The sequence below is a fragment of the Halorussus salinisoli genome (assembly GCA_005239435.1).
GTDB classification, from domain to species: domain Archaea; phylum Halobacteriota; class Halobacteria; order Halobacteriales; family Haladaptataceae; genus Halorussus; species Halorussus salinisoli.
The window spans coordinates 1-57,233 of sequence record SZNP01000008.1 but is presented as its reverse complement, the minus strand read 5'-3'; the positions used below and the strand labels follow the sequence as shown (position 1 = coordinate 57,233).

Here is a 57,233-nt window from a genome sequence, read left to right as displayed (position 1 = left end):
ACGCGACGAGTCGAGTTCTCCGCCAGCGAACTGACCGGCGCGGTCGGCGACTCGGTGACGGTCCTCCCGGTCGTGGTCGCGGTCTCGGCGCTGACCGACCTCCGACTCCCCGTCCTCCTGCTCTGGTTCGGCGCGTTTCAGGTGGTCTGGGGCCTCCGGTACGGCGCGCCGGTCTCGGTCGAACCGATGAAGGCGCTCGCGGCGCTGGTCATCGCGGGGTCGCTGACGGTGCCCGAACTCGCGGCGGCCGGGACGCTCGCGGGCGCGGTCCTGCTCGCGCTCGGGACCGTGGGCGCGCTCGGCGCGCTCGCCGACCGCATCGACGCCGCCGTGATTCGCGGGGTCCAGTTGGCCGTTGCGCTCGTCCTCGCCCGGACCGGGCTCGAACTCGGCGCGGGTGCGCCGAAGACGGCCCTCGCTGCCGCGCTCGTCGGCGGTACGGTCGTCGCGCTCGGGTACCGGCGCGCGGCCGCGCTGGTGGTCCTCGCCGCGGGCGTCGGACTCGCAGCGACGAAGACGGGTGCGCCGAGTCTCGCGGTGCCGGAGTTCGGGACCGCAGTCGCCGTCGATGGTGGAGTCGGGGCAGCGCTCGACGGCGGCATCGAGGCGGCATTCGCACCGACGCCGGACGCGCTCGCTGCGACGAGCGCGCAACTGGCCATGACCGTCGGCAACGCCGCGGTAGCGACCTCGCTCCTGCTGGACGACCTCTACGACGTCGACGTGTCGCCCGACGAACTGGCGACGAGTATGGGTGCGATGAACCTGCTGGCGGTTCCGCTCGGCGCGCTTCCGATGTGCCACGGGAGCGGCGGGGTCGCGGGCAAGCACGCCTTCGGCGCGCGGACGGCGGGCGCGAATCTGGTCCTCGGGGTCCTCTACGCCGGGGCGGCGCTCGGAGCGGCCGAGCTGGTCGCGGCGTTTCCGATGGCCGCGCTCGGGGTGGTCCTCGCGCTGGTCGCCGTCGAGTTGGGTAGGGCCAGCCTTGACACCGATTCGCTCGGCCTGACCGTCGGCGTCGGAGTCCTCGGCCTGGCGACGAACGTGGGACTGGCGTTCGTCGCCGGAATCGCCGCGTCGGTCGCGCTGAAGCGGATGCAAGAAGCGGCTTAGACACAATTTTGCATTTCCCTCAGTATCTAGAATAGATACTAGACGTGTATTTATGTGTCTCGTCCTCTCTACTCCGGCGCGCGCTAGCGCGGCGCGACTGCGCCGCGCCAACCGCGCGAGGGACGAGTAGCGCAGGCCCGTGGCCGAGCAACGCAGTCGGTTGGAGAGTCGTGAGGCCGTCGCGGTTGCGGTGCGATGCAGGGCGGTGCTGTGCAGATGCGGTGCGGGGCCGTGCAGTGCGGGGCCGTGCGGGTGCGGTATGAGTGGCTCAAGGGGTAGCTAGCTTCTCCCGTCGTTCGCCTGCCTGCGGTCGCGGTGCTGTGCAGTGACTCCCCGGTTCGATGAGTAACTACCCCGTCGCCTTTCGGTCGCCCTTCCCCGGCCTCTCGACGCTTCAGTTCCCATCCGACGAACCGAGACCCACGAAACCTAGCCGTCCTCGACAAGCTATAACATCCCGCACTACGACCGACCCACCATGAACGACCCGTCAGAGGCCTACGGCCCGAATCGCCAGCGCGAGGTGTACGCCAGCGGGATGCTCGCCGACCAGCGACCCGACCTCCCCACCAATCCGGACGAACTCCGCGAGGAGGCCATGGCCGCCCTCTCGGAGGAGGCCTACGCCTACGTCGTCGGGAGCGCGGGCGGCGAGGACACCGCCGACCGGAACCGCGAGGCCTTCCGGCAGTGGCGCATCGTGCCCCGGATGCTCCGGGACGTGGCCGAGCGCGACCTCTCGGTCGAACTGCTCGACCAGCGACTCCCCGTCCCGGTCGCCCTCGCGCCCGTCGGCGTCCAGTCCATCATCCACGAGGGCGGCGAACTCGCCAGCGCGCGGGCCGCCAGCGACCTCGGCGTGCCCTTCGTCTCCAGTTCCGCGGCCTCGGCCACGATGGAGGATGTGGCCGAGGAGTTGGGCGACGCGACCGGGTGGTTCCAGCTCTACCCGAGCGCGGACCCCGACGTGACCGCGAGTTTCGTGAGTCGCGCCGAAGACGCGGGCTACGACGCCATCGTAATCACGCTCGACACGCCGACGATGGGGTGGCGAGAGCGCGACGTGGCGAACGCCTACCTGCCGTTCCTCGACGGCGAGGGCGTGGCGAACTACCGCTCGGACCCCGCGTTCCGCGACTCGCTGGACGACCCGCCGGAGGAGGACGAGCGAGGTGCCCTCTGGCAGTTCGTCGAGCAGTTCGGCGACCTCTCGATGGACTGGAGGACCGTCGAGAACGTGGACGAACAGACCGACCTCCCGGTCGTGCTGAAGGGGATCCTCCACCCCGACGACGCCCGCGAGGCCGTGCGCCGCGGCGTGGACGGCGTGGTCGTCTCGAACCACGGTGGCCGACAGGTTGACGGCGCAATCTCGGCCATCGAGGCGCTTCCGGGCGTCGTAGACGCGGTCGACGCGGAAACCGAAGACGACGAGTTCGCGGTCCTCTTCGACAGCGGAATCCGCCGGGGTGCAGACGCCATCAAGGCCATCGCGCTCGGTGCCGACGCAATCCTGCTTGGGCGACCCTACGTCTACGGTCTCGCCATCGACGGCGAGGACGGGGTTCGGGAGGTCGTCGGGAACTTCCTCGCGGACTTGGACCTGACGCTGGCGCTCTCGGGGCAGGACTCGGTGGAGGGACTGGACGAGTCGGTGTTGGTCGAACGGCGTTGACCCCGACCGAACGTTCCGCGAGTAGGCCGGTCGTTTGACGGACTCCCGCTCCGAATTCCCGGTATGAACGTTCACTGGCACCGCCGGGACCTCCGGGCCGCGGACAACCGGGCGCTCGCCGAGGCCGCCGCGGATAGCGAAGTCCTCCCGGTCTTCGTCTTCGACCCCGCGGTCCTCGACCACGCGAGTCCGCCTCGCGTGGCCGTCGCGCTCGACGCGCTCGAATCGCTGCGCGCAGACTACCGCGAACTGGGCGGCGACCTGCTGGTGGTCCGCGGCGACCCGCGCGAGGAGTTGCCCCGAATCGCCGACGAGTACGTCGCAGACGCTATCTACTGGAACCGCGACTACTCCGGCCTCGCGGCCGAGCGAGATAGCGAGGTCCGACTCGCGCTCGACGATGCCGGAGTCTCGCGGGCGGCATACCACGACGAACTCCTCCACGAACCCGGGTCGATTCGGACGAACGAGGGCGAACACTACTCGGTGTTCACGTACTTCTGGAAGAAGTGGCGCGACCGCGAGAAGGACGCGCCCTTCGAGGCGCCAAAAGCGGGGCAGGTGGCCGACCCCGACGACGCGGGCGACTCCCCGACGCTCGCCGACCTCGGCTTCGACGCTCCCGAGGCCGAGGTCCCTCCGGCCGGAACCGAGGACGCCCGCGACCGACTCCGAGACTTCTGCGAGGACCCCATCTTCCGGTACGCCGAGGACCGCGACTACCCCGCGAAGGACGCCACCTCGCGGCTCTCGGTCCACCTCAAGTGGGGAACCGTCGGCGTCCGCGAGGTCTGGCAGGCGACCGCGGAAGCAATGGCGCGCGCCGGCGGGGACCCCGACGAGGACGGCAGCGAGGCCGCGTCCGTCCGGGAGTTCCAGAGTCAACTCGCGTGGCGGGAGTTCTACGCCCACGTCCTCTCTGCCCGGCCCGACGTGGTGTCGCGCAACTACAAGGAGTACGACGAGGACATCAACTGGCGCGACGACGAGGCGTCCCTGCAAGCGTGGAAGGACGGCCGGACCGGCTACCCCATCGTGGACGCCGCGATGCGACAACTCCGCGAGGAGGCGTGGATGCACAACCGCCTCCGGATGGTCGTCGCCTCCTTTCTCACCAAGGACCTCCTGTTGGACTGGCGCGAAGGGTACGACTGGTTCCGCGAAAAACTCGCGGACCACGACACCGCCAACGACACCGGTGGCTGGCAGTGGGCCGCCTCGACCGGGACCGACGCCCAACCGTACTTTCGCATCTTCAACCCGACGACTCAAGGCGAGCGATACGACCCGAACGCGGAGTTCGTCGAGAAGTACGTGCCCGAACTCGCCGACGCGTCCCCCGAGGACGTACACGGGTGGCACGAACTCGACCCGGACGAGCGCGAGCAGGTCGCGCCCGACTACCCCGCGCCGATCGTGGACCACGGCGAGCGCCGCGAGGAGGCGATCGCGATGTTCGAGGACGCCCGCGGCGACGACTAGTTCGTCGCTACGCCGTCGGAGGTGCGTTCTCTAGTATCTCATTTTATCTCCGAGACCAGCGACGAGATGAGCGAGAAGCGGAGACAGCGACCGGGGCGGACGTCGACGAAGCGATTCGGACGCGTTCGAGCGTCACCCGCTGAAGGGGTCCTCGAAGTCGTTGCGGATGAAGTACCGGACCCAGTTTCCGTAGGTCCGGTCCGTGAGGTCGTCGGCGACCTGTTCGTAGCGGACGACGCCGTCGGTGTCCACGACGTAGGTGCCAGCGATGCCGGTCAGGCCGTGACTGGTCTCTTCCGTCCCGCTGTATTGGTCGGCGACCTCGCCGTCGGGGTCGGCCAGCAACTGGAAGTCGTAGTCGAATCGGTCGCGCATCTCCACGAGTTTCGGGGTGGGACTCGTCACGACGGGGAGAACGTCCACGCCGTCGTTGAATCGCAGGTCCTCGAAGACCCGGCTGAACGTCGCTAGTTGCTCGGCGCAGAAACTACACCAGTGGCCGCGGTTGATGAGGACGATGGTCGGCCCGGAGTCGAGAGTGTCTTCGAGCGATACCTCCGCACCGGACGTGCTTTCGAGGGTGAAACCGGGTGCCTCGGAGCCTTCGAATGACATGGACGAACGTAGGGGGTTCGTTTCAAAGCGACTTGCGGCACCGGCGGGACTGACCGCGGTTCGTGACGACCGGTGATCGGGACGTTCGAGGACGCTCGCGGCGACGACCGAAAGCCCGGTATCGAGGACTTATCCGTACAGCGAGTAGAGGACGAACCCCATCCCGACCGCCACGAGAAGCGTCTGGACGACGCCGAGCGCGAACGGCGTGACACCGAGCGCGTTGACGACCGAACAGCCCATGACGCCTCCGACACTGAGGAAGACGAATCCGACTCCGACGAACAGCATCGGTTCGCTGGCGTTGCGTCGGTAGCCTCGGAAGCCCTGATACGCGATGAGCATGCCGAGCGCCATCGTGAGCAGTTTCCCCACGAACAGCGTCGTCTCCATCAGTGCGCACCTCCGGAGGTCTCGTCGTCTCGTTCGTTCATCGCTCGTCACCTCGCATGTCTTCCCACACGTCGGTGAAGCGGTCGGCGGCGTCCTCGTCCTCGTCGTCGCCGACGTAGACGTCTATTTCGCCGTCCCGAACGTACACACCGATGTGTTCGACAGTCGCCTCGTAGAGGGCGTAGTGATTCCCGTCGGACGCGGGTCGAGTGCGCTTCTCGACGAGGTCGCAGGATTCGAGGTCGTCGAGTCGCCGGTAGATGGTCGGGAGCGAAGCGTCGCATCTGTCGCTCAGAGTCTGTGCGGACATCGGTTCGCGGCTCGTTTCGGTGAGGATTCCCCGCGCGTACTCGTCGTCGAGCAGGGCGAAGAGTGCTGTGGGGTTCGGTTCCTCACTCACGTACACGATTTTCCGCCCCGCCTTTTAAAACCTGCCGGGTGTTTTCCGACTCGGAAAACGCCCCGCGACTCATATATCTCGGGAGGACCGAACTAGCGACGTGGCCGACTGTCCGATTGTCCCAATACAGACCACGACTGGACGTCAGGCCGCCCTCACACATATCATGACTGAGAAGACGACTCGACGGACGCTGTTGAGCGGAACCGCCGCCGCCGCACTTACCGGACTCGCTGGCTGTTCGAGCATTCGCGGTTCGGGGTCGGCGACGACGAGCGAACCGAAGACGACGACCGGGTCGAAGACGACCGGGTCGGCGACGACGAGCGAATCGAAGTCGGCGATGGGCGACTCCTCGGTTCACGCCTCCGACGCGCAGACCGGGTACGGTATCGACCTGAGCGGCAATCCCGTGATGGGGCCGGACGACGCCCCCGTGGACGTGTACTACTGGACCGACTACCAGTGTCCGTTCTGCGGGCGCTTCGAGGAGAACACGTTTCCGAAACTGGTCGAAAGCCACGTCACCGAAGGGAAGGTTCGTTTCGTCATGCTCCAACTGCCGAACATCGGCGAGGCGTCTACGACTGCCGCGCGCCTCGACAAGTGCGTCTGGAGGCAGGTTCGGGATTCGAACCCCGGCGCGTACAGCGACTGGCACGCCGCGGTCTTCGACGCGCAGGAAGAACCTGACTCCGGGTGGGCCAAGACGGGGAACCTCCTCGGCATCGCCCGAGACGTCGACGGCGTCGACGCGGACGCCGCCATGTCCTGCCTGGAGAACGACACCGAGTGGGCGAAGGACGTCGTCAGTGACGACGTGAGCGCGGGCACCGATAGCGGAATCTCGGCCACGCCCGGGTTCGTCCTCTACAACCGCGAGTCCGACAAGGCGGGGAAACTCGTCGGAGCACAACCGTACGACCGATTCGCGAGCGCCATCGAGAAGATCGAGAACGCATGAGTGTAGCTCGATCGGTCGAGCGATTCGGAAGCCAACTCGGGGGTGCGCTGACCTACCCCTTCAGGTCGGGCCGGCGCACGCTCGCGGCCGGAGTCGTCGCCATCGTGACGTACGTCCTGCTCGTCCTCTCGACGTTTCCCGAGATGTCGATGCAGATGCTGGGCGCCGGTCTCCACTGGTTCGACGAGACGCTCGTCCTCCTCACCCAGAACACCTACGCGACCAACGGCGCGGCCGGTCTCGGGATGATAGTCGTCTACGCCGGACTCACGGGTGTCGCAGTCGTCAACACGGCGGGACAGGTCCGGACGATGGGCGTCTCCAGCGCCTCCGATTTGGTGGGCGTGCTTCCCGGACTGGTCGCTTCCGGGTGCGCGAGTTGCGGGGCCGGACTACTCGGGTTCCTCGGATTCGCCGGAGCGATGGCGGCGCTCCCCTTCCACGGCGACTTGCTCCGAGTGGGTGGCATCGCGCTACTCCTCGGATTCCTCGCGCGCTCGGGCGACCCGCGACAGTGTTCGGTCTGAATCCCGGAGTGTCCGGTACGCGTGTCTGCGAACCCGCATATCGCCGATTCGACTACTCGCTTAACACTTAACCGCGTGGCCGTTGCCCGAGATACGGGGGAGAGACGAATGGCTACTTACGAGTTACCAGAGCTACCGTACGACTACGACGCGCTCGAACCGGTAATCGACCAGCGAATCATGGAACTGCACCACGACAAACACCATCAGGGGTACGTAGACGGTGCGAACGCCGCCCTCGACAAACTGGAGGAGATGCGGGGGTCCGGCGACTTCGGCGACGTGCGGTCGGTCAAGCGGAGCCTCGCGTTCAACCTCTCGGGCCACGTCAACCACACCGTCTTCTGGCAGAACATGCATCCCGACGGCGGCGGCGAACCCGGCGGTGACCTCGCCAGTGCACTCGACGAACACTTCGGCGGCTTCGAGGGGTTCAAGCAGGACTTCTCCGAGGCCGCGAAGGGCGTCGAAGGCTCCGGATGGGGCATGCTGGTCTACGACCACATCGCCGACAAACCGCTGGTCGCGGCCGCGGAGAACCACCAGAACCAGCACCCGCAGGGCGCCACCCCGTTGCTCGTCTGTGACGTGTGGGAACACGCCTACTACCTCCAGTACGAGAACAACCGCGGAGAGTACGTGAACAACTTTTGGGACGTGGTGAACTGGGACGACGTGGAGCAACGCTACCAGCAGGCCCAGCAGGCCGACGCGATTCCGAAGCACACCGGAGCACAGTAACCGAGAAGCTCCGGTCGAAACCCGGAATTGAAAAATACTTTACTTTAATTGGCTTCACCGGAGGACCGTCGTTCGCTGCCTAGAGGCCTCGAGAGTGGCATCTGGGTCGATTCGAGAGGTGTGTTACCAATCGACTTCTCAAAGTTTAAGACCGAAAAGAGAATATATAGTAACGAGGTTCAATTATGTCTGAGCGATCCAACCCCGAACTACCACCACTTCCGTACGACTACGACGCGCTCGAACCGCACATCAGCGAACAGGTGCTCACCTGGCACCACGACACCCACCATCAGGGCTACGTCAACGGACTCGACAGTGCAGAAGAGACGCTCGCCGAGAACCGCGAGAGCGGGGACTACGGCGGCACTGCAGGCGCGCTCGGTGACGTGACCCACAACGGTTCGGGTCACTACCTGCACACGCTGTTCTGGGAGAACATGGACCCGAACGGCGGCGGCGAACCCGAGGGCGAACTCCTCGACCGCATCGAGGAGGACTTCGGCTCCTACGAGGGCTGGAAGGGCGAGTTCGAGGCCGCCGCGAGCGCCGCAGGCGGTTGGGCGCTCCTCGTCTACGACCCAGTGGCCAAGCAACTCCGCAACCTCGCCGTGGACAAGCACGACCAGGGCGCGCTCTGGGGTGCCCATCCCATTCTGGCGCTCGACGTCTGGGAGCACTCGTACTACTACGACTACGGTCCGGACCGCGGCGACTTCGTGAGCAACTTCTTCGAGGTCGTCGACTGGGACAACGTCGCGGAGCAATACGAGAAGACCGTCGGCAACCACGAGTAAACTCCGAACTACCGTTTTTTCTTCGACTGATTCGCTCGATTAGCTTCGCGTCTAGCCATTGCCTCGAACGTCGTGAGTGTTCGAAGCTGAAAATCTCCAAACACGTTTGTATCCGGTTTATTACGGCCGTGAATAGTTACCAAACCCGACGCTGCCCCTGAGAAACGCTAACAACGGATATCACTATATATTTATTGAGAAGATATATATTTTCTTCGGTAGTTTTATCCTCAAGTCGCGGGTTTCGACACGTGATGGCAGAAAAACCGACTCGGCGGCAGTTCTTGACAGTTGCAGGGGCAAGCGGAGCACTCGCGCTCGCTGGTTGCACGGGCGGTACTGGTGGTTCCCGAACCGAAAAGGGCGGTAAGCAAGACGGCTCGGGGTCGAAGGACGACAGCCAGTCGTCGGGGTCGTCGAAACTGAAGGCCGACGGCTCCTCGACGGTGTATCCGATCACGAGCGACGCCGGAGCGGTCTGGAACTCGAACCCGCCCGCCGACGACGAGGAGTACTGGGGACCGAGCGAGTACGACATCGACACCGACGAACGCCTCGCCGACTACTGGGCGGGCCTGTACGGCTTCGAGTCCAGAGACGACGCGTCCGCGCCGTTCGACGTCTCGGTGGGACTGAGCCACTCGGGAACCGGCGTCGAGAAGGTCAGGAAGGGCGTCGTGGACATCGGTGACTCGAGTGCGCCCGTTTCCGCGGAGTTCCCCGACGCGTCCGAGGAGGAACTGGAGCCGTACACCGACCACGTCGTCGGCGTGGACGCCCAGCCCATCGTCGTCAGTAAGGAGATCGAGGAGGCCGGCGTGACGAAACTGACGGCCGAACAGGTCCGCAAAATATACCGCGGGGAGATCGAGAACTGGTCGGAGGTCGACGCCTACAGCGGCGAGGAGAAGGAAATTCAGGCCGTCGGTCGTGCCGAGGGCTCGGGTACCGACACCGCCTTCCGCGCCAACATGCTCGGGAGTCCCGACGCGAAGATGCCCGGCGTGGACGTGCGGAAGGGCCAGAACCAGCAGGTCAAGACCCTCATCAGCAAGTCCGACAACGCCGTCGCCTACATGGCCCTCGCGTTCGTCGGCAGCGACGTGCCCGCCATCAAACTGGAGTTCGACGGGAAGGTGTACGAACCCGGCAAGAACCTCGCCGACGAGAACTACCCCCTGTCGCGCGACCTCCACTGCTACACCTGGGAGGGGACCTCGAAGAAGGAGGCCGCTTTCCTCCGGTTCATCATCAGCGAGTTCGGCCAGAACAACTACGTCGAACCGAACAACTACGCGACGCTCACCCCCGAGCGCCGCGAGAACCAACTGAGTAAACTCCCCGACACCGAGAACTAGCTCGGTCGGTCGCGCCGTGGCATCCGTCGTCTGACGCTCTTCGCCGCCGGTTTCCCCGCTTCGTTCTCGGTCCTCAGTCGCCGAGCGCGCTCGTCAGTTCGTCGTGAACGCGCACATAGGAGGCCCGTACAGCGACCGTCTTCTTCGAGGACGACGCGCCCTGCGCGAGTCGGGCGGGTGCGCCGAGCAACTCGGAGACCGCATCGGTCAGTTCGGCGTTCGCCCGGCCGTCGCGTGTAGGTTCGGAGAGTCTGGCCTCGAAGCGGTCGCGCCACTCGTTGAAGTCGCTGGGAACCCGCCGGTCGGCCTCGACGGGGGTCACGTCGAACGCGACCAGCGTCCCGTCGCCCGACTCGGTGAGTGCGTCTTCGAGTTCGCCCGTCGCCACGACCGGAGGTAGGCGAAGCGTCGGAATGAAAGCTCCGTCGGGCCGCCGAGAAGCGACGCCGGTCAGTCCGGTTCGAACGCGTCGATAGAGTGGTCGGCCACGACGGCCACGACCGCCTCGTGGAGCGCCCCGAAGTCGTAGCCGCCTTCTCGGCGGTCGAAGCTGGCGAACACGCCGACCTTCCGGTCGTCGGCGGCCAGGAAGGTCCGGAACTGCTCGAAGCCGTCGAATCCCCGGACCGTGTACTCGTAGGAGTCGTAGTAGAGGTCGCTGTAGGTGTCGCGGGTGACGTAACCGTATCGCTCGTTGTCCACGAACAGCGGAACGTCGATGTCGGCCACCTTGCGCTCTACGTCCTCGCGGAGATACAGTCCTTCGTGCTCGCGCTGGTCGAACAGCCACACGTCGCGGAGGGCGTCGCTCCCGAACGTCGAGAAGGCCTCGACGAGTGCGCGCTTGGCGTCCCGACTACGACTCTGGGTGTCGTCTCCCATCGTCGTAGAACGTCCGTCGACTGACAATATAAAAATTAGGACGGTCGGGTGTGGATGGCCGGTCTGCTTCGGAAGTCCGTTCGTTACGAAGCACGTGACGCGGGTCAGTGACTCGCGCTCAGCAGTGAAATTATTGCCAAGGTAATCTATTTCCACCGTCAGAGAATCGAGATTATTTCCGAGCGTACCGCGTTCGCCGTCGCCGAGGAAAAGACGAACGATTTACCCCGCGCTCGGTCGTACGTCCGGCCATGCCCCGACCGAAGTCGGACTTCGACCAACTCCACCCTTGCGACTTCTACACCGCCGACGAACTGCTCGAAGACGACCAGATGTACACCGTCTACGAAATCGCTCGTCTGCTCCAGGAACTCGACCCCGACGCGGAACTGGAGCCCCAGACCGAGGACATCCTGCTCGACTGGGCCATCCCGTGGGTGATGAACAACGCCGACGACCTCGTCATCGCCGAACCCGGGGCCGACGACGAACCGGGCTACTACGGCCTGAAGTCGGACGACGACCGATGAGGCTCCTCGTCGTCGGTGGCGACCGCGTGGACGCCGGGAAGACCACGTTCACGACCGGCCTGCTCGACCGACTCGGCGCGGTCGGGTTCAAGCCCCGCGCTGGCAACGACTACTGGTTCGACCACGACGACTACCGCCGGGCGGTCGGAGACGGCCGCCTCTACGGTAAGGACGCCAAGCGCCTCGCCGCGGCCAGCGCGGGCGACTTCGCCCCCGAGGACCTGAACCCGGTCCACCGACTCTGGCGGCCCTCGCCCGGCCCGGACACCGGACTCGTCGGGCAGGCCAACCGGGAGTTCGTCTGCGACCGCGTCGGCGAGTCGTTCGTCGTGAACGCGCACGCCGACGTGCCGGAGTCGGCCCGCCGAAACCTCCCGCTCTCCGACGCGCCGACCGTCGGGAGCGTCGAGCGACTCGACGAAATCACCCGACAGTTGCATCTCCCGATGTTCGAGGGGTTCGCCGACCGGATCCGGGAGGTCGAAGCCGAAACGGGCGGGACCGCGGTCGTGGAGTCGTACGCCGACGTGGCGGTACCGATCCGCGACGTCTCGTTCGACGCGGTGGCGGTGGTCGAACCCGGCCGGATGCGGGCCTACGACGGCGACCGGTTCCTCAAGGCCTGCGAGGTCGCTGGCGGGAGCGCCCGCGAGGGACGACTGGAAGTCCACACCGGCGACGTGACCCAACTCGCCGACTCGAAGGCGACCGCCTCGTTGTCGGCGCTCCCCGGCGACGACCGACGCGACCCGACCGCGGTCGCCCGGGCGTACGAGGATGCCTACGACGAACTGCTGGCGGTCGCGGAGAGGTAGTCAGAAGCCGATGTGAGAGGTCGAACTCGGCATGTCGTCGTCGCTTTCGTCGTCTCTTCCCTCTTCGTCCGTGCCTTCGCCTTCGGCACCTTCGGTCCCGCCGTCTTCGATACTCCCCGCGTGGGCGAACTCGTAGCTGTCGTCGGTGAGGTAGACCGCGCCGTCCTCGACCGCGAGGTCTACCGAAACGAGGGTCGTGTCGGCGGCGTCGCCGTTGTCGCAGTAGCCCGAGCAGGCGTCGAACATCGAGCCGTGCTTCGGGCAGACGAGTTGGCCGTCGCGCATCGGCGCGCCGAACCCCCGGTCGAATCGCTGGGCCTCGTGCGTACATCGGTTGATCCACGCCTCGACGGGGCCGTCCGATTCGTCCTCGCACGGCACGAGGAGGACCTCGTCCGGTTCGCCGTACTGGTCGCGGACCGTGAACAGCCACGACCCTTCCTCGTAGACGGTCTCGGTAGTCGTGAGTCGCGTGCGCTCGGTCACGCCGCGAGGAACGAACCGACGTAAAATAAACCTGACTGACCTGTCACCGCATCCGTGCTGCTCGGGCCGCCAGTTCCACGTCCCGATACGGGTCGGTCGTGACGCTCGGGCCGTGGCCGACGTACATCTCCGCGAGGTGTTCGTCCACCCGGTCGCGCACTCGGTCGATGCTCTCTATCAACTGGTCGCGGTCGCCCTCTTCGAGGTCGGTGCGACCGAAGCTTCCGTTCTGGAAGATGAGGTCGCCGGCGAACAGGACGCTCGCGCTCGGCGAGTAGAAACAGAGGTGGTCGTTCTTGTGCCCCGGCGTGTGAAGCGCGGTGTACGAGTGGTCGCCGAGTTGGACCGTCTCGTCGTCGGCGATTGGATTGTCCACCTCGGGTAGGTCGGCGTCGAAGCCCCACGTCTCGACCCCGAAGGCGTCTTTCACCGACTGGAGGTTGCCGACGTGGTCGTGGTGAGTGTGCGTGAGAACGATGGCGTCGAGTTCGGCGTCACGTCCGCGGATTTTCCCCACCGCGTCGAAGTTCGACCCGGTATCGACCAGCACGGTCCGGTCGCCCTCCACCAGAAAGGCGTTGCTCGTGAACGCCTGCACGCCGCGCGCGAGGTTCGTAATCATGCGGGCCAGTTGGAGTGGGAAGGGTTTGTGGGTGTCGTTGTCAGTTCGGTAGCCGAACGATGGGTCAATTTATGTAGTCGGGCCGTACTCGTCACACCCATGGAGGTCCAACTGCTGGAAGCCACGGACGACCCGGAAGAGGTCATCTGTTCGGCGGCGCGCAACGACTACATGGAGGAGTTCGTCGGAGACAAATCGTTCGAGGAGACGATGGAGTCCATCGAAGGGGAGACTATCGGAGAAAAGAAAGAGACCCTCATCGGTCACCTCCTCGACCACGGCCACTTCGGACCCTTCGAACACCCGCAAGCCACCTTCGCGGTAAAGGGTATCAGTCGGTCCTGCATGGCTCAGATCACCCGTCACAGGCACGTCAGTTTCGACGTCCAGTCGATGCGCTACGTCTCGTTCGACGACGTGGACCCCGAGGACGTGGCCGAGGGCGAGATGGTCGTCACGCCACCGTCGGCCGAAGACCCCGACTGGATCGGCCGGAACCAGGAGGGCGGCGCAGTGGACGAAGAGACGGTGGAAAAGCGCAAAGCGATCTTCCAGGAGTCCGTCAAGCGCTCTGTCGAGGACTACCAGGAACTACTCGAACTCGGGATGCCGCCCGAAGACGCCCGATTCGTCCTCCCCATCGGAACGGAGGTCAACATGGTGATGTCGATGAACGCCCGGATGCTCATGCACGTCGCCGACATGCGCGCGGCGGCAGACGCCCAGTGGGAGATTCGAGAGATGACGGAGAAGGTCCTCGACTTGGCGAAGGAGTGGTGCCCCGTCACCTTCGAGTACTACGAGGAGAACATGAAGAACCGGAAGAACAGACTCGCGCCCTAATCCGTCGTCTACATTACTCGTCGGCCAGTTCCTCGACCAGCGTCTCCAGACTGTAACTCTCCAGCGGGTTGTCGGTGTCCCGAAGCGACGAGATGACGAACGTCGAGTTCGTTCGCTCGACGCCCTCGATGGCCTCGAAGTCGCTGATGAGGCGTTCGACCGCGTCGCTGTCGGGGAGGCGTGCGACGACGATGAAGTCAGTCTCGCCCATGGCGAAGTACGCCTGGGTGACGCCCTCGACCTCCAGTAGTTTCTCGCCGAACTCCTCGTAGGAGTCGCTGTAGTCGGCCAGCACCTCCACGAGGACCGTGACGCCGAGTCCCGCCTCCTCCAAGTCGACGTCGTAGAGGTCGTTTTTGATGATGCCCGCCTCGCGGAGGTTGTTGAGGCGGTAGTGGATAGTCGAGACCGGAATGTCGGTCTCCTCGCTCAACTTCTCGGGGCTTCCGGTCCCGAGGTCGGCGATGGCCTTCAGAATGGTCACGTCGCGCTCGTCCATCGTCGTTGACGTTACGCCCCCGCCTACTTAACGTCGGTTTTGTTCGTGCGACGGCCGACAGCGACGAACAGATTTTCACCAACAGAAGTCTAACTGTAGCGGTTGATAGAACATTCTCTCCGAACCCCGGGGATATGATTGTCTTCTATCCGAGTAAATCGGGCTCTCTTGTAGAAGGGTTTAAGGCCACGAAACCCAGACGGTTGTAACAGAAACATGATTTCGGAATATATCGAGAGTAAAGTCCCACTCTCTCCCCTGATGTTCGTATTGCTTGCAACGCTCTGGGGCGGGTCGTTCGTCGCCATTGAAGTCGGTCTCCACTACTTCCCACCGATGGTGTTCGCTGGCGTCCGGTACGCCGTCGCGGGTGCGGTCATCTTGGGATACGCCGCGGTCACGACCGACCACTGGCGGCCGCGCGCTCGCGGGGAGTACCTCGCCGTCACCGTGGTCGGCGCGCTCGTCATCGCGGGCTACCACGGTCTGCTCTACCTCGGCGAACGCCACGTCTCGGGCGCGATTGCGGCCGTCGTGGTCAGCCTCTCGCCGGTCCTGACCGCCGGTTTCGCGGCCGTGGTGCTGGACGAGCGTCTGACCCTCGCCAAAGGAGTCGGCTTCGCGCTCGGCATCGGCGGCGTGGCCGTCGTCGCGGGCCTGAACCCCACGAACGCGCTCTCGGCCAACGTCGTGGGCGTCGGTCTCGTCTTCCTCGGCGGAGTCTGCTTCGCGCTCGGCGCGGTTCTGACCCGACCGCTCCGGACCGACCTGCCCGCCGCGTCGCTGCAGGCGTGGGCGATGCTCGGCGGTTCGGGCCTGCTATTCGCCGCGGGCGCGCTCCGCGGCGAGTCGCTGTCGGCGATTCAGTTGACGCCCACCGCGCTGGCGTCGTTCGCCTACCTCACGCTCCTCTCGGGCGTCGTGGCGTTCCTGCTCTACTTCCGACTACTCGAACAGATCGGCCCGACGAAACTCCACCTCGTCGGCTACCTCGAACCGGTCGTGGCGACCCTCGTGAGTTGGGCCGTACTGGGCGAGCTGGTGTCGTCCTCGACGCTGGTCGGCTTCGCCGCCATCTTCGCCGGATTCGCGGTCCTGAACCGCAACGCGATGCGGACCCTCGTGGCGACGGTTCGGTCGTCGGACTTCGCGGAACGGGTTCCGTTTCCGGACTCCGTGACGTCGATTCGACCGTCGTTCGGACGTGAGGACTCGTCCGGCGACTCGGACGCGAGCGAAGGCGCGTGGTCGGGGTCGGTCGGTCCCGCGGACGACTAAGAATTTGTTTTCTTCTACTCTCTATACCGTTGTCAAAGACAAATATAGTATCATTATCGAACGAATTTATTGGTTTGATTGACCGAGTGCCTCCGTGAGCCACTGAAGACCGCAACCGTACGGTTCAGCACCTCACGGCACAGCACCGCACTGCACGGCGACTGCGGGCCTCCCACCTCTCCGACCGACGCGCTCCGTCCGAACGCACCACTTTTCGGCCTCCCGTCCGTATCTCGCGGTATGGCTACGCACGACGTGGGAGACCCGGCGCGAGACGCCCGCGCGGACTACGACTACCAGTCCGACGAGGTGGCGCGCTCGGGGTTGGTCTCGGACTTGCAAGGTCTCGTGGACGGCGACGTGCGCTTCGACAGTTACTCTCGACAGCTCTACGCGACCGACGCCAGTGCCTACGAGGTGACGCCCATCGGAGTCGTCTTCCCCACCGACACCGACGACGTGGCGGCGGTGATGGAGTACTGCGCCGCGCGCGGGATTCCTGTCCTCCCCCGTGGCGGCGGGACGAGTCTCGCAGGACAGGCCGTCAACGAGGCCGTGGTCCTGGATTTCACCCGGTACATGGACGCCGTGCTGGAGGTGAGTCCGGACGGCGAGAACCCGACCGCCCGCGCCCAGTCCGGCACGGTTCTGGGCGAACTGAACGAGGAACTCGCACCTCACGGTCTGAAGTTCGCGCCCGACCCCGCGTGGGGCGACAAGTCGGCGCTCGGCGGCGCAATCGGCAACAACTCGACCGGCGCACACTCCCTGAAGTACGGCAAGACCGACGCCTACGTCGAGGAGTGCGAGGTCGTCCTCGCCGACGGCACCGTGACCACCTTCGGCGAGGTAGACACAGACGAACTCCGCGAGCAGGGCGACCCTCGGGGAGACCTGGAGGCCAGTATCTACGCCGAGGTCGCCCGAATCGTGGACGAGGAGCGAGAAGCTATCGACGCGGCGTACCCCCGACTCAAGCGGAACGTCTCGGGGTACAACCTGGACCGCCTCGCGGACGAAGCCGAGTCCGGCACCGTCAACCTCGCGCGACTGCTCGCCGGGAGCGAGGGTACCCTCGCCATCGTCACGGAGGCCGAAATCGGACTCGAACCGGTCCCCGAGACCAAGTCGATGGCCCTCTTCGCGTACCGTGACCTGCTCGACGCGATGGAAGACGTTGCTCCCATCCTCGACCACGACCCCGCCGCGGTCGAGGTGCTGGACGACGTCCTCGTCGACCTCGCGCGCGACACCGAGGAGTTCGCCGACGTGGTGGGGATGCTCCCCGAGGGCACGGATTCGGTCTTGCTCGTGGAGTTCTACGCCGAGGACGACGCGGCGGGACGCGAGAAGGTGGCCGACCTGCTCGACGACCGAGAGGGAGAACTCGCCTTCGAGGCGTTGGAGGCCCACGACGACGCCGAGTGCGCCCGGTTCTGGAAGTTGCGAAAGTCCGGACTTCCCATCCTCCTCTCGCGGACCTCGGACGCCAAGCACATCTCGTTCATCGAAGACGCCGCGGTGCCGCCCGAGAACCTACCGGAGTACGTCGCCGACTTCCAACAGGTCTTGGAGGACAACGACACCTTCGCCAGTTTCTACGCCCACGCCGGGCCGGGGTGTCTCCACATCCGACCGCTCGTGGACACCAAGAGTCCGGCCGGAGTAAACCAGATGGAGGCCATCGCCGACGAAGCCACCGACCTCGTGGTCGAGTACGGCGGGTCGGTGTCGGGCGAACACGGCGACGGCCGCGCCCGGACCCAGTGGAACCGAAAGCTGTACGGCGAGGAGGTCTGGCAGGTCTTCCGCGACCTCAAGACCGCGTTCGACCCCGATTGGCTCCTGAACCCGGGCAACGTCTGCGGCGACCACGACATGACCGAGAACCTCCGGTTCGACCCCGACTACGAGTTCTCGGCCGGGTTCGGTCCGGAACTGAACTGGGAGAACGAGAACGGCTTTCGGGGCATGGTCGAACTCTGCCACGGGTGCGGTGGCTGTCGCGGCGACCAATCCACCACCGGCGGCGTGATGTGCCCGACCTACCGCGCGGCCGACGAGGAGGTCACGTCCACCCGGGGCCGGGCGAACATGCTCCGGCAGGCCATGTCGGGAGCTCTCCCCGAGGACGAGCAGTTCGACGTGGAGTTCATGGCCGAGGTGATGGACCTCTGTATCGGCTGTAAGGGCTGTGCCCGCGACTGCCCGAGCGAGGTGGACGTGGCCAAACTCAAGGCCGAAATCGAACACGAGTACCACCAGCGCCACGGCACGGGCCTGCGCGAACGACTCTTCGCCAACGTCGGCACGTTCTCGAAGGTCGGAAGCGCGCTCGCACCGCTCTCGAACTGGGCGAGCGAAGTGCCGGGCGCGCGCACCCTGATGGAGAAGACCCTCGGCATCGCCCGCGAGCGAAGCCTGCCCACCTTCCACCGCGAGAGCCTCGTGGACTGGTTCGAGGCGCGCGGCGGCCCCCGAGTTTCCGAGACCGAGGCGACCCGGAGAGTCGCGCTCTTCCCCGACGCCTACACCAACTACAACCACCCGGAGGCGGGCAAGGCCGCGGTCCGCGTCCTCGAATCGGCGGGCGTCCACGTCATGATTCCCGACGACGTGACCGACAGCGGGCGGCCCGCCCACTCGAAGGGGTTTCTGAACACCTCGCGAGAGCGCGCCCGGACCAACGTGAATGCACTCGCGCCGCGCGTGCGCGACGGGTGGGACGTGGTGGTCGTCGAACCCTCAGACGCCGTGATGATTCAGTCGGACTACCTCGACCTGCTCGGCGGGGAGAAGGGGCCGGAAGCCAGTCGCTCCGGCGAACAGTACACCGAACCCCGAACCGCCGACCCCGAGGCCGGACTGGAAGCCGACGGGGAAGGGTCGGCGGACACCGAGGTGGACTCGAACCTCGCCACTTCCGTCGAGCGCGTGGCCGTCAACACCTACGCCATCTGCGAGTATCTCGACACCTTCGACCTGGACCTCGCGTTCGACGCGTCCGACGAGACCCTCACCTACCACGGCCACTGCCACCAGAAAGCGACGAAGAAGGAGAGCCACGCCGCCAGCGTCCTCCGCGACGCGGGCTACGAGGTGGACGCCCTCGACTCTGGCTGTTGCGGCATGGCCGGTAGCTTCGGGTACGAGGCCGAACACTACTCGATGAGTCGGAAAATCGGCGATATTCTCTTCGAACAGGTCGCGGACAGCGACGGCGAGCAGGTGGTCGCGCCCGGCGCGTCCTGCCGGGCGCAACTCGGCGACTGGGAGGAGGTTCGGGGCGAGCCACCGCATCCCATCGAGAAGGTGGCCGAGGCCATCGAATCCGGTCGGTGACTTCGCTTAGAAGTCGGCGAACTTGTCGCGCCGGTAGATGTCGAGTTCGCTTATCGTGGACTTCTCCTGTTCTGCCGCGAACGCGATGGCCTCGGCGACTTCCTCGGGTTCGGTCACTTCGCCCTCCTCGAATCGCTCGGCGAACGATTCGCCGTAGGCCCCGCCGAACTCGGTCCGGACCTCCGAGGGATTGACTACCGTGACCGCCACGCCGTCCGCGCCGACGTTGCCCTCGATGCTGTGGGCGAACCCGCGGACCCACCACTTGCTCGCGGCGTAGACGGGGTTGAACGGTCGGGGGTACTGCCCGGCGAAACTCCCGACGAAGACGACGTTGCCTTCGGTCTCCCGGAGGTGCGGAATCGCGGCGCGCGTGGCGTAGAATACGCCGTCTACGTTGGTCTCCATCATCCGGTGGTACTCCTCGCTTCCCAGGTCCTCGACCGACTCGCCGCAGGCCATTCCCGCGTTGTTCACCAGCACGTCGAGTCGCCCGAACTCCGCGAGGACCGTCTCGACCGTTCCTTCGACCGAATCTTCGTTGCGGACGTTGGTCTGGACTGCCAGCGTCTCGGCGTCCCACTCGCTCTCTATCTTCTCCGCCACGTCGTTCAGGGCTTTTTGGCGACGGGCCGCCAGCGCGACCCGTGCGCCGTCGCGGGCCAGTACGTGGGCGGTCGCTTCGCCGATGCCGGAACTCGCGCCCGTGATCAGTGCCGTCTTTCCGTCGAGGGGGCCGTTCGCCATGTCGGGACCTGCGACGGCGACCGGGTTGGGTCTTTCCCCCGGTCCCGAGCAGAACGACCGCTGTTTCTCGACAATAGCATCACCCTAACCAGAGAAACGTTCGTTTTAGCGTTATCTGTATGTCTTTACGAAACGTATGTATCTCGCTTTTAGCTCCTCGTCAGCGCGTGTGCGTTCCGGATGACGGTCGCCGACCGGAGTCTGTACCGGCGACGTGTTCGGGCGGGATGGATGCCGGTACCCCGAGATTTAGGGTCTCTCGGGCAAAGAAGTCAGATATGAAAGTATTTCGTGGCGGGACGGTCGTGGACGCGACGGGCGTCCGAGACGCCGACGTAGCTGTCGAGGACGGCGAAATCGTGTCGGTCGGCGACGCGTCGGACGACCCCGACGAGGAGATCGACGCGAGCGGACAGTTCGTCGCGCCGGGACTCGTGGACGCCCACGTCCACCTGATGATGGACGGGCGAGCCGACCCGGGCGAGGTCGACTCCGACAGCGAGGCCACGCTGGCCTACCGCGCGGCGGCCAACCTCGGCGACGCGCTCGACGCGGGCGTGACGACGGTCCGGGACCTCGGCGCGCCGGGGTCGCTCGCGCTCGACGCCGCGACGGCGGTCGAACGCGGCGTTCTGGAGGGCCCGCGAGTCGTCGCCTGCGGCGAGAACGTCGTGATGACCGGCGGCCACGGTCACTGGTTCGGCCGCGAGGCCGACGGGGTGGCCGAGGTCAAAAAGGCGGTCCGCGAGCAACTCAAGCGCGGTGCCGACGTGGTGAAGTGCATGGCGACCGGCGGCGTCCTCACCGAGGGCGCGCTGACGGGCGCGCCGGAACTGGACGAGGCCGAACTCGAAGCCGTCGTGGACGCGGCCAACGCCAAGCGCGTGCCCACGGCGGCCCACGCCCACGGCACCGCGGGCATCAAGAACGCTGTCCGGGCCGGGATTTCGAGCGTCGAACACGGCACGTTCATGGACCGCGAGGCGGCCGAACTGATGGCCGACCGGGGCACCTACTGGGTGCCGACCGCGAAGGCGCTCTACGGAATCGTCGAGGCCGGAACCGAGGCCGGGATTCCCGAGTTCGCCGTTCGGAAGGCCGAAGCAGCCAAGGACGCGTGGGCCGAGGCCTTCGACCACGCGCTCGACGCCGGCGTTCCCATCGCCATGGGGACCGACGCCGGGACGCCGTTCAACCACCACGGCGACATCCCCGAGGAGCTGGAACTCATGGTCGACCACGGTCTCTCGGAGGAAGCGGCGCTCGAGGCGGCGACGGTCAACGCCGCGGACCTCCTCGGACTCGACGGCGTCGGAACGGTCGCTGAAGGCACGCACGCGGACCTCGTGGTCCTCGACGCCGACCCGCTGGACGACGTGACTGCGTGGCAATCGCCAGCACGTGTCGTGAGACGTGGAACCGTTGTTCGGTGACAGCCCCACGTCAAAAGGTCTTTTATACCGGGCAATGGAGAATTAAGGTACATGAGACGGCTGCTGGCTGTCGCCCTTGTAGTCGTGTTACTCGTCGGGACGGCCCCCGTAGCGACGGTTTCGGGCAGTCAATCCGCTCGGGAGGTGTCTGCCGCCCCGCAGACGCTCGGCACAACTGACAACTTCGACAGCGTCGAGTTCCACATCACCGTCTACGAGAACGGGACGGCGGAGTGGACGTTCACCTACCAGCGGACGCTCAACAACGACACCGAACGCCAGCAGTTCAGGCGGTTCGCCGACGAGTTCAACAACAACTCGACCGAACTGTACGCGAACTTCAAGCGACAGGCCAGCCAGTTGACGAGCGCCGGACACAACACGACCGACCGCGTGATGAAGGCCGAGAGCTTCTCGAAGGAAGCCTACGTCGGCGGCCTCGTGAACGACAACCGAGGCATCGTGAAGATGTCCTTCCAGTGGACTGGGTTCGGCTACTCCGAAGACGACGGCGGGAGCATCATGATCGGCGACGTGTTCGAGGGCGGTCTCTACATCGGGCCGAACCAGTCGCTGGTCGTCCACACCGGCCCCAGACTCCGGTTCCAGTCGGTCGAGCCGAGGCAGTCCGCCACGCCCTCGGGGGACACGCTCAGCGGGAGCGCGTCGGTGACGTGGCAGGGCGAACGCGACTTCACCGACCAGCGACCGAGAGTGAAGTTCGAACCGGTGAAGGGAACGACGACCACCACCACGACCGAATCCGGCAGCGACGGAAACGCGACGACGGTCGAGACGCCGAGAAACGCGACGCAACCGCCCGCCGGGGGCGACGACTGGTCGCCGTTGATGATGTTCATCGCGGCGGTCGTCGTCTTGCTCGGTCTCGCGGCCGCGTTCGCGTGGCGGCAGGGCGACTTCGGGTCGTTCTCGGGCGACGGCGACAACCCCGGTGGCAACGGCGGCGGTGGGTCTGCGGCCGCCGGAAACGGTGGGACGAAGACGACCGAACCGTCGGTCAGCGACGAGGAACTCCTCACCGACGAAGCGCGGGTGAAGAAACTCCTTGACGAGAACGGCGGCCGCATGAAACAGGTCAACATCGTCGAAGAGACGGGGTGGTCGAAATCGAAAGTCAGTATGCTGCTCTCGGAGATGGAGGAAGAGGGCGACATCAGCAAACTCCGAGTCGGGAGGGAGAACATCATCAGCCTCGAAGGCCACGAACCCGACGCCGCAGGGTCGCCACTCGAAGGCGAGTAATACACGGTCGCCTTACTCGTCGAGGGCGTTTTGGAGAGAAGCCACGACGTAATCGACGAGACGTGCCGTCGTTGGGTACCGATTCACGAACCTATCGCCGACACCGTATCGTTCACGTTCTTTCACACTGGCGGGTAACTGGGAATGTATCCGTTCCGAACGTTGTCAATCGCTGGTTTCGTTCTCGAACGGTCGGGCCGATGTGGGGAACCGGAACACGGCGACGTGAAAGCGCAACTGTTAAACAGTCCGTCCAACTACGATTGAGTGCAGACGCGAAGCACGCTCCGTTGGTGTAGTCCGGCCAATCATCTTGCCCTCTCACGGCAAGGACTAGGGTTCAAATCCCTAACGGAGCATCCTTCCTTACGCTGTCTCCCGGTTTTGAGCTGTGGTACAGGAGAATCACCATGCCACCACAGGGCAATCACGAAACTCGGAACACCCGATTAGCCCGCAGTCTGGCGATTTACGCTCGTTGTCCGGCACGTCGACTCGCCGGATTCAGAATATCTTCGTGTCCCGTCCAGCAATGGGCTCGAAGGGGACGGTGGCCACATGAATCTGGACATCCAGAAGAGGTCATTCAAATCGCGCACCCAGATAGGATGTCCAGTAACGGTTTGCAACGTTGGGCGTCGAGGGTTGGGTTGCTGCACCAGGTCTGTCGTTTGGTTGGAGATTGTTGGTTGTTGGGCGCTAGGTCTCGACGGAAAGCGTGTCTACAGTCAGGGGCGCACCTATGAGCGAGTTGGAACAGATAACGCTGATCACCCAACCGTCACAGAAACAACTGAATGAGCGCCAACGAGTGGACTACAAATCCCAACGGACGGACTGTCTAGAGTGGTTACTGCACTTCGGGAAGAATCCGGAAAAAGCTGAAGGATATGCGTTTGAGACGGTGCGCATGCGAGCGAGTCGGATGGACATATTCTACCGGTGGGTGTGGGAGCAAGAGGGTAGGTATGTCGCGGATGTTGGCAACCAGTCTCGATGCTGGCCTCCGACCAATTGAGGTTGCGCGGGTCCGCGTTCAGTGGGTTGATGCAGCAAACGATGTCTTGCGAGTCCCTAAGGAAGAAAGCTCGAAAAACCGGGAAAACTGGGTCGTAAGTCTACAATCACGTACGTCCCAGATGCTGACGCGGTGGGTCGAAGAACGACAAGCGTATCCGATATACGAAGAGACGGATCGGCTCTGGCTTACGCGTGAGCAGAACCCGTACAGTTCGCATTCGCTTAGTTACTTGCTCGATCGTCTTTGTGAAGTTGCGGACATCGATACGTCAAACCGGAAGTTGAGTTGGTATGCTATCAGGCATTCAGTGGGGACGTATATGACCCGCGAGGAGGGTTTGGCTGCTGTTCAAAGTCAACTCCGGCACAAGAGCGAAATGACGACGATGAAGTACGACCAGGCACCTGTCGAAGATCGTCGCGATGCACTTGACCGGATGGGGTAACAGATTCAGTCATAACCCCATCTGTCGGTTGAATTGCTCCGACTTTGACCACTACAGAGTTTGTGTTACCGTCGGACTCTGCCCACATACCGCTGGCACAGAAGCCCTGCACTACGTTTTAGGCCGCTAGAACACAGTACCAGCGACACCAACTACTCATCTCCGATGCCTGGGCGATGGACACTTATTCACAGATGATATTGGCGGTGTCCATTTATGAGGGTCAACCTGTTCACAGCATGCCGACCTCGTGAACAAGAACGTCTAAATATGGTACTGAGATAATACAGCATTCGGTCACCCCCGGCGTAGAGGAATATCACCTGTACGTTAGCATTAGGTGAATTCCTCGTTCGTGGCGTGCCCAATATAGACCGTGTATACAGCAGGTCTCGCTGTATCGAAGAGTGTATTCTGCCGATGGCAAAATCTGTATGCCCACAGCTATCATAGCACAATGCATGGGCTCTCCACTTGACGATGTTAGATTTCTCGCTGCATCTGAGAACCGGGTCCGCGTACTCACATATTTACACGACACACCGGCTGATCGACAGGAACTCCACGAGAAAACGGGTATCTCACGACCGACACTCAGCCGAATCCTTTCCGGGTTTCACGATCGGGGGTGGGTTATACAGTCAGGCTCGCACTGCGAGATTACGCCACTCGGTGACTCCTTCGTCACCGAGTTCACCGCCCTTATGACACTGGCCGAGACCATTCAGAAGCTCCGCGATGTGGGGCAATGGCTACCCTTCGAAGAGATGGATATTGGCCCTCGCCACTTCGAGGACGCGAATATCGTGACGGTGACCGAGAACGATCCGGCGGCGCCGATGCGGCGGGCAAAAGAACTCACCCGACAGGCCGACCACATCAGCTTCATCACCAAAATCTTCGAGGAGTCGATCGTCGAGGTACTTTGGGAGCGGGCGGTCAACGGCGAGTTGACCGCCGAGGTCGTAATCACCGAGGAGGTGGTCGAAATGATCGGAGGGAATCCGGAGATGGCGAAGTTGCTCCGCGAGGCAGTCGAAACGGGACAGGTGACGTTTTTCCGCTCCGATGAAGAGATTACGCACATCGTTGCACTCATCGACGAAAGTCGAGCGGGCATGTTAGTACAGGACGATGACGGTGTTCTTCGAGCAGAACTCGACACCGACGACGAGGCGTTTCGGTCGTGGGTGGCGTCGACGATTGAAACACACCAGCGGGACGCAGAACTCATTCCAGCAGAGGATTTCAGGGTGTGAGCGATGTGCATCCACTGCAACTGGTGCATTAAGAATCATTATAATATCACCGAACGACTCATCTCCTGTGGAGGAAACCAGCAATGCCTACACAAAACAAATCAGAGGGCTGGCTGTCGCGCCGGAGCGTCTTACAATCGGGCGCGACCGCAGGCGTGTTTGCGCTCGGTGGCGTGGCCGCGACTGGTGCCACGACCGCCCAGCGGCGTAGTCCCGCCAATACCGGTAACAAGCCACTCGCAAGCGACGATAATGCTGACCGCGTGGCTGACGGCGAGACCGTCGCACAGACCACGGACATCGTCGGGCAGGGCGCTGATGGAGACGTCGTCGCCGAAGACGGGGCGCAACTCTGGCGCACCCCAAATGCGATTCTGATGGAGGTGTCGATGCCGACACCGACGCCGGGCGAGTACACCTACCCGAGTGCGCCCGAAGACAAAAAAGATGTGTGGTGGACGGACGAAGCGGGCGATCTCGAGGCGTTCACGCTCTGGGCGTTCACCTTCAACAATCCTGGGGAGTGCGAAGATGGCTGTAGCAGTGACGATTTCGGCGACCCAGCGGGTGGTGGTGTGTTCGGCGTCACCGGCCACGTCTTCGATGGTGGCACCCTCACCCTGAACGGGATGGTGACGACCGACACTGAGACATGGGACGGCGCCGCGCTCGCACGCCCAATGGAGGCGGAGGTACATCTGGCAGTGGCGCCCCACGGCGCATTCGAACCCGCCATGCTCCCCGACCAGCTCCAGACCCCGGCGAGTCCGAGTAGCATCTGGTGGGTCGCACTATTCGATCCGCCGGCCTAGAACTCGGCGGCGAACAGTTTGGATTCATCTTCCAGAACGAACAGACCGTCCCGGAATATTTCCTCGGCGTTGCATGTCCCATCACCAAGGATATCCGCAAGGAACCAGTTCTGAACCAGAGAACACTATCACAGGGGGATCAAGAGGGGGAGAAAAGTGAGAAATCGAGAACGCGCAGACCAATCCAGTGGAGTATTGGACGAACACGAATCAAGAATCGACCAGCAACAGAGGTCGACGTTGGAGGAGAGCCCCGATTTCGGCGCACTGAACCGTCGTGGCGTACTTCGGGCACTCGGCGTCGCCGTCACGAGTCTCGCCGCACTTGGTAGCGTTACCGGGACTACAACCGGAATCAACGATGGCTCTCCCGACAAAGAGGCCCGGCGGGCTCGCCGCCGGAGTGCTGCCAAGCGCCGTATTGATGCTGCAATGGAAAACACGATGGCCCGCGAGTTTGTCAGCCATCCGATCAACGGAGATGAACTCTGGTATCCCTCCAAACTCGCCTCGTACTCGAAGGGCCTCCCCCACGATGCACTCGGTGAGGTCGATCTAGAAGCATACCAAGCGCTCACCAAGGCCATCGAAGGAGACGGTGAGTTCTCGGCTATTCCACTTGGGGGGACGCGAATGCTCGAGAACCCGGAGGCCACCTACTCGTTCAATATGACGGGCTATGACCCGAATGACGTCTACATCGAGCCGCCACCGGCGTTCGCCAGCGCCGAAACCGCCGCCGAAATGGTCGAACTCTACTGGCACGCTCGTTTGCGGGACGTTCCGTTCACCGACTACGACACCCATCCCCTCGTGGAGGCTGCTACAGACGAACTCGGCGACCTCGATGACTTTCTGGGGCCGACCAAAGATGGCACCATTACGGCACAAACGCTGTTTCGGGGGAACCTCGAGGGAGCGCTCGTCGGCCCCCATATCAGCCAGTTCCTCTATCAGGATATTCAACGCGGGATGATCCGCCAAAATCAGAAATTCCCGGTCGCAACGCCGGGCCGCGACTTCATGACGGCGTACCAGCCATGGTTGGAGATTCAGAACGGCAGGCCCCCGACCGCATCGGAAGGGTACAGCGATGAGCGGTACATCATCACTGGCCGCGACCTCGCAACGTTAGTCCACCGCGACACCCCGCATCAACTCTTCCTCGCGGCGGCGCTCATCCTCCTGGATGCGGGCGTCCCGCTCGACGAAGGGAATCCGTATACGGACTCCCACGTGCAAAGCTCGTTCATCGACTACGGAATCCAAGATGTCATTGGGGCGGTGACGAGCATTGTGCTGGACGTCCAGCACGCGAACTGGTATCACAAGTGGCAGGTGCATCGGCGACTGCGACCAGAGGCGTTCGGCGGACGCCTCCACAATCACCTCATCGGCAAAAAAGACTATCCAATCGATGGCCAACTCCTCGACGCGGCGGGCGTTGGCAGAACGCGTGACAAATTCGGCACGTATTTGCTTCCGCAGGCGTACCCCGAGGGGGCGCCACTACACCCGGCGTTTCCGGCTGGCCATGGTGGGATCGCGGGAGCGTGTGTGACTGTCCTCAAAGCCTACTTCGAGGAGGAGGCGAGACTACCGGTGGCCGTGCGTCCAACCGCTGATGGCACAGCCCTGGAACCAATTCGTGAATCGCTGACAGTCGGCGGTGAACTCAACAAATTGGCGACAAATCACACGCTTGGGCGGAACTGGGCTGGCATCCATTACCGCTCGGATGGGGCTGACGGCCTCCGGATGGGCGAACGGCTCGCAATCAGTTGTCTGCGAGATCGGCTCCAGTCGAAAGCGGCAGTAGGGAGCTTCACGCTCACCACATTCGACGGTGAGAAAATCGAAATCCAATCGTAGACCGCCGAACTGATTGAGTTGGTTGAGAAGGGATAGAACAATTGAGTGTGTTCACTGAGTCAGTGACTAGCACCTTCTACTTGTCATTACCAACTTCACCATCACCGTGACTTCCTCGCTCAAGCGTTGAATAGGCCGCAGTAAGACTATGAGTATCCGACATCGATTACAATCAATACGTGGTGAGAGTGTAGCAGAGAGCCTGCAATTATTGCTTTATTTTGACATTGTCTTACAGCGGAAAAACAACGTAGTGATAGGTATGTTCCAGGGTGAAATGTGTGTGTTCAGTCGTGAGCGGCGGTTTCCATGTAGCCGTCGATATGTGCTATGTCGCTGAAGAATTGGTCAAACTGGCCTGTTTCTTTGAGTTCGATGGAGTCCGCATTCGGGTCGAACAGTATGATGCCGGCGTCGGCAAGTTTCGGGAGGTGCATATGTCGAAGGGTGGTCTCCACGTCTTTGCTCTTGGCACTCCAATCTGCCTTCGTCTCGTCTTTATCCCACCTGGCTATCGCGGTTGCGAGGGTGTCGATGGTGACCATCTCGGATTCGTGGGTAAGATAATACAGTACGTACCGCCGGTACGGATGTACCAAGAGATCGAATACTTCGCTCAGTCGCGCCGTAGTCAGTGCTGCCATTACGTATTGATTGGATTAGACCGCCTTAACCTCTTTTTTACGATACCATTATGTATTTTACAATCCTGTACGGCGACGGCTCGTTGGTTGACTTTCCCAAACAAAAGGGGTGCGCTGACCGGGAGTCTGGTGGTCTCAGTTCAATAATTTAGCTCGGTGGTCGTGCAGGTAGGTCACTCTTCTTCCGAGGAGCCAATTTCGGAGGGCGTGTCGGCATCCTCGCCAGCGAACTTCTGATGGAAGTGATTCCACGGTTGGGCGTGTTCCTCCGCCAGAATGTTGCTACTCACGATCCGCAGGCCCAACTTGTCTAACTCTTCGGTACTTTGCTTGACGTCGGACGTTGCTTCGGCAACGACTTCGACGTGGAGGTTCTCCTCGCCAGCCAGCATCTCCCGGACGTTGACGACTCCACGCACCTCGAGGGCTTTCTCCGCCATCTCCGACCGCTCAGAGAGGTTGGTCGAACAGATGAACAAGACGCGCATTGGATAGCCCGCCTGCTCGTAGACGATTTCTGGATTATATCCGAGGATGATTCCCTGCTCCTCCAGTTGTTTGATTCGATTGTTAATCGTCGTCCCGGTGACGTCGGTTTCCTCGGCAATGGCTGTGTCGGTGGCACCACGAGCGTCGACCTGGAGCAAATGCAGGATACGGCGGTCGAGGTCGTTGAGTGGGTCATCGACCATGACGTCCAGTTCAGTGTCGAACCAGTTGAATCGCTTGCCCGAACTAGCCAGCGGAGAGTTCAGGGGCGGAAGCTATCAGTCGTATCTCTACACGCTAAATCGCACAATTTGTGGTGCAAAGTTATCGTTCACGTATAACCGCGTTTCGGATACCCAGTTACATCACACCAGACCTATTTCACGATGACATCCAGCGACCCTACACGCAGCGACGGCATGCACTTGTCCGAACAGGAAAGAGCGGTCGAAGCACTCACCAAGGCACTCGAGACCGAAGAGGTGGACGAAAAAGACTATCAAATTCGGGAAGCGCTTCAGCTACTCACGCTGAAACACGAATAGAGCGGTATCGGTGATAGATTCGCAGCACGTATTGAGCAATGCAGAGCGTATATTCATTGTTTCACTTTATCGGTACGTGGCCCTCTATTCAAATCTCAACTGAGCAAATACGGCAGGAGGCCAATCTTCTTACGTGCTGTAGATGCTCTATCCACTGAAAGCAACCTACCAGTGTTGCCGAACCGGTCGAATCAGCCGACCAAACTCCTATTCTGCTCAAGCAGCTATACTTGATGATGGGGATGGATGAGGACAGTTGTATTGGCCTCCTCTGCAAGGACGACCAGCCAGTGTTCACAATCGTCGCCGAGCAACTTCGAGATGCAGGCCTTGCAGTTCAGTTCTTCGATCCCCGAGCAGAACTCTCGTCGATCCAGATTGACGACCTGTCCCTGCTAGTCAACAAGCAAGTCTTCCCACAGATACTCCCCGGGCTCAGATACGCTCGGCAAACGGAAACGCCCTTATGGAACAACCTTCCCGCCACGATTGCATTTAGCTCCCGGCTGATCGGTCTGACTGCGCTCGAGGCAGTTGGATTTCGCACACCTCCAGTGCGGTTTGAGAAACCCGAGGGTGAGTACGTCGCAAAAGACTTTTTATTTGGAATGGCTCTACCGAACTCAACGAGGGTGGGGATTTCTATCAAGAGCTGATCCCGACGGAGCCGGTCGATTATAAGTACTACGCCGTCCACGACGGGAGTCGCGTCCAGACGGCGGGAAGACGCGTGACTTCGAAGCTATACGGGCCGAAACGCTTTCTCAGCCACGCACGGGCCAGACCGAGACTTACAGCCCGGCTACGCCACCTCGTCGAACAGGCTGACCTCCGAGGCGTCGGGGTGGACTTCGTCAAAGACGACCAGAACCGGTTCTGGGCGATCGACGTGAATCTCGCAGCAGGCTACCGGAATACCGGCTTAGAACCCGCACTGTACGAGTCGATCATAGCGTGTCTTCCCGACCAGTAATCCAGAGGTTGCCCCCCGAAAAAATTACTTAGGCGACACGTTCGATGACCACCAGTCTGCTAACTTGTCCTCCATATACAGTATGGTGACCGTCGAATGCATCATAGAACAGTCCCCATTGCTGTTATTCGGAAATGGGTAACGCGATGTATACAGAGCGTGAATATCACACCCGGTATTGACCTCCCTCGTGGCTGGTAGAAACTCCGTGCTGAATACAGAGCGCGTATCCACCAACGCGCCCTTGAATGCGCTGAGAAATTCTGGCCGTGGTAATACTTAACACAGATTGCAGAGTAGGCATCCGATAGCGCACGCTGAGATTAAGAAGAAAAATGGCGAGGATGGTGTGATGGGCGTTACCGGCCACAGACAGAATCGCAAGAACAACCGAAGAAGACATTAGCCAATGACCAGTCCATTCGTTGTTGACGCAAACGACGTGGAGGGGTTCACCCCGCCACATCACGAATCCACAACTTCGCGCGAACTCGTTAACCCGGATCGGGGATCCGATCGAATCGTCTTCCGGATCTCCGAGTTGGCCCCCGGCGGAAGGGACTCCTGGCACGCCCACGAGTCCTCAGAGCAGTTGTTGTATATCCTCGACGGCCACGCGACCTTCTGGGTCGGCAAACCCGGTGACGACGACGAATCGAGTGCCACCCGGCATGAACTGTCACCGGAGTCGTTCGTCTACATCCCTGAACAGGCATACCATCGATTGCGTGTCACGGGGGACGAGCCGCTACGGGCGATTGCTATCTGGGTGCCACCTTACGAATCGTTCGACGAGTGGGAATCTAGTGACGGATAATCGGGCCAGTAAATCGGCTTTTCTCATCCGTAGATAACGGTCTGCGGAATACATCCTCTGTATTCGGCACTGCCATCGCCAAGTTACTCCGAGTCTGTCAGGAGTCACGTGGTACATTCACACTACAGATTGCGTGATACAGAGCGTATATTGAGAGAAATGGAGAGCAAGCAAATTCAGAAGTTGAGGTGGAAGCCCGGAAGGGCTCGCAGCGGATTTGGCTGGCGACCCCGATGAGTATCGTGCCGAGTGCTACGTTCACCCGAAGGGTGACGACATCGTAAACGATGAATGAGTCGGACCATCACGCGGAACTCCGAGAGTGCGGGGGCGTATTGATGAAAACCGTTACCTGTGAACGGGTTGGCGTAGTTAGGTTTCACCGGGGAGACTTACGGTTCCGTTGGCGTGTTCTGTTTCGACGTGAGCAGTGGCGTCTGTCCACGTCCAGAACGTCTCTCCACAGTCACAATCGACGTGGTAGTCGATGAATTCGCCCAGTGCCTTCGGCGTTTGGTCGACGGGACGTAGTTCGTCATCGTCACTCAGTTCCCACCGCACCATCCCCAATCCGCTCCCGGCTGTGAACTCGTAGACGACCCAGGATTCCGTGAGCATGTGGATATGTGCAAGAGGTTTCACGATAGCGTCAGCGGGTGAACACTGGTCACGGTGTGAACAGGAGTTATATAGCGACCACGGTGTAACTGTCGCGGCGACGAATATCCGATGTTTGACTCCCACATGGCGGGCCGTGCGAAACTTGTACCACCTATTTATCAGTCGAATCGCTGACGGTCAAAGGTGAAAGCACTCGATCATACCCTTCCGCTGGAATGGAGCCGAGTAAGTTTCGTGGGCGGGCTTCCCGTTTCCACTACGTCTTTGGTCGCAAGGACAGAGTGACCAATTTAGAGCGTCTGTTCATCAGTTCCACACTGTACTGCTGTTTCGACCCCATCGGATGTAATGATGGTCCACTCCTCTATCGATATTCTCAGCGAATCGCCCTCTGTCTCTTGGTTCTGGCTTCCGCGAGTTGAACTTGGGAATCATCAGATCGCACGAGAGCGATTCCGAACCAGAGAGTCCACAGACTCATTACTATCGTGGAGGCCAGCCAGATAAGACCACCTACGGCGATCCCGAGCAACAACCCCAAGACGACGAACCCCACAAAGGCCACGAGCCCTGCCACGGCACCTATCCACGAGGCCCACACGGGAGTCACTGAACGGGTACTCCGAGCCTCATTGCCAGCGATTACGGCAATGGCTACTGCCAGGAAGCCGAACCCGACGGCTTTACCCTCAGCAAAGAGTTGCCAGGCTTCGAACGTTGCAGTGTCACCAGCGACGGCTGCCTCGGTAATCACGGTGGCCTCTGCTACGGCGGTAGTGGTAATCCACGTCGCACCCACAACCAGTAGGGCCCACGCGGTCATCGCCCACCAATTCTGAGAGAGTCGCGATTCTGTCGTCAGCATGAGTAGTCCCGTTATCGCGAAGAGAGTAAGTGCCAATGCCGCCGCCCAGTGGGCCAGTACCCATTGAGTGGGTTCGTTAGCGATGACCGCCATGAATTCGCCGAGATCTGGGGAGGGCGGTGGATGAAGGGCAAGACTAGCCACGAAAAGAACGGATCCCATCGCAAGCCAGGCTCCAGCCACTCTCGTGCCCGCGCCCGTGCGCTTCCAGCGTTGGTTGACTATCTCCTCGACCGATTCTGACTGGTGTTCTGATTCACTCATAGTATCTCTAGGACGACTACGACGTTCATAGTGATAAGCTAGCATGCACCAATGCTAACACGACTACTCGTGAATCCAACCGGTAATAAAACCCACATACTAAGAGCGTATACTTATCGGTGGCAACCTGTCAGAGAACCACTCTTCCCGGACAGGACGGCATCGCATTGTCTACTCACAGCGAGATGCGTGACCGAAACTCGGGCCGACCGACAACTTCGAGTGGGACGCGGTAAAGCGCACCTCCGACCTCCTCCCCCGCGTCGGTCGGCCTACGCGCCGGTCACCACCGCAACCCAATCAGTCAAATTCATATCTATTCCTGTGAGGTATCACCGCATGAAGATCTACCAATAATCAATTTAGAGGGTCAATCCATCACGAGAATTTCGCAAGCTCAAAACGTCTGTGCTGAATCAGCCGCTCAATAGTGGTGCATATCGAATAGACGCCGGAAATGGTGAGGAGAACGATTGTAACTCCGTTAGTTCGTTTCACGGATGAATGCAAGTACCTCCTCAATGAAGCGGTCTGGTGCGGTGAGCATCGCCTCGTGTCCATGCTCTTCGAAGGAAGCGATCCGGCTGTTCGGGAGCGCGTCATTGACCGGTTCCGTGGCATCTTTCAAGAGTGGGGGCTCTCGCTGCCGGACAATAGCAAGGTCGGCGTCGATTTCAGGGGACATGGCGGTCAGAAAAGACGGAAATAGGGCATACGGTCGCGCAATACGCTCGTGATCTTCACACCTTTGTCGAACAGCACGACCTTGAGGATGTCGTCTTCGTTGGGTGGTCGATGGGTGCGTTCGTCCCGTGGGATTACGTAGATCAATTCGGGACAGAGCGGATACGGGGGCTGTCAAATCCCTGACGGAGCACTCCTACTCCACTATCTTCTCGTGGTTTCCACCCGTGGCTAAACGAAAGTAAAAACGATTATTTGCGTTCACGTGGGGAAGACTACCACGATCAAAATGCGTTCTACGCACCGTAACTCCGCACTACGCATCCATGACGGAATCTGAATTTCGAACTTCGGACGGGATTCCCGTTCCTGCGGTTTCAGCAAACGAAATGCGCGAGATAGATCTAGTTGCGGTCGAAGACGTTGGTTTGGACCTACTTCAGATGATGGAGAACGCCGGACGCAACCTTGCAGGACACCTTCTCGAACGTGACCCCGGCCAAATAACCGTGCTAGCAGGAAACGGCGGAAACGGTGGCGGGGGACTGGCCTGTGCACGGCATCTCGAAAACCGTGACGTGTCCGTTACCCTCGTCCTCGACCGCTCCCCGGACGCCTTGGACGGAGCCACCGCGACCCAGTATCGCGTCCTCGACGAGATGAACGTCTCCATCGGCACCTCAGACGTTCCCGACGTATGTAGAGAGGCCGACACCGTCGTCGATTCGCTCATCGGCTACGGTCTTCAGGGCGAACCTCGTGGACGGACACGCGACCTCATCGACCAGTGTAACGACACCGAGCAGCCTGTCGTTTCGCTCGACGTTCCATCCGGACTCGACGCAACCACCGGCGAGCGTCCCGGCCCAGTAGTCGAATCGGACGAGATACTCACCTTGGCACTTCCGAAGACGGGACTTCGCGAAACCGATAGTCCACTCTACCTCGCGGACATCAGTATTCCACGTGTCGCGTACGAACGGGTCGGTATCGAATACGAAATACCCTTCGAGGAGTCCTACCGTGTGGCGATAGAACGGTAAGCGGTGTCTAGTGATACCCTCCACCAGATTTCGTAAAACGATATCTTTGTAGCTGATGGCCGCAAGCACAGTTCCCGATGCAGTAGGTCGCCCCGGTCTCCGATCGTCGCCTTCGAGACGATGACCAACTAATCTCGAGCTATCCGGAGCAGTCGGCTGGATATCGACCCGAATTCGAAAGTACAGTTCCGATGGTGAGCGCCAATCCATCGCTACCGCTTGGTCACTGGTTACCAATCTATGTATCATCGTGGACGAACCACTGTCTGCATTACCCGCGGAGGCCGCTGGTCGATGGTGCGATGCCGGAGTACGGAGAGAGCGACGCGAAGATGAACCTCTCAACGGAGTCCAACTATAGCTGATGGCTCCGGTCGAGACGACCCGAATCGATCGAGCACAACCGAATCGCTGCGACTCGCTCGCTGTACCACGGCCGTCGATATCGCCGAGCAAAAGCGACGAATGGCCGGACTCCAGCGGCCATCACTCGAGGTCACGATATCGGTTTCCGCAGTTCGGACAGAACGTCCCTCCGTCCACGTTTCCGTAAAGTCGCTCGCCACATCGGTCACACCGCCATTTGGGGTGCTGCATCTCGTCTAAAAATTTCACAGCAGACTCACTCGACTGCTGGTGCTGCTCCGTCGTAGACGCCGGATAGCTCTTCGACGGTGGGCGCGTTCACGATGACGACCGTATCGTCCTGCTGGGTCACATAGAAGGCGTCCGCGAACTCCTCGTCTTCCGGAATTCGGTACGTGTTCTGGCGGTCGTCGGCCGGTTCGGCCCCGCGGGCGTCGAGCAGTTGGCGATACCCCTCGACGAACTCCGCGGCCTCCCGTTCGGAATCCCACGCGAGCTTCCAGACGTAGCCTTTTTCGCCGTCCGAATTCGTGTAGGGTACGAGGGTATCACCGTCCCAGCCGGCCGAGAGCGGATGGTTGTAGTTCAGTCCATCGATGGGCTGGAGCTCCCCGCTCTCGGTCGTATTCCGGAAGTGGCTCGCAGGGATGATCTCGGTCTGACCCCCGGTATCGAACGCCGGGAACAGAAACATCGAGAACACTCCCGCCTCTCCGAGCGTCATGGTGTCGGGGCGTTGGTCCACGCGAATCTGCTCCCAGTCGTCGGTCGACCTGTCGCGGACCGTCACGTTCGTCGGTTCGTCCTCCCCGAACTTGCTTGGGTGGATCAACTGCTCGGTGCTGCGGGGCAGGTTCGTGTAGAGATCGTTGACCGCATCCCAGCCGCCCTCTTCGCGGACGTCTTGAACGAACCCCGGTCCGTCGCTCCGCGGCTGGAACTTGAGGATGAACGGACCGACGTTGGCGAGATCGCTGCTACCACCCATTCGTTCGGGCGTCGAGCAGTTATCCCATAGCTCGCCACACCGCTGTCGATAGAGTACCTCCAGCAATTCGGGGTCGCCCTCGACGATTCCGGCCACGGTGTTGGCCTTCTCGCGCGTGCGCTGGTCGAACCGGGACGACGTGAGGTTCCACCTCTGATCCTGCAGCGCGTGCACGAGTTCGTGAGCTAGCGTTATTTCGTCTATACGCGGCGACTCGTTGCCTTCGGAAACGAGGACTATCTGGTCGCTCTGGGAATCGTAGAATCCGAGGACTGAGGCACCGGTGTTCTGCTGCTGGACGGCCAGAGAGTCGGTCGATTCGTTTACCATCAACAACGCCTCGAATTTGACGTTGTCGAACATCCGGAACTCCTCGGATGCCGAGCGTTCGGACCGCTGGTTCTGGAACGCTTCGCGGCTGACGATTTCGACTGGTACGTCCTCCTCGAATTCCAACTCCCTCACGAGTTCGACGCGAGCCATCGTCCTGTCGACGAACGCCTTCAGCTCGCTATCGTTCAGACCGTCGCTCTGGTCGATGGCAATGGACTCGTTGTGCCACACTCCGTTCTCCCACCCGAGAACGTCTTCGGACGGGTCCGGTGGGGTAGCCTGTACGTTACCTCGCTGCTCGGTCGGCACTGCGTATCCGACTGTGGACATCGTAACAACGAGTAGCAGTAGGACGTGTTTCTTCATCCCGTAACAACCAACGCCAGGAACGTGGGTATAGATTCGGCAGTTGGGAGAGCTAGCACCGGACGACCCCAGAGAATAAATACAGCAATGTTGTTCGGGCTACGACAAGACGGTTTTGTGACGATTCCTGTACCGAGAATCGCAAGTACGAGTCCGCGTACGACGCCTGCGACGGCGGTTTTCCAGACTCAGTTGCTGACCCGGTGGAGATCAGGGTCAGCCATCCCGCCTGCAAAGAGAATCCCGAAGAGAGTACGGTGAGCGAGGCGCGCGATTCGACCGGCCACGATATCACCCTCGAATCCGTACGGACCGGCTATCGCCAGTCGAAGCGTCGATAGCTGGACAACACTGATCGCAAGTTCCGTTGCGACCGTCGCGATCAGTTCCGTGATGGTCCCGCCCTTCCAAGCCTACGTAGCCTCGAAGCCAGATAGCGCATGCGTGTGCGGGCAACGACGGCCGGAAAAACCGACCTCGCTCGTGTGCTTTACGGACACATCCGAGTGTACTTTATAGTCCTGAGTATGGTGGATTGTCCCCGGTTGAAACGGTTACACAGCGTTCCTCGCCGCACTTTGGGACTGTGTAGCCCGACGAAACCAGCAACGACTAAACACGAGAACCTATGAATCACGAACACTTATCGACCGGGGAGAGACGTTCCGTTCCGCGTCGGTCGTTTTTGAAGACGACAGCGGGAGTAGCGGGTGTCGGTGCTCTCGGTAGCCTCGCAAACGCACAGTCGACTACGTACCGACTTGGGGGAGAGGTTTCGGGATGGCAGGGCCGCGAACCGGCGGCCATTCAGGGAGAAACCAATCCGACGTTGACACTCCGACCGGGAACCGAGTACGAGGTTGTCTGGGAGAACCTCGACAGCGCGCCGCACAACTTCACCATCAAGGACGCGGACGGGAACAACGTCGTGAGTACGGAAACGATGTCGAATCAGGGGGAGACGCGCTCGCTCACCTTCACGGCGTCGGAGGAGATGGCGCAGTACATCTGTACGGTCCATCCGTCTACCATGGTGGGCGATATTCGGATCGAGAGTCGAACCACGCAGGCAGCACAGCAGGCGGCGTACGATTGGCAAGAGGCGACGTGGGACTCCTACTGGTACTCGCTGTACAACATGAACACCAGTATCGCGGTGAGTGGCGTGGGCGTGTTGTTCCCGGACAACGAAGAACAGCAACAGATGTTCGAAGAGCGGATAGCGGGATTCCTGCAGAATTCAGACGTCGAGAAGCCGCCGATCAAGAACCCGAATCTGAACGTGACGCCGTTCACCGAGGGCGACCCACACTTCACCCAGAAGCCGGTTGCACCGTTCAGCGCCGACGTCGATCGCATCGACGCGAGCACGATGGCGTGGGACCGCTCGGAGATGTCCGGCGTGGTGAGTCCGGCATCGGTGGCGTGGACCCACCTCAAGGGCGTGACGTGGGCGAAGAACTTCGAGAGCCACTTCGACATCTTGCCGCCGGACATGGCCCCGAAGTTCCGAACCCAGATGCTCGCCACCGTCGCCCAGATTGCCATCAGAGCGACGCTCATCGACGGCGGCCCGGAGAACGACGGCGCGCTCACGAAGGGCGAAGACTCACTCGAACTGGTCTCGGGGTTCGATCCGAAGAGAGGCGAAGTAGTGGACGAAACGGCACGCCCGACACAACACGCCGCGATGCTGTGGTTCCTCTCGGACATGACTAGCCTCGCCAACGGTGGCTGGTACGGCTACGTCAACCCCGAGCCATTGATTCCGGCCAAGAAACTCCAGCAGCTCACGGACGGGATGGCGAAGGCCACGATGGAAGCCTTCCCGCCGGAGAAGATAGTGGAGATGGGTTCGACCCGCGATCTCGGCGTGATGCTCGGCGGGGTCGGCTGGTACGGTACCCACGCCGGGAGCGAGCAACTCCGGTCGCGAGCGGCGGAGTACGCTAACGCCCTCGCGAGCGCGGTCGAGGGCAAACTCGCGGATAACGGGAAGCTTCAGGACGGGTCGAAGAATCAGGCCGCAACGCAGGGTGTAGTCGGACAAGGCCTGCTCTGGGCGTCACAGATATCGAACGTGAACCACGAAGAGATGACCCGGCCAATCCTGACCTACCTGCTCGAGGACCTGTGGGACGACGAAGCGGGGACGTTCGCGGACGGGACTGGCGATGGAACCTACGCGATCACCGTGAGGGATGCCGGGGATATTACCGGCGGCGTCAACGCGGCAGACGCCGTCCTCGGCATCGAGGACGCACAAGCGAAGTACGCGAACTTCTACAACCAGACGTTCAACCGCGGACGACTCCAGCGTGCCGAGCGCCCAGCCTCGCGGAGCGAAGACGCCGAGTACACCCTCCCGCTCCCACAGAACGCCGGCGGGGAGTACGGACAGGCTGCGGTGTACAATACGGAGGTCACCTACGACACCGATGCCGACGAATGGTCGGTGTCGAACGACCGGTTCACGACGGCGCAGGCGCTCTACACCGCCAACCAAGACATCTGGATTAGCCAGTGGGGTGGCGACTTCTTCGAAGGCCGGGGCGTCCCTGGAACGAACGACTCTCCGCCGGGCGAGGAAGAGACGACCACCAAGTGAACCGGTGCAATCGTTACTCTCCTCTTCCATCATCCGGTCTTCTTTTCGATCGCACCCGTATCACAGTGCGTATGGAGAAAGTCAGCATCGATGCTGAGGAGAACGCGGTCCAACCTGCTGCGGTGATGCGCCATCTGACCGAACCGTCGGGAACAGTCGACTTCGCGATCAATTACTACGAAATCGAACATCACGAACTCGAACTGACCGCGTGACGTGTCGTTCGGTACGAGGGAGGAGCGAAGTTCCACAGACGTTGCCGAACCTCTCGTCCACTACGATTCACTCAGTTACTCAGAACACCAAACCGTCGTGAAAACGTTAACTTTTCACAAGGACACGTCACGTAGATCAGCGTGAGAGCGAGGTACACATGTCACTAGAAACACCCACAACGAACGGCGAAGCAGTTACCGAACTCGCAGAGACGCTTCGTGGAGCCCTTCTCCGACCAGACGAGGAGGGATACGACGAGGCACGGACGGTCTGGAACGCGACGATCGACAAACACCCTGCACTCATCGTACGGTGTGCTGGCACCGCAGACGTCGTTAGCGCAGTGGCGTTCGCAAAGAAGCACGACATGCCCATCTCGGTGAAGGGCGGCGGACACAACATCGCTGGCAGAGCCGTCGAGGACGATGCCCTCACGATCGACCTGTCACCGATGAACGCAGTTCGCGCCGATCCGGACGCGAAGACTGCCCGCGTCGAACCGGGCGTCGTGCTCAACGAACTGGACCACGAGACCCAGGCGTTCGGCCTCGCCACGCCCGTCGGATACAACTCGACGACCGGCATCGCCGGACTGACGCTCGGTGGCGGGACTGCCTATCCCCACCGAAACGCCGAGTTCACGAGGAACCGTCACACGCAGTGGGAAGACCAGGAGCAGGACGAGGAGTGCATCGCGTGGACCCGAGACACGTACGAAGCGATGACTCCCCACGCGAGCGGCGGCGTCTACGCCAACTTCGTCCCCGAGGAGGTCGGCGACCAGAGGCGGCCTACCGCGAGAACTACGACCGGTCGGTCGAGGTCAAGAACAAATGGGACCTGGAGAACCTGTTCCAACTGAACCACAACGTCGAACCGACGAAGTAGAAGACGACCCCGCAACCTGTGTTCCCGAGCGGCAGTCGGTCTGCCAATACTCCCTGCTGAAGACAGCTTCTGTATCTCGCACGGCCATCCCCGGCCGACAAACGGTAACGGAAGTCGCGTGCCAGACGTAGGGTACCTCTCTCACCAGGTAGTCGTTCGTCATAGACCTGGGCGTGCGTTGCCGTGACGTCAGTCCTGAAGACGTGCTATAGCGTACCAAACAGGTATGGGGGATTCGAGCAACGAGTCCGAACCGGAACCCGGACAGGTGTTCGAGTGGGTCGACGGGCGAATCGACCAGCGCGACGATTGGGCGCGTCGGCGACGGAAAGACATCCCGACCGACAAGCAGTTGCTGGTGGTCGCATGTATGGACGAGCGCATTCCCGTCGAGGAGGCGCTTGGCCTCCAGCTCGGTGACGCTCACATCTTCCGGAACGCTGGTGGCAAGGTCACCGACGATGTTATCCGGAGCGCAGCGTTGAGTACTAACTTCTTCGACACCACCGAGATTATCGTCGTCAATCACACCGATTGCGGGATGATGAGTGCCCTCGACGATGCCGTCGTCGAAGGGCTCGAAGCCGCCACAGATGAGAGTCTCGCTGAAGTCGATCTGAACCCCGCCTTGCCCAGTCTGGACATCGGGGAGGCCTCGATCGAAGACTGGGTGTGGATGACCGACGATATTGACGATGCGTGCCAGACACAAATCGAGTATCTCCGCGAACATCCGCTAATTCCCGAGGAGGTCACTATCCACGGTTACGTTTACGAGGTCGAAAGCGACGCACTCCGGCGCCCGGGGGAGCGGGTTTCCGAGCGAATCGACACCCGGGTGTCGGAGTAACAGAGCTCCCGACACCCCGACTAATTCACGCTGGGTCGATTCCTACTGCTTCACTCCGTATCCCCGAGGGAAAGACCATCGCCAAGTCTCATTCCCATTGGATTCGTTGTCGATTGCCCACAGGTGATCCTGGCACGTGCATCGAATACCAGCGAACCTACCGTTCTGGTACGGGCCTGTCGGAGAGAAAGACGAAGTCTGGTCGAAATTCGCCTGTTTCAACGTTAGGCGCTGAGTACGCGCTCCCGTGTTCAACACTGGCTCTGCGGATCACCACGAGAAGTCATTCGTCGGTAGCCGGGGTGGCAGCCATTTGCACGTCAGCGAGATACGAACACCGTCGACAGAGCCTGAAGCTGCGTTGGTCAGCCACTGTTTGTGAGATCCGTTCCGCGATAGCAGAGGCAAACGGGCTTTCGTCGTTGAGCGACCCGCACAAACTCGCGGTCCCCCTGTCGTTCACGAGGTGGTAGTACCCCGTGTCTTTCTCTTTTGCTTCGTGTGCGATGATGGCGTTCATATCGGCTGTGAACTTTCTCTGCCACGTGTATTGGGTGTTGTGTGGTCGGGGGACCGACTCTCACAGCCGCTGAGCTGTAGCGTGTGATTCGGTAGCTGCACGGTCTGAACGTAGCTTGACTGGGTATCACGACGAGCCGTAGCCGAGCACCGCGTATCTCTCGGCGGGTAGCCGCGACCACTGGACCTGCCCCGTATCGAGCCACCACGTGATCTATCAGCAGAAGGCCGATTCTAACGGAGCCTAACCTCTACTCGTAAGTGGATGAGCGTTCTGTCGTTGGCCGAGTGACTTTACGTCTCCTGCACGTAGCGGCAACTGTCATGCTCGTAGTTCACGCGTCGTTTCCGATCGACCCTGACAGCCGCGACGAAGCGCTCGACCGGATCGAGTCGCTCGCGGAGCAGTCCCGGCGAGAGGACGGCGTCATCGAGTATCGAGTCGCGACGGACATCGACGATTCGAACGTGTTCCGCTTCTTCGAACGGTACGAAGACGAAGCGGCGTTCGAAGCACACGCGGAGACGGCCCACTTTCAGGAGTTCGAGGAAGCGCTTCCGGACCTCCTCGCCGGCGAGCCAGAAGTGACGCAGTTCGACGTCGCGGACGCCTCGACCGTCGAAATCTGAGCGTCCCTGTCGATTTAGCTCCACACTCGTTCGTGCCGAGGAGCCGCAGAGTCGCGGTCGGAATGGCCGTTGCCATCCGGTACTTACGTGTCGCGGACCAACATCGAGTCGTTATGGCGAAAGCAGCAATCGTAATTCTGGCAGGTACCGAATCGCACGCCGGTCTGGGCCGCCTCGTGAACGGCCTCGAAGCCGCCAAGGAGTTCGCCGAGACCGAAGGCGACGACGTCGAACTCATCTTCGACGGTGCCGGGACGCAGTGGGTTCCCGAACTCGAGGACGAGGACCACGACTACCACGAACTCTACCAGACGGTCCGCGACGACATGGCCGTCTGTGATTACTGCGCCGGTGCGTTCGGTGTCGGTGATGCCGTAGAGGACGCGGGTGTCGTGACGTTGGACGAGAACGAAGGCCACCCCAGCATCCGGTCACTCGTCGACGACGACTACGAGATCATCACGTTCTAACGGGCCCACGGTTCAGACGTAGAGAACAGCTATCAATATCCAGTGGTCCGGTTGGATTCTCGGCTCTCACTCGGTACTAACCCTCGTTCTGGCCGGTTGGGAGAACGTGAGCTTGAGACTGGAACTCATTCGTCCCAGAAAATCTGGGCTGTTCCTCCGTCGTTGCTACTGTCCCGCCGAGCTAATGCCTTTACCTTTTCGCGGTTGACGTCCTCGACCAGTTCGAGCGCCTCGCTTACCCACGCGTACAGGCCCACGGTCAGACGCTGTCGGACCTCCTCGGCGTCTACCGGCGAGTACACGTGGACGTAGCCGCCATCCTCGAGTAAGCGCTTGCGTCTCCCCGGAGGACCACGGCTAACTCCGGGTCTTTGACTGGCGTCGCCTCCACGGCTGTGAAGTCTTCGCCGTAGGAATCCGATGCTGGATTATCAAGCGAGACGTTCCCGCAGTGCTGGCATTCGTACACCCCTCCGTGTCAGAATTTCCCATGCAAAATCGCGGGATGCGGAAGACCATGACTGTTCGGTGAGTTCGAGGTAATCAGAGACCTGTTGGCCAGCCCTTTTGGAGTACCGGTGAGACGAGCCTAGCAGGTCACACCCGCTTTCAGTCGTGAAATCGAAGGAGTACTGACGGGGACGAGGTATGGACGACCACAACGACACACCGAGCGAGGGAGGTCAGGCCGACCGGCATTCTAATCACGACGGCCGCGACGACACCAGGGGCGGTCACGGTTCGTCCGTCGACGAACGAGAGGAACCGCGAGTCGAGCAATCGATGCTCGAGGACGAAGCCGAAGACGCCGACGAGGCCTAGCGAGAGGCCGACGAGCAGTACGAACGAAGTGGGGAGCACGGCGACCACGGGGACGGACACGACGGCCACGGTGAAGGGGGCATGCACGAGGGCCACGAGCAGATGTTCCGCCGTCGTTTTTTGTCTCGACGCTGCTCTCGATTCCGGTACTCCTCTACAGCGAGACGCTACAGGAGTGGCTCGGCTTCTCGGTCCCCGCGTTCCCCGGCAGCGAGTGGATCAATCCGGTGTTCGCGGTGGTCGTCTTCGCCTACGGTGGCGTGCCGTTTCTCCGGATGGCGGTCCCCGAACTCGCGGACCGCGCACCGGGCATGATGACGCTCATTTCGATGGCCATCACCGTCGCGTTCGTCTACAGTCTCGCCAGCATCGTCTTCCCGACGGCGTCGACGTTCTTCTGGGAACTCGTGACTCTCATCGACGTCATGCTGCTGGGTCACTGGATAGAGATGCGCTCGGTTCGCAGGGCGTCGAGTGCGCTCGACGAGCTGGCGAAACTCCTGCCCGACACCGCCGAGCGAATCACCGAGAGCGGCGAGACGGAGGAGGTGTCGGTGGACGAACTGGCAGAAGGCGATCTCGTACTCGTCCGTCCGGGGGCGAACGTGCCCGCCGACGGTGTCGTCGAGGAGGGCGACTCGGACGTGAACGAGTCGATGATCACCGGCGAGTCCAGACCGGTGTCGAAGGAACCGGGCGACGAGGTCATCGGCAGCACGATAAACGGCGACGTAGCCTCCGCGTCCGCATCAGCGCGACGGGCGACGAGACGACGCTCGCTGGCATCATGCGCCTCGTCGAGGAGGCGCAGGAGAGCGAGTCCCGGACGCAGCAACTCGCCGACCGCGCGGCGGGTTGGCTCTTCTACATCGCCGTGGCCGCTGCTATCGTGATTGCCATCGCCTGGACCGTCGCAGTCTCGTTCAACGCCACGGTCGTCGAACGGGTCGTGACCGTCCTGGTGATCGCCTGTCCGCACGCGCTCGGACTCGCCATCCCGCTCGTCGTCGCCATCAACACGTCGCTGGCCGCCAAGAACGGCATGCTGATCCGCGACAGGATTGCGATGGAACAGGCCCGGGAACTGGATACGATCGTCTTCGACAAGACGGGGACGCTCACGAAGGGCGAACAGGGCATCGTCGACGTGGAAACCGTCGGAGATATCGACGAGGACCAGGCGCTGGCGCTCGCCGCAGCCGTCGAGGGCGATTCGGAACACATGATCGCACAGGCGGTCCGCGAGGCCGCGAACGACCGGAATCTGGACGTCCCCGGAGCCACGGAGTTCGAGGCACTCAAGGGCCGCGGCGTTCGTGCGACCGTCGACGGGGTCACGATTCACGTCGGTGGCCCGAACCTCCTTTCGCATCTCGATACCCAGGTCCCGTCCGAACTGACGGCGTTCGCGGACCGGGCCGGAGAGAACGCCCAGACCGTCGTTTACCTCGTTCGAGACGACGCTCCCGTCGCCGCGTTCGCACTCGCGGACGTCGTCCGCGAGGAGAGCTACCGGGTCGTCGACGCGCTCCACGAACTCGGCATCGAAGTGGCGATGCTCACCGGCGACAGCGAAGACGTCGCCAACGCCGTCGCAGACGACCTCGGTATCGACACCGTCTTCGCCGAGGTGTTGCCCGAAGACAAGGACCAGAAGGTGACCGAACTCCAGGACCAGGGTAAACTCGTGGCGATGGTCGGCGACGGCGTCAACGACGCGCCGGCACTCACGCGTGCGGACGTCGGCATCGCCATCGGGTCCGGGACGGACGTCGCCGTCCAGTCGGCGGATATCATCCTCGTCCAGAACAACCCGATGGACGTCGTCCGTCTCGTGAAACTGTCCAGGGCGAGTTTCCGGAAGATGAGGGAGAATCTCGCGTGGGCCGCCGGCTACAACGTGTTCGCGCTTCCGCTCGCGGCAGGCATCCTCGCTCCTATCGGTATCCTGCTCTCGCCCGCGGTCGGCGCACTCTTGATGTCGCTGTCGACGGTGATCGTCGCTATCAACGCCCAGTTCCTCCGTCGGGTCGACCTCGACCTCCCGAGTCTGCCGGGCGTGACAGCACCACAGGAGGCCCGACCGGCCGACTGACGGGAACGAGTTCGCTCCCGCACCTCTTACTCGGCGTATCGGACGACGCGAGCCATCCCCGCTTCGGGGTAGTAGAGGTTGTGGCAGTGAAACAGCCAGTTTCGAGCAGACGAGTTCTGGGCTGTCTGGATCGTTCCGGGCGCTACCGTGACCGTCGTGGACGTGTCCGCAGGGGCCGAGACGGTCGGACGAGGTGTGACAGTCGAGATTCGCCGTCCGGAATCAGTACGTCGCTTCCCGAACAACCGACGAGCGCACTCGCACCGGTTCCGCCCAGCAACTGGAGGATCCGACGCCGAGACGTCGACGACTCGCTCACAGTTCGTCGAGCATCCGTTCGAATCGGTCGGCGACCTCCTCGGAGATAGCGTCGAGGTCGGGGTTGTCCGTGATGCCGACCAGCTGTTTCGGGTCGACGGCGCTCACGGTGACGCCGCCGTCGTCGGTCTCGTAGACGATGACGTTGCACGGGAGGAGCGCACCCAGTTCGATTTCGTCTTCCAGACCTTCGAAAGCGAGTTGGGGATTGCAGGCGCCGAGGATGCGATACCGGCGGAACTCCTCGTCGAGTTTCTCCGCGAACGTCGCCTGTACGTCGATGTCACAGAGAACACCGAACCCCTCGTCTTCGAGGGCGTTCGTCGTCCGTTCGACGGCTGTATCGAAGTCGTCGTCGACCTGCTTCTGTATGGTATAGTCCATATTATACAACTAGGAGCCTGCAATTGATTACTGTTGTGGACGGCAGAACGGCACACTTTCAGACATACAGCTTCTCGAAACAATCTAGCCGCCAATAGCTCTCGCCACGAATATTTCTCTTGATTCCCACAACCAAAATCGTGATTTTTCACTCCACTCTCGCGTGGCGGTCTCTTCGATGACGTCGACCACAGTCCGGGTCGCCGCTGGGTCGAGCATCGACTTTCTAGAATCGAGGCGCGGTTCGGGTTCGAGACTCGCCGACTTCGGGCGTTCTTCGATGACGAACAGTAAAGTACGTCGAATCAGTTCACCGTCGTATGGATGTCTCGTCTGACGATGGGAACGTACGCCTTCCCTCACTACGCGGTCGACTTTCACCGGAGGACGTGAACATGGACCTGACCATGTGTGGTCTGCTCGTCCAACGAGCGACGGAACTTGCCCGACTGTACGAGGAGTGCGGAAACTGGAACGACGTCGAGGAACGTTGGTTTCGGGAGCGTCTCTCGAACCGTAGCACGAGGGGGAGTTCTCGGAAGATCTATCGAGTCCTGACGTCGCGGTTCAAGAACGCACCTTCGGAACTTCCCAACCCGACCGACCTTCCGGCAGTGCTGGACGCGTGTGCGACGACGCGAGACACGGCACAAGTACTCTATCTCTATCTCGCCGCCGACGATGCTCTCGTTCGCTACGTCGTCCACGAGTACGCCCGGCGTATCGAAGCGGACCACTCGGACGCGTTCGACTTCTCGGACGAGACGCTCGCGTCGATTCTCGACCGACTGAAGTACGACGACGGCACGTCGTTCGACTACGCCGACTCCACTACCGAGCGCTGGTGCGAAGGATTCAGATCGGTAATGCGGGAGATCGACGCCCTGGAGGATCAACAGGCCGTCGTCGGCGCACCCCCGTCGCTCGGTGACGTTCCCCTTCTCGTCTCGATGGGCTACTCGTACGAAGCGGGCGGCGAGGAGTGGTTCGATTCGCCGACCGGCCTCCTCTACCTGTTCCAACCGACCGGCCGCTGGGACGAGTTGTACGATAGGGTCGCCGGAACGGACGCGTGGGAGTTCGTCGAACTGCACGGAGAACTCCAACTCCGGCCGACCGACGAGACGTACTCGTGGGTCGATCGAAAGGGTGGCGAGTGATGGTCGACGAAGACTGGTTCGAAGACCTCCCCGAGGACTTCGAGGAGTCGGTACGAATCGACCGGGAGGAACAGACTCGGGAGGAGAACCGACACCGGAAGCGGGCCATCGAGTCGTACCACGTAACGGCCGACTCCCGGCGCTTTCTCGAGGATTTCGTCGACCGACTGCTCGGCGAGGCCGAGGACATGCGGACGGGGTCGAACTACTGGCTCTACGGCTACTACGGGAGCGGGAAGAGCCACCTGCTGACGGTCCTCGACGGACTGATGGACACCGACTGGCTCCAGACCCGTTTCGACGACGTCTGGGACGACCTGGTTCCCGAAGAGTCGTCGAAGACCGACCTCGAAACCCTGCGTGACCGGTTCGAGCAGGTCCATACCGACTACCACGTCGTTCCCGTCTCGGTGAATCTGTTGAAGTATCAGGGACAAAAACAACGCAGTTTTAGCGAGATCGTCCTCCGACACGCCCATCGGAACCCCGTACTCACAGGTGTAGAAGACGACATCTCTACCGGGCTGTCCTCTCAACTCGACGTCGCGTACTTCGAGGACTGGTACCGGACGACCGAAGCGTGGTCCGACCGGCAGGAACGCGCGGCCGAAATCGTCGACGGTATCACGCCGAACTCTCCCCGATACGAGTGGGAAACGGACGGCCTGTGGAACGACGTCCAGCAGTACAGTGCGCTGTCCGACGTGGTGCTTCCCGACCTCTTCGATGAGGTGACTGGCACGCGGGACGGGTACACCGATCTTCAGCCCTCGGACATCGACCCCGAAGAGGTCGTCACCAGACTCGAATCCCTCCGGACGGAGCGAGAGGAAGCGCTCGGTAAGCCGGTCAAACTCGTGCTGTTGCTCGACGAAGTGAGTCTCTTCATCGGCACCGACTTCGAGCGATTGACAGAGCTTCAGACCCTCGCAGAGAACGTCGACGACGTCGGCGACGGGGACGTCCAACTCGTCGCGACTGCACAGGCGAAAATCGAAGACGTACAACCGAAGTTCGCGGCCCACGGTGCCGACTTCAGTATCGTCAAAGACCGGTTCCCCCATCGGTACCAACTCCCGAGCAAGCACGTCGGCGACATCGCCAAGCGACGACTCTTCCGGAAGTCGGAGTCGGGAGAGGACGCCGTCCGACGAGTTCTCGACGACGCCGACGTGAAACCGACCGAATCGCTGGTCTACAACGAAATCAAGCAGAACACCAAGCCACCGCTGAACGACGTCGGAGATGAACTCGTCGAGTTCTACCCGTTCCTCCCGTATCACGCCGCGCTGTTCCTCGAGATTCTGTTCAACCTCCGTCAGGAGGCGAGCGACCCCGCGAAGTCCATCTTCTCGGGAACTGCACGGGCCATCCTCGCGCTCATGCACGGGTTGCTCGAACGATGGATCGACCAGGGCCGAGAGGACCACGTTGTCTCGCTCACCGACTTCTTCGAGCTAATCGAACCGGAGCTTCGAGAGATTCTCCCGCAGGACATGCGCGTAGTCGCGGGTCCCGAAAACCGGGTGAACAACGAGGGAGCGACGGCGAGCGAACGCCCGGACGAGCCGACGGGAATAGCGGACGAAGTCCACGACGACGACAGCGACATTCGGGAGTTCGACCTCGACGTAGCGAAGGCGGTGCTACTGCTCCGACACGTCCACGACATCGTTCCGCTAAACGAGGGCAACATCGCGGTCGCCGTGATGGACGACCTGAACGGCCGGTCGTGGATCAGCACGACCAACCGCGTCGAGGAATCGCTCGACCGGCTTCAGAAGTTCGTCCGGCCGACGCGAGAGGAGAGCGGTCCTCGGTACCGGTTCGCGACCCACGAGGAACGCACCATCTACGACGACGCCGAGGAGAACGAAGCCGACCCAGATTGGGACGAAATCGTCGAGGCGCTGGACGAACACCTCTGGGAGCGAATCGCGCGAGACCTGTCGCTCCCGGAGTCGGTGCCGTACGGCGAGTCCGGTGACGAGTATCCGCTCTCGTACGGGTTCGCCCTCGACGGAACCGAGTCCGAGACCACCGTCGAGGCCGAAGGTGGGTTGGACGTCGACGTCGCCGTTCAGGGCGTTCGCCCGAACGCCACTACCGAGAAAACCGACGAGGATACCCTCTACTGGGAGATAGACACGGGCGGGCTACAGGACCTACGCAAGCGCCTGATCGAGTGGTGGGCGTTACGTGACGCGATATCGACGCACGACGCACCACCTGCGGTCGAACGCGACCTCGAACGACGCGCAGACGCCGTCCGAAGCAAACTGGTCAGCGCGATGACGAGCGGGTCGTACACCGTCAAGGACCGGACGGACGTCGCCAGCCTCTCGAAAGCGGTTGCAGTCGCGGTCGACGTCTCGTATCCCGACGACTTCCACCCGATGATGCTCCAGGTCGACGAGAGTCGGCTACGGGAACTCCGCGAACTCGACACCGGTGAACCGCTCCCTGCGTGGGCGCGAACGATACAGGTACCCTCGTCGGACCAGGAAGCGAGCCGAGGAAAACGGACCATCCAGCGAAATGTGATGTCACTCACCGGGCGGCAACTGAAAGGCAGGGACGACGGTCTCGACGTGAACACCGTCCTCGACGGCATCGTGGAACAGAAGCCGTTCTACGGGGAGGCGCGACCTGCACTCCGTGCCATCATCTGGGGGTTCTGCCGAGAGGGACGACTGCTTCCCAGAGACGAGGTCGGAAACACACTGGAGGACGAAGTCGTACTCGAACTCGACGACCCGTCGACGACGCGGCTGAAGTTGCTCCCGCGAAAGCCGCTCGGGAAGCTTCTCCAACAAGGCGGGTTCAAGGAGACGACCGAGACCGTCTCGAAGGGGCTCATCCATCTCCGAGAGGCCAACCAGCGTATACGGTCGAAACTCGCGGGGCTTCGGGAAGACGTCGACTTGGTCGTCGACACCGACGTCCGAACCGACGTCGTCACGGACCTGATCGGGTCGTTCGCCGACGAGCTAACCGAACGAATCGAAGCCACCGACGAGCGTCTGTCCACCGCGAAGTCCCAAGGCGACGGCATCGAAGACGTCATCGACCGAACCACCGATACGCAGGAGTGGCTCGAGGAAGTCACCGACGTATGGAACCGGCGACTCCCGGCTCTCCGTCGTCTCGATGCGCTGTTGAAGGTCGGGGCCAGCCGATTCGACTGGATCGACGAAGCCGCTCGGCAGGCCGTCGAATCGCGCTCGAACGCGGTAGCGTCCTTCGAGGGCGAGTGGTGGACGACCGATGGGTGGAGCGCGTTCTCTACGGAACTCGTTCCGGACCTCGCTCCCGAGCTCGAGCGATCCTGGGCGTCGTTCGTCGACGACCGAGGCTTGCGCGAACTGGTCGGTCGCATCGACGAGCATCCGTGGATCGTCCCGGCAACCGACCTTCCGGCTGGCGTTCACGCGACCTTCGAGGAGGAGTACGTCACCCCGATGCGTCGTCTCCAGCAGTGGTACGAGACTATCGACGACGCAGTCGAGACGCTCTCGGGCGACGAGGACGGTGCGAAGCTCGTCGACGTGACGGCTGCCGTAGCGAAGCTAGAGCCGCTGGCCGACGCCGTGGAATGCGAACCCGACGCTTTGGAGACCCGCCTCGACCGCCTCTCGTCTCTCGTCGGTGATCGAACGCCGGACGACGTCGACCACGTCGGAATCGTCCCCGGCGACCGCCAGAAGTTGGACCGCCGCCTCGAGACCCTCGTCGAGCAGCGGGACCTCGAAGTCGAGGAGACCGACGAGGGAGTGGTCGTTCGATGAGCGAGACGTCACCGTATCGGGCGTTCAAGAAGAAGATTTGCACCTTCGCCCGCGGTCAGCACGGGATTCGAAATCCGTTCGTCATCGCCGCCGTCGACCCCACGGTCGAGCATCGAACCGCAGACCGCCTGGAGAGTTGGGCGAGCGAGGCGAGCGAAGCACCCCCGATTCCGGACGACGTGACCGTCCAACCGATCTGGCTCGACGAGTTGCTCCCTCGGACCGACGTGTACGAACTTCTGGTCGACCTCGGAGAGCCGTTATCGAAACTCGGCGGCGATTCGTCGGCGGGCGAGCGCGTCGAGACGACGATGCAGGACCGTCTCGCGGAAGAACTCGTTCAGCAGATGATCGAACGCGATATCGCCGAGGACGACCTCGAAACCCAGAGTCACGTCGTGCTGTTGCTCAACCTCGGGAGCCTCTACCCGTTCACGCGCGCCTCGGAACTCCTCGACGAACTCGACAGGCGGAACGTCAAGGCCACCGTCGGCATTCCGTTCCCGGGTGACGTCGTCGGCGGCAAGTTGAGCTTCTTCGGCGGCGATTCGCGCCACTACTACCCGGCACACCAGATCGACGGCCAGATTCGGGAGGTGCATCTCCAACGATGACTATCAGCGACCTGTTCCACAGCGACCCGACTCGACAACTCGAAGAAGTACAGAAGGTCAACGCCCGTGAGCGAGCAGAGACCGACGTCAGAGAGTTCTACGAGACCGACAGCGCCGAACGAGTGCTCGGCTCGCTCGGCGACGTGATCGCTACTCACCCCGGCGAATCCCCGCGGTTCCTCTACATCCACGCGACGTTCGGGTCGGGCAAGACCCACCTGCTGAAACTCGTCGGGCTCGTTACCGACGACCGGTCGGAGTTCGCCTACCTCGGCGACCAACTCGCCGAGCAGTGGCCCGGCTTCGACGACCTCCAGCGATCTATCGCCGAGTCGCACGTCGGTCGGCTCAAGCCGGTCTTCCTCAATCTGCTCGACCGCGACGCCTCGAAGGAGCCGCCGTTGCCGTTCCTGATTTACGAGGCGATCGGCCGCGAGCTCGGATACCCGACCGACCCGAACTGGTTGCTCGAGTGGGCCTGGACGCTCGACACGGAGTACGACGGCGTCTGGGTCGCGGTTCGGGAGTTCGAACACGACGGGAAGACGTTCGACGAGGTACTCGACGAACGCGCCTCGCTCCGTAGCTGGCTCTACGACGCGCTCCCAGCGATGGCAGCGACCACAGGGACCGACCTCGACACCGCCTCGGGAGTGAAGGCGTCGATCGAGGTCGCCGAAGACGAAGTCGAACCGGAGTCGTTCGACCCCGACGAACTCGTCTCTCGCGTCGAGACGGCGACCGAGGCACTGAACGATGGCGGCGAGCGAACCGAACTGCTGCTGGGCCTCGACGAGGTCGCGCTCTTCGTCGGTGACAGCCGGCATCGCTACCGCGAGTTCGAGGAGACGATGGAGGCGCTCCAGCGTGGCCCGAACCCGGTCGTCGTCACCACCGGTCAGTACTCGCTCCCGGCGACCCGTGAGAATCTCGTCGGCGAGCCGCCGAAAGACCACTGGACGGGCCAGCAGGTCCCGCTCGAAGGTGCCGACACCGAAATCATCGTCAGAAAGCGGTGGCTCCAGAAGTCGACGCCAGAGAGCGAGGAGCGCGTCGAGTCGCTGTTGGCGTCGATGGCGGACCTGTCGCTCGACACGTACTCGCCGGTGACGAGTGCGGACCCCGACCCGGTCGAGTCCTATCCGTTCCGCGAGTACGACTTGACGCTCCTGCGGAACGTGATGCAGGAACTCATCACGCAAGGCCGGGCGACGGACAGGGACTACATTCAGGGCCGAGCGCTGCTCGTCCTGGTCAGGTCGCTGTTCACCAGGTTCGGTTGGGCCTCGGCAGAAGAGGGGGCACTCGTGACGTGGGACGTGCTGTTCGACCTACTGGTCGAGGAGACGACCTACGTCCCGCTGTGGGTCCAGGAGATGATAGACAACACGCTGGTGCCGACGTTCGGCGGCGACGAAGACGCGTGGGAAGTGCGTCTCGCGAAAGCGCTCTATCTCGTGAACCAGACGCCCGCCGTTCCGGCGACCCCGGAGAACTTCGGTCGGTTGATGGTGGGCGACGTAACGGCTTCGCTGGACGACGTCGTCGCGGAGATCGAGTCGGGACTGGAGGCGCTCGTGGACAAGCAGAAAGCCCTCACGGAGACCAACGACGAGGGCGACGAGGTGTACACCCTCGTCTCCGAAGAGCAGGAGAGCATCCTCAGTCGGGCACAGGACGAGGCAGGGAAGATTTCCCCGCACCAGCTATCGGCGTGGCTGGAGACGCGGTTACGCGACAACGACGACTTCTTCCGGAGCGACGGAAGCCGTCACGAGGTCGACGTCGGCGACGAACGACTCGTCCCGCTTCGGTACGACTACTCCGTCCTCGAACCGGTCGACCGGGCACCCGCTCCCGAGTACGACGCGCTCCGCGTTCGCGTCCTGGCCGACGACCCCGACACCGTCTCCGACCAGGTAGAGACGTGGCAGGAGGTCAACGACGGCCGCGACGGTGGCGAGCACGTCCTCGTTACCGTCGACGTGCCCGAGACGATGCTCGAACGGATTCGAAACGTCATCGGGATGGGGAAGGTCCTGGAGGAAGAGACCGAGTCCCACGAGGAACTCGAACGCGAACACCGCGCCGACGAGCGCCGCCTCGAGTCGGCAGTGACCGAAATCCTCGAAGACGCGTCGGTGTTCACGGTACACGAACGTCGAGGGGCGCGCTCGACCGTCCTGGACGAAGTGGTCAGCGACCGAGTCGACGCCGTGTTCGGTTCGGCCCGGAAGACGCTCTCACGGCCACTCGTAGAAGTCGACGACGCGAAGGCGATTGCGCAGTTCTTCCGTGGAAGCGGTGAGTGGCCGCTTTCGGACGCGGACGCCGCGTTGCTCGGCGTCGACACGACCAGCGCGGCGGTCGCCGATACCGGCTGGTGTCGTGAGTTCGTCGAGAAGTACGAATCACGGAAAGCGGTGGACGTCGAGACGTTGCTCCGGCAAACCCGGACTGCAAACGGGGAGTATCGCGGGACGCCCAGAGAGTCGATAGCGGCGCTCCTCGTCACGCTCGCACTCTCCAACGAAACGGTCGCGCTCAAGCAGGACGCCGACTACGTAACCGACCCTGCAGCCATCGGACGTCAGGTGCGGACGAAAGGGGGTTTGACGTCGCTCCAGGTTCGGTTCGGCGTCGAGATTCTCGACCCGAAGAAAGTGAGGGAACTCGTCGCGACCGTACTCGGCGACGACCCGACCGGTGAGGGACCCGACGAGTGGTTGGAAGAACTCGGCCAGTGGGTCGACGAGAACAGCGCGACCGTCAAGCGGACGCTGAAGGGAATCACCACGGAGTTCGACGTGACACTCGACGCCTTCGAGCAGATAACCGGGCCTGCCCTCGCTGGCGAGGACCTCTCTACGTCCGACCTGGGTAGCGACGACGAGCTAGAGGAGGTCGTCCGCGAGGCAAAGACCTTCGCAGACGCACGCGAACTCTTCGGTGTCGAAGCGGACGGGACGACGCTCTGGGGACGTTTCACCGACGAGTTGGACGTACTGACGTCGCTCTACCCGAGCGCGTCGATTACCGCCAGTGTGCAGGCGACGGCAGAGAGCGATACCGTTCCCAGCGTCACGACCGTCGAATCCCGACTTCGGGACGCGGAGGGACACCGCGTGGACGAGCTTTCCGCACAGTACCGCCGCATTACGGGCGACACCACCACTGCGTCCGACCCTCAGGGCGTCCGTGACGACCTTGCTGCGTGGCTACGGTCGAACGAAGAGCGCGTTCGGGGCGTTCTCGGCGAGGCGACGACCGAGTTCGAGGAGGCCGTCCTCGACGACCTCGAATCGACATTCGAGACGGTCTGGGACGGCGAGGAACCGACGGAACCCGACGTCACGGATTCGGCCGTTGTCCGGCAGGCCGAGACGTACGAGCGCGTTCGGGAACTGCTCGACGGCACCGGTGGGGAGAGTCCCTGGTCAGAGCTACAGGACGCCGGCGAGCGACTACGCGACGAACACCCCGACTCGCCGACGACCGAGACCGTCGAGACGGCGCTCGCCTCCTCGCGTCCGCCCACGAAACGACGTGTTCGACAACTCGTCGAGCAGGCCGAGGACCCGAAGCCACCGGGTGCAGACGACGACGCGTGGGCCGACCTCCAGGCTGTCGCCGAGGAGCTACGACGAGAGCTTCCGAACGCCGACGTCACCGACGAGGTCACATCGGTCGTCGACGCCGACGACGGGCCGAGCGAAGAGCGCGTGAACGAACTCCTCACCGAATCGAAGACGGTCTTGGAACGGATTCGAGGCGTGAAAGAGCGACTGGACGGACTGGACGACGGCAGTATCGTGCTACTCGAAGGTCGATCCGAGTAACGCGAAGAGCCGCTCCGAGGACTGTCCGTGGGGGAGAGTTCCGTTCACGACGCCACCGAACCCTGACCGTGTGATAGCAGTGGTATCGGTACTCTCGGGGTCACCGGTCAGTTCTGCCGGGGGAACTCGTGGTGATTCGGCAATATTAAAGGCGGTCGTGCGATTCGGAGATAGCATACACGACTACCGCCCATGGCAGGCAACTCTCTCTCTCAGCGGACGGCGCAACTGGACAAGGAGGAACGCGAGCACCTCGAAGACGTCGTCGCCGCCATGCGCGAGCGGTGCGAGGACAACGTCGAGTTCCGACTCACGCAGAAGGGTCTCGACGACGAACCCGACGACACCGACGCGCTGGACGAAGACACCGAGCAACTCGTCGAGGCCATCGAACTGGAGACCGCCGACGGCACCTCGTGGGACGAGGCGTTCGAGCAGTACGTCACGGGCGTCGGCTACACCATCGTCAACCGCCTGGCCGCGCTCCGGTGCATGGAGGTCCGGGGCTTCGTCGACGAGGAGGTCACGGTCTTCAAGGAGAACGGCCTGACTCCGGCGGCCGAGACGCTGGTCCACGAGGAGTTCCTGCTGGAGGACGAAGCAATCGTCCAGGCGTATCGAGACGCGTGCGACAGGTTGGCCCGAGAGATAGAGATACTCTTCGACCGGGAAACCGCGTACAGTCAGGTCGGTCCCGACGACGACACCTTCGAGGAGTTGTGCGGGATGCTCGACGAGGTGCCCGACGCGGTGTGGCGGGCCGACGACGTACTCGGATGGGTGTACGAGTACTACAATCGGCCGGTCGTGGAGGCGCTCG

52 protein-coding genes, 1 tRNA gene and 4 pseudogenes (1 of these 57 running past the window's edge) are annotated in these 57,233 nt (G+C 62.2%); 39 read left to right on the top strand and 18 right to left on the bottom strand.

The window, feature by feature from the left end; translation table 11 throughout:
- From E2484_RS20350 to E2484_RS20340, 3 genes are all read left to right on the top strand, one after another.
- Positions 1 to 1,113, top strand: the 3' portion of a protein-coding gene (locus E2484_RS20350) for a putative sulfate/molybdate transporter (RefSeq protein ID WP_137287028.1). 27 nt of this gene lie to the left of the window's left edge; 1,113 of the gene's 1,140 nt are visible here — the last part of the coding sequence; its start codon lies beyond the left edge, outside the window; it ends in the stop codon at positions 1,111 to 1,113.
- 478 nt (positions 1,114 to 1,591) lie between these two features.
- On the top strand, positions 1,592 to 2,788 hold the full coding sequence (locus E2484_RS20345) for an alpha-hydroxy-acid oxidizing protein (protein WP_137287027.1): 1,197 nt from the start codon (positions 1,592 to 1,594) through the stop codon (positions 2,786 to 2,788).
- A 63-nt stretch (positions 2,789 to 2,851) separates the two neighbouring features.
- On the top strand, positions 2,852 to 4,270 hold the full coding sequence (locus tag E2484_RS20340) for a cryptochrome/photolyase family protein (protein WP_137287026.1): 1,419 nt from the start codon (positions 2,852 to 2,854) through the stop codon (positions 4,268 to 4,270).
- Between the two features lie 132 nt (positions 4,271 to 4,402).
- Here E2484_RS20340 and E2484_RS20335 read toward each other — a convergent pair whose 3' ends face one another.
- From E2484_RS20335 to E2484_RS20325, 3 genes are all read right to left on the bottom strand, one after another.
- Positions 4,403 to 4,885, bottom strand: a complete 483-nt coding sequence (locus tag E2484_RS20335; RefSeq protein ID WP_137287025.1) for a peroxiredoxin family protein — start codon at positions 4,883 to 4,885, stop codon at positions 4,403 to 4,405.
- Between the two features lie 129 nt (positions 4,886 to 5,014).
- Positions 5,015 to 5,278 carry a DUF7521 family protein gene (locus E2484_RS20330; RefSeq protein ID WP_137287024.1) on the bottom strand — a complete coding sequence of 88 codons (264 nt, stop codon included), beginning with the start codon at positions 5,276 to 5,278 and terminating at the stop codon, positions 5,015 to 5,017.
- Between the two features lie 37 nt (positions 5,279 to 5,315).
- Positions 5,316 to 5,678 carry an ArsR/SmtB family transcription factor gene (locus E2484_RS20325; RefSeq protein WP_137287023.1) on the bottom strand — a complete coding sequence of 121 codons (363 nt, stop codon included), beginning with the start codon at positions 5,676 to 5,678 and terminating at the stop codon, positions 5,316 to 5,318.
- Between the two features lie 166 nt (positions 5,679 to 5,844).
- Here E2484_RS20325 and E2484_RS20320 point away from each other — a divergent pair, with 166 nt between their 5' ends.
- The 5 genes from E2484_RS20320 to E2484_RS20300 all read left to right on the top strand — a co-directional run bounded on the left by E2484_RS20320 (position 5,845) and on the right by E2484_RS20300 (position 10,065).
- Positions 5,845 to 6,642 (top strand): DsbA family protein, encoded by a 798-nt coding sequence (locus tag E2484_RS20320; protein ID WP_137287022.1) that lies wholly within the window; start codon positions 5,845 to 5,847, stop codon positions 6,640 to 6,642.
- Positions 6,639 to 7,169, top strand: a complete 531-nt coding sequence (locus E2484_RS20315; RefSeq protein ID WP_137287021.1) for a hypothetical protein — start codon at positions 6,639 to 6,641, stop codon at positions 7,167 to 7,169. Before E2484_RS20320 ends, E2484_RS20315 begins: the two co-directional genes overlap by 4 nt.
- Positions 7,170 to 7,277: 108 nt before the next feature.
- Positions 7,278 to 7,910, top strand: a complete 633-nt coding sequence (locus E2484_RS20310) for a superoxide dismutase (protein ID WP_137287020.1) — start codon at positions 7,278 to 7,280, stop codon at positions 7,908 to 7,910.
- Positions 7,911 to 8,095: 185 nt separating this feature from the next.
- The gene (gene sod, locus E2484_RS20305; protein WP_137287019.1) at positions 8,096 to 8,707 is read left to right on the top strand and encodes a superoxide dismutase; all 612 of its coding nucleotides are present in this window, start codon (positions 8,096 to 8,098) and stop codon (positions 8,705 to 8,707) included.
- A gap of 254 nt (positions 8,708 to 8,961) precedes the next feature.
- Complete coding sequence (locus E2484_RS20300; protein WP_137287018.1) at positions 8,962 to 10,065, top strand: PstS family phosphate ABC transporter substrate-binding protein; 1,104 nt, start codon at positions 8,962 to 8,964, stop codon at positions 10,063 to 10,065.
- A gap of 73 nt (positions 10,066 to 10,138) precedes the next feature.
- On the opposite strand, the gene E2484_RS25265 is transcribed toward E2484_RS20300, so the two are convergent.
- A complete protein-coding gene (locus tag E2484_RS25265) occupies positions 10,139 to 10,453 on the bottom strand; it encodes a DUF167 family protein (protein ID WP_170977445.1) in 315 nt (104 codons plus the stop codon).
- A gap of 62 nt (positions 10,454 to 10,515) precedes the next feature.
- On the bottom strand, positions 10,516 to 10,947 hold the full coding sequence (locus E2484_RS25260; protein WP_170977444.1) for a DUF7522 family protein: 432 nt from the start codon (positions 10,945 to 10,947) through the stop codon (positions 10,516 to 10,518).
- 251 nt (positions 10,948 to 11,198) lie between these two features.
- Here E2484_RS25260 and E2484_RS20290 point away from each other — a divergent pair, with 251 nt between their 5' ends.
- On the top strand, positions 11,199 to 11,477 hold the full coding sequence (locus tag E2484_RS20290; protein ID WP_137287016.1) for a DUF5827 family protein: 279 nt from the start codon (positions 11,199 to 11,201) through the stop codon (positions 11,475 to 11,477).
- On the top strand, positions 11,474 to 12,292 hold the full coding sequence (locus E2484_RS20285; RefSeq protein WP_137287015.1) for an ATPase: 819 nt from the start codon (positions 11,474 to 11,476) through the stop codon (positions 12,290 to 12,292). Before E2484_RS20290 ends, E2484_RS20285 begins: the two co-directional genes overlap by 4 nt.
- On the opposite strand, the gene E2484_RS20280 is transcribed toward E2484_RS20285, so the two are convergent.
- Both E2484_RS20280 and E2484_RS20275 read right to left on the bottom strand, forming a co-directional pair.
- Complete coding sequence (locus E2484_RS20280) at positions 12,293 to 12,778, bottom strand: Rieske (2Fe-2S) protein (protein WP_137287014.1); 486 nt, start codon at positions 12,776 to 12,778, stop codon at positions 12,293 to 12,295.
- 43 nt (positions 12,779 to 12,821) lie between these two features.
- Complete coding sequence (locus E2484_RS20275) at positions 12,822 to 13,400, bottom strand: MBL fold metallo-hydrolase (RefSeq protein ID WP_137287013.1); 579 nt, start codon at positions 13,398 to 13,400, stop codon at positions 12,822 to 12,824.
- Between the two features lie 99 nt (positions 13,401 to 13,499).
- On the opposite strand from E2484_RS20275, the gene thyX reads away from it, so the two are divergent.
- Positions 13,500 to 14,243, top strand: coding sequence for an FAD-dependent thymidylate synthase (gene thyX / locus E2484_RS20270; RefSeq protein WP_137287012.1), 744 nt, complete (start codon positions 13,500 to 13,502; stop codon positions 14,241 to 14,243).
- Positions 14,244 to 14,256: 13 nt separating this feature from the next.
- Here the strand turns inward: thyX and E2484_RS20265 are convergent, their stop codons facing one another.
- Positions 14,257 to 14,742: an Lrp/AsnC family transcriptional regulator gene (locus E2484_RS20265; RefSeq protein ID WP_137287011.1), complete on the bottom strand. Its 486-nt coding sequence runs from the start codon at positions 14,740 to 14,742 to the stop codon at positions 14,257 to 14,259.
- Positions 14,743 to 15,003: 261 nt separating this feature from the next.
- Here E2484_RS20265 and E2484_RS20260 point away from each other — a divergent pair, with 261 nt between their 5' ends.
- Both E2484_RS20260 and E2484_RS20255 read left to right on the top strand, forming a co-directional pair.
- On the top strand, positions 15,004 to 16,020 hold the full coding sequence (locus tag E2484_RS20260; RefSeq protein ID WP_321112809.1) for a DMT family transporter: 1,017 nt from the start codon (positions 15,004 to 15,006) through the stop codon (positions 16,018 to 16,020).
- A gap of 240 nt (positions 16,021 to 16,260) precedes the next feature.
- Complete coding sequence (locus E2484_RS20255; RefSeq protein ID WP_137287009.1) at positions 16,261 to 19,362, top strand: FAD-binding and (Fe-S)-binding domain-containing protein; 3,102 nt, start codon at positions 16,261 to 16,263, stop codon at positions 19,360 to 19,362.
- Between the two features lie 6 nt (positions 19,363 to 19,368).
- On the opposite strand, the gene E2484_RS20250 is transcribed toward E2484_RS20255, so the two are convergent.
- Entirely contained in the window at positions 19,369 to 20,109 is a 741-nt protein-coding gene (locus tag E2484_RS20250) for an SDR family oxidoreductase (RefSeq protein WP_137287008.1), read from the bottom strand.
- A gap of 278 nt (positions 20,110 to 20,387) precedes the next feature.
- Here E2484_RS20250 and E2484_RS20245 point away from each other — a divergent pair, with 278 nt between their 5' ends.
- The 7 genes and pseudogenes from E2484_RS20245 (at position 20,388) to E2484_RS20215 (ending at position 28,214) form a co-directional block, all read left to right on the top strand.
- Entirely contained in the window at positions 20,388 to 21,542 is a 1,155-nt protein-coding gene (locus E2484_RS20245) for a metal-dependent hydrolase family protein (RefSeq protein ID WP_137287007.1), read from the top strand.
- Positions 21,543 to 21,593: 51 nt separating this feature from the next.
- Positions 21,594 to 22,805 carry a helix-turn-helix transcriptional regulator gene (locus tag E2484_RS20240; protein ID WP_137287006.1) on the top strand — a complete coding sequence of 404 codons (1,212 nt, stop codon included), beginning with the start codon at positions 21,594 to 21,596 and terminating at the stop codon, positions 22,803 to 22,805.
- Positions 22,806 to 23,089: 284 nt separating this feature from the next.
- Positions 23,090 to 23,164, top strand: a tRNA-Glu gene (locus tag E2484_RS20235).
- Positions 23,165 to 23,547: 383 nt separating this feature from the next.
- A pseudogene (locus E2484_RS20230) lies at positions 23,548 to 24,271 on the top strand (tyrosine-type recombinase/integrase).
- A gap of 461 nt (positions 24,272 to 24,732) precedes the next feature.
- Positions 24,733 to 25,530: a helix-turn-helix transcriptional regulator gene (locus E2484_RS20225; protein ID WP_137287005.1), complete on the top strand. Its 798-nt coding sequence runs from the start codon at positions 24,733 to 24,735 to the stop codon at positions 25,528 to 25,530.
- A gap of 83 nt (positions 25,531 to 25,613) precedes the next feature.
- Positions 25,614 to 26,342, top strand: coding sequence for a hypothetical protein (locus tag E2484_RS20220; protein ID WP_137287004.1), 729 nt, complete (start codon positions 25,614 to 25,616; stop codon positions 26,340 to 26,342).
- 195 nt (positions 26,343 to 26,537) lie between these two features.
- Positions 26,538 to 28,214, top strand: a complete 1,677-nt coding sequence (locus E2484_RS20215) for a vanadium-dependent haloperoxidase (protein WP_137287003.1) — start codon at positions 26,538 to 26,540, stop codon at positions 28,212 to 28,214.
- 287 nt (positions 28,215 to 28,501) lie between these two features.
- Here E2484_RS20215 and E2484_RS20210 read toward each other — a convergent pair whose 3' ends face one another.
- Both E2484_RS20210 and E2484_RS20205 read right to left on the bottom strand, forming a co-directional pair.
- On the bottom strand, positions 28,502 to 28,858 hold the full coding sequence (locus E2484_RS20210) for a DUF7344 domain-containing protein (protein WP_137287002.1): 357 nt from the start codon (positions 28,856 to 28,858) through the stop codon (positions 28,502 to 28,504).
- A 173-nt stretch (positions 28,859 to 29,031) separates the two neighbouring features.
- Positions 29,032 to 29,550, bottom strand: coding sequence for an Lrp/AsnC family transcriptional regulator (locus E2484_RS20205; protein WP_137287001.1), 519 nt, complete (start codon positions 29,548 to 29,550; stop codon positions 29,032 to 29,034).
- A gap of 183 nt (positions 29,551 to 29,733) precedes the next feature.
- Here E2484_RS20205 and E2484_RS25255 point away from each other — a divergent pair, with 183 nt between their 5' ends.
- The 4 genes from E2484_RS25255 to E2484_RS20195 all read left to right on the top strand — a co-directional run bounded on the left by E2484_RS25255 (position 29,734) and on the right by E2484_RS20195 (position 31,682).
- On the top strand, positions 29,734 to 29,892 hold the full coding sequence (locus tag E2484_RS25255) for a hypothetical protein (RefSeq protein WP_170977443.1): 159 nt from the start codon (positions 29,734 to 29,736) through the stop codon (positions 29,890 to 29,892).
- A 242-nt stretch (positions 29,893 to 30,134) separates the two neighbouring features.
- A complete protein-coding gene (locus tag E2484_RS25815; RefSeq protein ID WP_321112804.1) occupies positions 30,135 to 30,548 on the top strand; it encodes a hypothetical protein in 414 nt (137 codons plus the stop codon).
- Between the two features lie 74 nt (positions 30,549 to 30,622).
- Positions 30,623 to 30,865: a D-alanine--D-alanine ligase family protein gene (locus E2484_RS25810; protein ID WP_321112802.1), complete on the top strand. Its 243-nt coding sequence runs from the start codon at positions 30,623 to 30,625 to the stop codon at positions 30,863 to 30,865.
- Between the two features lie 409 nt (positions 30,866 to 31,274).
- Positions 31,275 to 31,682, top strand: coding sequence for a cupin domain-containing protein (locus tag E2484_RS20195; protein WP_137287000.1), 408 nt, complete (start codon positions 31,275 to 31,277; stop codon positions 31,680 to 31,682).
- Positions 31,683 to 32,054: 372 nt separating this feature from the next.
- Here E2484_RS20195 and E2484_RS20190 read toward each other — a convergent pair whose 3' ends face one another.
- From E2484_RS20190 to E2484_RS20180, 3 genes are all read right to left on the bottom strand, one after another.
- Positions 32,055 to 32,300, bottom strand: a complete 246-nt coding sequence (locus tag E2484_RS20190; RefSeq protein WP_137286999.1) for a hypothetical protein — start codon at positions 32,298 to 32,300, stop codon at positions 32,055 to 32,057.
- A gap of 379 nt (positions 32,301 to 32,679) precedes the next feature.
- Positions 32,680 to 33,432, bottom strand: a complete 753-nt coding sequence (locus E2484_RS20185; RefSeq protein ID WP_137286998.1) for a hypothetical protein — start codon at positions 33,430 to 33,432, stop codon at positions 32,680 to 32,682.
- A gap of 484 nt (positions 33,433 to 33,916) precedes the next feature.
- Complete coding sequence (locus E2484_RS20180) at positions 33,917 to 34,117, bottom strand: alpha/beta fold hydrolase (protein ID WP_321112800.1); 201 nt, start codon at positions 34,115 to 34,117, stop codon at positions 33,917 to 33,919.
- Positions 34,118 to 34,137: 20 nt separating this feature from the next.
- Here E2484_RS20180 and E2484_RS26195 point away from each other — a divergent pair, with 20 nt between their 5' ends.
- Together E2484_RS26195 and E2484_RS20170 are read left to right on the top strand one after the other, a co-directional pair.
- The gene (locus tag E2484_RS26195) at positions 34,138 to 34,302 is read left to right on the top strand and encodes an alpha/beta fold hydrolase (protein WP_394347937.1); all 165 of its coding nucleotides are present in this window, start codon (positions 34,138 to 34,140) and stop codon (positions 34,300 to 34,302) included.
- Positions 34,303 to 34,442: 140 nt separating this feature from the next.
- Positions 34,443 to 35,159, top strand: coding sequence for an NAD(P)H-hydrate epimerase (locus tag E2484_RS20170; protein ID WP_137286997.1), 717 nt, complete (start codon positions 34,443 to 34,445; stop codon positions 35,157 to 35,159).
- A 622-nt stretch (positions 35,160 to 35,781) separates the two neighbouring features.
- Here the strand turns inward: E2484_RS20170 and E2484_RS20165 are convergent.
- Positions 35,782 to 37,176: an Hvo_1808 family surface protein gene (locus E2484_RS20165; protein ID WP_321112798.1), complete on the bottom strand. Its 1,395-nt coding sequence runs from the start codon at positions 37,174 to 37,176 to the stop codon at positions 35,782 to 35,784.
- Between the two features lie 865 nt (positions 37,177 to 38,041).
- Here E2484_RS20165 and E2484_RS25805 point away from each other — a divergent pair.
- From E2484_RS25805 to E2484_RS20140, 7 genes and pseudogenes are all read left to right on the top strand, one after another.
- Entirely contained in the window at positions 38,042 to 39,820 is a 1,779-nt protein-coding gene (locus tag E2484_RS25805; protein WP_321112796.1) for a cupredoxin domain-containing protein, read from the top strand.
- Between the two features lie 71 nt (positions 39,821 to 39,891).
- Positions 39,892 to 40,035, top strand: coding sequence for a hypothetical protein (locus E2484_RS25250; RefSeq protein WP_170977442.1), 144 nt, complete (start codon positions 39,892 to 39,894; stop codon positions 40,033 to 40,035).
- A 158-nt stretch (positions 40,036 to 40,193) separates the two neighbouring features.
- Positions 40,194 to 40,613: pseudogene (locus E2484_RS26330) on the top strand (FAD-binding oxidoreductase); the annotation flags it as partial.
- 83 nt (positions 40,614 to 40,696) lie between these two features.
- Positions 40,697 to 40,924, top strand: a complete 228-nt coding sequence (locus E2484_RS26325) for a BBE domain-containing protein (RefSeq protein WP_449272308.1) — start codon at positions 40,697 to 40,699, stop codon at positions 40,922 to 40,924.
- 226 nt (positions 40,925 to 41,150) lie between these two features.
- Complete coding sequence (locus tag E2484_RS20150; RefSeq protein ID WP_137286996.1) at positions 41,151 to 41,774, top strand: beta-class carbonic anhydrase; 624 nt, start codon at positions 41,151 to 41,153, stop codon at positions 41,772 to 41,774.
- 843 nt (positions 41,775 to 42,617) lie between these two features.
- On the top strand, positions 42,618 to 42,923 hold the full coding sequence (locus tag E2484_RS20145; RefSeq protein WP_137286995.1) for a putative quinol monooxygenase: 306 nt from the start codon (positions 42,618 to 42,620) through the stop codon (positions 42,921 to 42,923).
- Between the two features lie 113 nt (positions 42,924 to 43,036).
- Complete coding sequence (locus E2484_RS20140; protein ID WP_137286994.1) at positions 43,037 to 43,393, top strand: DsrE family protein; 357 nt, start codon at positions 43,037 to 43,039, stop codon at positions 43,391 to 43,393.
- 125 nt (positions 43,394 to 43,518) lie between these two features.
- On the opposite strand, the gene E2484_RS25245 is transcribed toward E2484_RS20140, so the two are convergent.
- Entirely contained in the window at positions 43,519 to 43,695 is a 177-nt protein-coding gene (locus E2484_RS25245) for a hypothetical protein (RefSeq protein ID WP_170977441.1), read from the bottom strand.
- A gap of 346 nt (positions 43,696 to 44,041) precedes the next feature.
- On the opposite strand from E2484_RS25245, the pseudogene E2484_RS20135 reads away from it, so the two are divergent.
- A pseudogene (locus E2484_RS20135) lies at positions 44,042 to 46,310 on the top strand (copper-translocating P-type ATPase).
- Positions 46,311 to 46,336: 26 nt separating this feature from the next.
- Here the strand turns inward: E2484_RS20135 and E2484_RS26190 are convergent.
- Together E2484_RS26190 and E2484_RS20125 are read right to left on the bottom strand one after the other, a co-directional pair.
- Positions 46,337 to 46,555 carry a multicopper oxidase domain-containing protein gene (locus E2484_RS26190; RefSeq protein WP_137286993.1) on the bottom strand — a complete coding sequence of 73 codons (219 nt, stop codon included), beginning with the start codon at positions 46,553 to 46,555 and terminating at the stop codon, positions 46,337 to 46,339.
- Positions 46,556 to 46,625: 70 nt separating this feature from the next.
- The gene (locus tag E2484_RS20125; protein WP_137286992.1) at positions 46,626 to 47,012 is read right to left on the bottom strand and encodes a DUF302 domain-containing protein; all 387 of its coding nucleotides are present in this window, start codon (positions 47,010 to 47,012) and stop codon (positions 46,626 to 46,628) included.
- Between the two features lie 395 nt (positions 47,013 to 47,407).
- Between E2484_RS20125 and E2484_RS20120 the strand changes: the two genes are divergently transcribed.
- The 5 genes and pseudogenes from E2484_RS20120 to E2484_RS20100 form a co-directional block, all read left to right on the top strand.
- On the top strand, positions 47,408 to 48,172 hold the full coding sequence (locus E2484_RS20120; RefSeq protein ID WP_170977439.1) for a BrxA family protein: 765 nt from the start codon (positions 47,408 to 47,410) through the stop codon (positions 48,170 to 48,172).
- Positions 48,172 to 51,960 (top strand): hypothetical protein, encoded by a 3,789-nt coding sequence (locus tag E2484_RS20115; RefSeq protein WP_137286990.1) that lies wholly within the window; start codon positions 48,172 to 48,174, stop codon positions 51,958 to 51,960. Before E2484_RS20120 ends, E2484_RS20115 begins: the two co-directional genes overlap by 1 nt.
- The gene (locus E2484_RS20110) at positions 51,957 to 52,574 is read left to right on the top strand and encodes a BREX protein BrxB domain-containing protein (RefSeq protein ID WP_137286989.1); all 618 of its coding nucleotides are present in this window, start codon (positions 51,957 to 51,959) and stop codon (positions 52,572 to 52,574) included. Before E2484_RS20115 ends, E2484_RS20110 begins: the two co-directional genes overlap by 4 nt.
- Positions 52,571 to 56,413: a hypothetical protein gene (locus tag E2484_RS20105; RefSeq protein ID WP_137286988.1), complete on the top strand. Its 3,843-nt coding sequence runs from the start codon at positions 52,571 to 52,573 to the stop codon at positions 56,411 to 56,413. The genes E2484_RS20110 and E2484_RS20105 overlap by 4 nt, the downstream gene beginning before the upstream one ends.
- 192 nt (positions 56,414 to 56,605) lie before the next feature.
- Positions 56,606 to 57,233, top strand: a pseudogene (locus E2484_RS20100) (BREX-5 system adenine-specific DNA-methyltransferase PglX); the annotation flags it as partial.

What these genes read in the sequence shown, in the direction of transcription:
- E2484_RS20345 (WP_137287027.1), top strand. Translation starts at nt 1,592, where the DNA reads ATGAACGACCCGTCAGAGGCCTACGGCCCGAATCGCCAGCGCGAGGTG.
- E2484_RS20340 (WP_137287026.1), top strand. Translation starts at nt 2,852, where the DNA reads ATGAACGTTCACTGGCACCGCCGGGACCTCCGGGCCGCGGACAACCGG.
- E2484_RS20335 (WP_137287025.1), bottom strand. Translation starts at nt 4,885, where the DNA reads ATGTCATTCGAAGGCTCCGAGGCACCCGGTTTCACCCTCGAAAGCACG.
- E2484_RS20330 (WP_137287024.1), bottom strand. Translation starts at nt 5,278, where the DNA reads ATGGAGACGACGCTGTTCGTGGGGAAACTGCTCACGATGGCGCTCGGC.
- E2484_RS20320 (WP_137287022.1), top strand. Translation starts at nt 5,845, where the DNA reads ATGACTGAGAAGACGACTCGACGGACGCTGTTGAGCGGAACCGCCGCC.
- E2484_RS20315 (WP_137287021.1), top strand. Translation starts at nt 6,639, where the DNA reads ATGAGTGTAGCTCGATCGGTCGAGCGATTCGGAAGCCAACTCGGGGGT.
- E2484_RS20310 (WP_137287020.1), top strand. Translation starts at nt 7,278, where the DNA reads ATGGCTACTTACGAGTTACCAGAGCTACCGTACGACTACGACGCGCTC.
- sod (WP_137287019.1), top strand. Translation starts at nt 8,096, where the DNA reads ATGTCTGAGCGATCCAACCCCGAACTACCACCACTTCCGTACGACTAC.
- E2484_RS20300 (WP_137287018.1), top strand. Translation starts at nt 8,962, where the DNA reads ATGGCAGAAAAACCGACTCGGCGGCAGTTCTTGACAGTTGCAGGGGCA.
- E2484_RS25260 (WP_170977444.1), bottom strand. Translation starts at nt 10,947, where the DNA reads ATGGGAGACGACACCCAGAGTCGTAGTCGGGACGCCAAGCGCGCACTC.
- E2484_RS20290 (WP_137287016.1), top strand. Translation starts at nt 11,199, where the DNA reads ATGCCCCGACCGAAGTCGGACTTCGACCAACTCCACCCTTGCGACTTC.
- E2484_RS20285 (WP_137287015.1), top strand. Translation starts at nt 11,474, where the DNA reads ATGAGGCTCCTCGTCGTCGGTGGCGACCGCGTGGACGCCGGGAAGACC.
- E2484_RS20275 (WP_137287013.1), bottom strand. Translation starts at nt 13,400, where the DNA reads ATGATTACGAACCTCGCGCGCGGCGTGCAGGCGTTCACGAGCAACGCC.
- thyX (WP_137287012.1), top strand. Translation starts at nt 13,500, where the DNA reads ATGGAGGTCCAACTGCTGGAAGCCACGGACGACCCGGAAGAGGTCATC.
- E2484_RS20265 (WP_137287011.1), bottom strand. Translation starts at nt 14,742, where the DNA reads ATGGACGAGCGCGACGTGACCATTCTGAAGGCCATCGCCGACCTCGGG.
- E2484_RS20260 (WP_321112809.1), top strand. Translation starts at nt 15,004, where the DNA reads ATGTTCGTATTGCTTGCAACGCTCTGGGGCGGGTCGTTCGTCGCCATT.
- E2484_RS20255 (WP_137287009.1), top strand. Translation starts at nt 16,261, where the DNA reads ATGGCTACGCACGACGTGGGAGACCCGGCGCGAGACGCCCGCGCGGAC.
- E2484_RS20250 (WP_137287008.1), bottom strand. Translation starts at nt 20,109, where the DNA reads ATGGCGAACGGCCCCCTCGACGGAAAGACGGCACTGATCACGGGCGCG.
- E2484_RS20245 (WP_137287007.1), top strand. Translation starts at nt 20,388, where the DNA reads ATGAAAGTATTTCGTGGCGGGACGGTCGTGGACGCGACGGGCGTCCGA.
- E2484_RS20240 (WP_137287006.1), top strand. Translation starts at nt 21,594, where the DNA reads ATGAGACGGCTGCTGGCTGTCGCCCTTGTAGTCGTGTTACTCGTCGGG.
- E2484_RS20225 (WP_137287005.1), top strand. Translation starts at nt 24,733, where the DNA reads ATGGGCTCTCCACTTGACGATGTTAGATTTCTCGCTGCATCTGAGAAC.
- E2484_RS20220 (WP_137287004.1), top strand. Translation starts at nt 25,614, where the DNA reads ATGCCTACACAAAACAAATCAGAGGGCTGGCTGTCGCGCCGGAGCGTC.
- E2484_RS20210 (WP_137287002.1), bottom strand. Translation starts at nt 28,858, where the DNA reads ATGGCAGCACTGACTACGGCGCGACTGAGCGAAGTATTCGATCTCTTG.
- E2484_RS20205 (WP_137287001.1), bottom strand. Translation starts at nt 29,550, where the DNA reads ATGGTCGATGACCCACTCAACGACCTCGACCGCCGTATCCTGCATTTG.
- E2484_RS25255 (WP_170977443.1), top strand. Translation starts at nt 29,734, where the DNA reads ATGACATCCAGCGACCCTACACGCAGCGACGGCATGCACTTGTCCGAA.
- E2484_RS25815 (WP_321112804.1), top strand. Translation starts at nt 30,135, where the DNA reads ATGGATGAGGACAGTTGTATTGGCCTCCTCTGCAAGGACGACCAGCCA.
- E2484_RS20195 (WP_137287000.1), top strand. Translation starts at nt 31,275, where the DNA reads ATGACCAGTCCATTCGTTGTTGACGCAAACGACGTGGAGGGGTTCACC.
- E2484_RS20190 (WP_137286999.1), bottom strand. Translation starts at nt 32,300, where the DNA reads ATGCTCACGGAATCCTGGGTCGTCTACGAGTTCACAGCCGGGAGCGGA.
- E2484_RS20185 (WP_137286998.1), bottom strand. Translation starts at nt 33,432, where the DNA reads ATGAGTGAATCAGAACACCAGTCAGAATCGGTCGAGGAGATAGTCAAC.
- E2484_RS20180 (WP_321112800.1), bottom strand. Translation starts at nt 34,117, where the DNA reads ATGTCCCCTGAAATCGACGCCGACCTTGCTATTGTCCGGCAGCGAGAG.
- E2484_RS20170 (WP_137286997.1), top strand. Translation starts at nt 34,443, where the DNA reads ATGACGGAATCTGAATTTCGAACTTCGGACGGGATTCCCGTTCCTGCG.
- E2484_RS20165 (WP_321112798.1), bottom strand. Translation starts at nt 37,176, where the DNA reads ATGTCCACAGTCGGATACGCAGTGCCGACCGAGCAGCGAGGTAACGTA.
- E2484_RS25250 (WP_170977442.1), top strand. Translation starts at nt 39,892, where the DNA reads ATGGAGAAAGTCAGCATCGATGCTGAGGAGAACGCGGTCCAACCTGCT.
- E2484_RS20150 (WP_137286996.1), top strand. Translation starts at nt 41,151, where the DNA reads ATGGGGGATTCGAGCAACGAGTCCGAACCGGAACCCGGACAGGTGTTC.
- E2484_RS20145 (WP_137286995.1), top strand. Translation starts at nt 42,618, where the DNA reads ATGCTCGTAGTTCACGCGTCGTTTCCGATCGACCCTGACAGCCGCGAC.
- E2484_RS20140 (WP_137286994.1), top strand. Translation starts at nt 43,037, where the DNA reads ATGGCGAAAGCAGCAATCGTAATTCTGGCAGGTACCGAATCGCACGCC.
- E2484_RS20125 (WP_137286992.1), bottom strand. Translation starts at nt 47,012, where the DNA reads ATGGACTATACCATACAGAAGCAGGTCGACGACGACTTCGATACAGCC.
- E2484_RS20120 (WP_170977439.1), top strand. Translation starts at nt 47,408, where the DNA reads ATGGACCTGACCATGTGTGGTCTGCTCGTCCAACGAGCGACGGAACTT.
- E2484_RS20115 (WP_137286990.1), top strand. Translation starts at nt 48,172, where the DNA reads ATGGTCGACGAAGACTGGTTCGAAGACCTCCCCGAGGACTTCGAGGAG.
- E2484_RS20110 (WP_137286989.1), top strand. Translation starts at nt 51,957, where the DNA reads ATGAGCGAGACGTCACCGTATCGGGCGTTCAAGAAGAAGATTTGCACC.
- E2484_RS20105 (WP_137286988.1), top strand. Translation starts at nt 52,571, where the DNA reads ATGACTATCAGCGACCTGTTCCACAGCGACCCGACTCGACAACTCGAA.